This is a genomic window from Allohoeflea poritis (assembly GCF_027889715.1).
Lineage (GTDB): Bacteria > Pseudomonadota > Alphaproteobacteria > Rhizobiales > Rhizobiaceae > Hoeflea_A > Hoeflea_A poritis.
Genome location: NZ_JAPJZH010000019.1, coordinates 1 through 57303 on the forward strand (window position 1 = coordinate 1; position 57303 = coordinate 57303).

Annotated in this window: 52 protein-coding genes (1 of these 52 only partly in view); 18 read left to right on the top strand and 34 right to left on the bottom strand. The window is 60.3% G+C overall.

Going from position 1 to position 57303, the window contains the following annotated elements; translation table 11 throughout:
• Positions 1-221: 221 nt before the first annotated feature.
• Positions 222-488, bottom strand: coding sequence for a sel1 repeat family protein (locus tag OOZ53_RS22280; RefSeq protein WP_271091955.1), 267 nt, complete (start codon positions 486-488; stop codon positions 222-224).
• 401 nt (positions 489-889) lie between these two features.
• On the opposite strand from OOZ53_RS22280, the gene OOZ53_RS22285 reads away from it, so the two are divergent.
• Positions 890-1237, top strand: a complete 348-nt coding sequence (locus tag OOZ53_RS22285; RefSeq protein WP_271091956.1) for a DUF2147 domain-containing protein — start codon at positions 890-892, stop codon at positions 1235-1237.
• 54 nt (positions 1238-1291) lie between these two features.
• On the opposite strand, the gene OOZ53_RS22290 is transcribed toward OOZ53_RS22285, so the two are convergent.
• Positions 1292-1999, bottom strand: a complete 708-nt coding sequence (locus OOZ53_RS22290; RefSeq protein ID WP_271091957.1) for a glutathione S-transferase N-terminal domain-containing protein — start codon at positions 1997-1999, stop codon at positions 1292-1294.
• A gap of 143 nt (positions 2000-2142) precedes the next feature.
• Here OOZ53_RS22290 and OOZ53_RS22295 point away from each other — a divergent pair, with 143 nt between their 5' ends.
• The 3 genes from OOZ53_RS22295 (at position 2143) to OOZ53_RS22305 (ending at position 4201) form a co-directional block, all read left to right on the top strand.
• Positions 2143-2403 (top strand): hypothetical protein, encoded by a 261-nt coding sequence (locus OOZ53_RS22295; protein WP_271091958.1) that lies wholly within the window; start codon positions 2143-2145, stop codon positions 2401-2403.
• A 14-nt stretch (positions 2404-2417) separates the two neighbouring features.
• Positions 2418-2588 carry a hypothetical protein gene (locus OOZ53_RS22300; protein WP_271091959.1) on the top strand — a complete coding sequence of 57 codons (171 nt, stop codon included), beginning with the start codon at positions 2418-2420 and terminating at the stop codon, positions 2586-2588.
• 107 nt (positions 2589-2695) lie between these two features.
• Positions 2696-4201 (top strand): AMP nucleosidase, encoded by a 1506-nt coding sequence (locus tag OOZ53_RS22305; RefSeq protein WP_271091961.1) that lies wholly within the window; start codon positions 2696-2698, stop codon positions 4199-4201.
• Between the two features lies 1 nt (position 4202).
• Here the strand turns inward: OOZ53_RS22305 and OOZ53_RS22310 are convergent, their stop codons facing one another.
• Positions 4203-5507 (bottom strand): MFS transporter, encoded by a 1305-nt coding sequence (locus OOZ53_RS22310; protein ID WP_271091962.1) that lies wholly within the window; start codon positions 5505-5507, stop codon positions 4203-4205.
• 87 nt (positions 5508-5594) lie between these two features.
• Entirely contained in the window at positions 5595-7262 is a 1668-nt protein-coding gene (locus OOZ53_RS22315) for an electron transfer flavoprotein-ubiquinone oxidoreductase (protein WP_271091963.1), read from the bottom strand.
• A gap of 238 nt (positions 7263-7500) precedes the next feature.
• Between OOZ53_RS22315 and OOZ53_RS22320 the strand changes: the two genes are divergently transcribed.
• Positions 7501-8385, top strand: coding sequence for a uracil-DNA glycosylase (locus OOZ53_RS22320; protein ID WP_271091964.1), 885 nt, complete (start codon positions 7501-7503; stop codon positions 8383-8385).
• A gap of 241 nt (positions 8386-8626) precedes the next feature.
• Positions 8627-9889 (top strand): MFS transporter, encoded by a 1263-nt coding sequence (locus OOZ53_RS22325; protein ID WP_271091965.1) that lies wholly within the window; start codon positions 8627-8629, stop codon positions 9887-9889.
• 15 nt (positions 9890-9904) lie between these two features.
• Here OOZ53_RS22325 and OOZ53_RS22330 read toward each other — a convergent pair whose 3' ends face one another.
• Entirely contained in the window at positions 9905-10843 is a 939-nt protein-coding gene (locus OOZ53_RS22330) for a DMT family transporter (RefSeq protein WP_271092045.1), read from the bottom strand.
• A 43-nt stretch (positions 10844-10886) separates the two neighbouring features.
• Entirely contained in the window at positions 10887-13196 is a 2310-nt protein-coding gene (locus OOZ53_RS22335) for a xanthine dehydrogenase family protein molybdopterin-binding subunit (protein WP_271091966.1), read from the bottom strand.
• A gap of 190 nt (positions 13197-13386) precedes the next feature.
• On the opposite strand from OOZ53_RS22335, the gene pepN reads away from it, so the two are divergent.
• Positions 13387-16029 carry an aminopeptidase N gene (pepN, locus tag OOZ53_RS22340; protein ID WP_271091967.1) on the top strand — a complete coding sequence of 881 codons (2643 nt, stop codon included), beginning with the start codon at positions 13387-13389 and terminating at the stop codon, positions 16027-16029.
• A gap of 212 nt (positions 16030-16241) precedes the next feature.
• On the top strand, positions 16242-18572 hold the full coding sequence (locus OOZ53_RS22345; protein WP_271091968.1) for a PAS domain-containing sensor histidine kinase: 2331 nt from the start codon (positions 16242-16244) through the stop codon (positions 18570-18572).
• A gap of 2 nt (positions 18573-18574) precedes the next feature.
• Here the strand turns inward: OOZ53_RS22345 and OOZ53_RS22350 are convergent, their stop codons facing one another.
• The 14 genes from OOZ53_RS22350 to OOZ53_RS22415 form a co-directional block, all read right to left on the bottom strand.
• On the bottom strand, positions 18575-21535 hold the full coding sequence (locus tag OOZ53_RS22350; protein ID WP_271091969.1) for a bifunctional [glutamine synthetase] adenylyltransferase/[glutamine synthetase]-adenylyl-L-tyrosine phosphorylase: 2961 nt from the start codon (positions 21533-21535) through the stop codon (positions 18575-18577).
• Between the two features lie 3 nt (positions 21536-21538).
• Entirely contained in the window at positions 21539-22942 is a 1404-nt protein-coding gene (locus tag OOZ53_RS22355; RefSeq protein ID WP_271091970.1) for a sensor histidine kinase, read from the bottom strand.
• A 20-nt stretch (positions 22943-22962) separates the two neighbouring features.
• Entirely contained in the window at positions 22963-23682 is a 720-nt protein-coding gene (locus OOZ53_RS22360) for a response regulator transcription factor (protein ID WP_271091971.1), read from the bottom strand.
• Between the two features lie 136 nt (positions 23683-23818).
• Complete coding sequence (locus OOZ53_RS22365) at positions 23819-25357, bottom strand: Do family serine endopeptidase (RefSeq protein WP_271091972.1); 1539 nt, start codon at positions 25355-25357, stop codon at positions 23819-23821.
• Positions 25358-25492: 135 nt separating this feature from the next.
• Positions 25493-26743, bottom strand: coding sequence for a bifunctional alpha/beta hydrolase/OsmC family protein (locus OOZ53_RS22370; protein WP_271091973.1), 1251 nt, complete (start codon positions 26741-26743; stop codon positions 25493-25495).
• A 35-nt stretch (positions 26744-26778) separates the two neighbouring features.
• Positions 26779-27261, bottom strand: coding sequence for a cytochrome c-type biogenesis protein (locus tag OOZ53_RS22375; protein ID WP_271091974.1), 483 nt, complete (start codon positions 27259-27261; stop codon positions 26779-26781).
• Positions 27258-29243 carry a heme lyase CcmF/NrfE family subunit gene (locus tag OOZ53_RS22380; RefSeq protein ID WP_271091975.1) on the bottom strand — a complete coding sequence of 662 codons (1986 nt, stop codon included), beginning with the start codon at positions 29241-29243 and terminating at the stop codon, positions 27258-27260. The genes OOZ53_RS22375 and OOZ53_RS22380 overlap by 4 nt, the downstream gene beginning before the upstream one ends.
• A gap of 9 nt (positions 29244-29252) precedes the next feature.
• The gene (gene ccmE / locus OOZ53_RS22385; RefSeq protein WP_271091976.1) at positions 29253-29696 is read right to left on the bottom strand and encodes a cytochrome c maturation protein CcmE; all 444 of its coding nucleotides are present in this window, start codon (positions 29694-29696) and stop codon (positions 29253-29255) included.
• Complete coding sequence (gene ccmI, locus OOZ53_RS22390; RefSeq protein ID WP_271091977.1) at positions 29696-30832, bottom strand: c-type cytochrome biogenesis protein CcmI; 1137 nt, start codon at positions 30830-30832, stop codon at positions 29696-29698. The genes ccmE and ccmI overlap by 1 nt, the downstream gene beginning before the upstream one ends.
• 93 nt (positions 30833-30925) lie before the next feature.
• A complete protein-coding gene (locus OOZ53_RS22395) occupies positions 30926-31354 on the bottom strand; it encodes an RT0821/Lpp0805 family surface protein (RefSeq protein ID WP_271091978.1) in 429 nt (142 codons plus the stop codon).
• Positions 31355-31444: 90 nt separating this feature from the next.
• A complete protein-coding gene (locus tag OOZ53_RS22400; protein WP_271091979.1) occupies positions 31445-32851 on the bottom strand; it encodes an ATP-binding protein in 1407 nt (468 codons plus the stop codon).
• Positions 32841-33512, bottom strand: coding sequence for a response regulator transcription factor (locus OOZ53_RS22405; RefSeq protein ID WP_271091980.1), 672 nt, complete (start codon positions 33510-33512; stop codon positions 32841-32843). The genes OOZ53_RS22400 and OOZ53_RS22405 overlap by 11 nt, the downstream gene beginning before the upstream one ends.
• Positions 33513-33542: 30 nt before the next feature.
• Entirely contained in the window at positions 33543-33797 is a 255-nt protein-coding gene (locus tag OOZ53_RS22410) for a hypothetical protein (protein ID WP_271091981.1), read from the bottom strand.
• Between the two features lie 202 nt (positions 33798-33999).
• Positions 34000-34458, bottom strand: coding sequence for a YcgN family cysteine cluster protein (locus tag OOZ53_RS22415; protein ID WP_271091983.1), 459 nt, complete (start codon positions 34456-34458; stop codon positions 34000-34002).
• A gap of 166 nt (positions 34459-34624) precedes the next feature.
• Between OOZ53_RS22415 and OOZ53_RS22420 the strand changes: the two genes are divergently transcribed.
• The 3 genes from OOZ53_RS22420 (at position 34625) to OOZ53_RS22430 (ending at position 38018) form a co-directional block, all read left to right on the top strand.
• Entirely contained in the window at positions 34625-36808 is a 2184-nt protein-coding gene (locus OOZ53_RS22420; protein ID WP_271091984.1) for a transglycosylase domain-containing protein, read from the top strand.
• Between the two features lie 81 nt (positions 36809-36889).
• Positions 36890-37480 carry a DUF1214 domain-containing protein gene (locus OOZ53_RS22425; RefSeq protein WP_271091985.1) on the top strand — a complete coding sequence of 197 codons (591 nt, stop codon included), beginning with the start codon at positions 36890-36892 and terminating at the stop codon, positions 37478-37480.
• Positions 37473-38018 carry a DUF1254 domain-containing protein gene (locus OOZ53_RS22430; protein WP_271091986.1) on the top strand — a complete coding sequence of 182 codons (546 nt, stop codon included), beginning with the start codon at positions 37473-37475 and terminating at the stop codon, positions 38016-38018. Before OOZ53_RS22425 ends, OOZ53_RS22430 begins: the two co-directional genes overlap by 8 nt.
• A 55-nt stretch (positions 38019-38073) precedes the next feature.
• Here OOZ53_RS22430 and OOZ53_RS22435 read toward each other — a convergent pair whose 3' ends face one another.
• Complete coding sequence (locus OOZ53_RS22435) at positions 38074-38997, bottom strand: hypothetical protein (RefSeq protein WP_271091987.1); 924 nt, start codon at positions 38995-38997, stop codon at positions 38074-38076.
• Positions 38998-39026: 29 nt separating this feature from the next.
• The gene (locus OOZ53_RS22440) at positions 39027-40268 is read right to left on the bottom strand and encodes a protoporphyrinogen/coproporphyrinogen oxidase (protein WP_271091988.1); all 1242 of its coding nucleotides are present in this window, start codon (positions 40266-40268) and stop codon (positions 39027-39029) included.
• Between the two features lie 685 nt (positions 40269-40953).
• Between OOZ53_RS22440 and OOZ53_RS22445 the strand changes: the two genes are divergently transcribed.
• Entirely contained in the window at positions 40954-41985 is a 1032-nt protein-coding gene (locus OOZ53_RS22445; RefSeq protein WP_271091989.1) for a hypothetical protein, read from the top strand.
• Here OOZ53_RS22445 and OOZ53_RS22450 read toward each other — a convergent pair.
• Genes OOZ53_RS22450 through OOZ53_RS22460 form a run of 3 tightly spaced genes read right to left on the bottom strand, consistent with a single transcriptional unit; the run spans position 41972 to position 44990 of the window.
• Positions 41972-42313: a DUF1491 family protein gene (locus tag OOZ53_RS22450; protein ID WP_271091990.1), complete on the bottom strand. Its 342-nt coding sequence runs from the start codon at positions 42311-42313 to the stop codon at positions 41972-41974. The two genes, OOZ53_RS22445 and OOZ53_RS22450, sit on opposite strands and share 14 nt — an antisense overlap.
• Before the next feature lie 42 nt (positions 42314-42355).
• Complete coding sequence (locus OOZ53_RS22455; RefSeq protein WP_271091991.1) at positions 42356-43165, bottom strand: peptidoglycan-binding domain-containing protein; 810 nt, start codon at positions 43163-43165, stop codon at positions 42356-42358.
• Entirely contained in the window at positions 43143-44990 is a 1848-nt protein-coding gene (locus OOZ53_RS22460) for a sensor histidine kinase (RefSeq protein WP_271091992.1), read from the bottom strand. The genes OOZ53_RS22455 and OOZ53_RS22460 overlap by 23 nt, the downstream gene beginning before the upstream one ends.
• Before the next feature lie 266 nt (positions 44991-45256).
• Here OOZ53_RS22460 and OOZ53_RS22465 point away from each other — a divergent pair, with 266 nt between their 5' ends.
• The 3 genes from OOZ53_RS22465 to OOZ53_RS22475 all read left to right on the top strand — a co-directional run bounded on the left by OOZ53_RS22465 (position 45257) and on the right by OOZ53_RS22475 (position 46604).
• A complete protein-coding gene (locus tag OOZ53_RS22465) occupies positions 45257-45526 on the top strand; it encodes a hypothetical protein (protein WP_271091993.1) in 270 nt (89 codons plus the stop codon).
• 139 nt (positions 45527-45665) lie between these two features.
• Entirely contained in the window at positions 45666-46103 is a 438-nt protein-coding gene (locus OOZ53_RS22470; RefSeq protein WP_271091994.1) for a SufE family protein, read from the top strand.
• A 114-nt stretch (positions 46104-46217) separates the two neighbouring features.
• Complete coding sequence (locus tag OOZ53_RS22475) at positions 46218-46604, top strand: DUF1761 domain-containing protein (protein WP_271091995.1); 387 nt, start codon at positions 46218-46220, stop codon at positions 46602-46604.
• Positions 46605-46742: 138 nt separating this feature from the next.
• Here the strand turns inward: OOZ53_RS22475 and OOZ53_RS22480 are convergent, their stop codons facing one another.
• The 8 genes from OOZ53_RS22480 to OOZ53_RS22515 all read right to left on the bottom strand — a co-directional run bounded on the left by OOZ53_RS22480 (position 46743) and on the right by OOZ53_RS22515 (position 53529).
• Positions 46743-47165, bottom strand: coding sequence for a Ros/MucR family transcriptional regulator (locus tag OOZ53_RS22480; RefSeq protein ID WP_271091996.1), 423 nt, complete (start codon positions 47163-47165; stop codon positions 46743-46745).
• A 466-nt stretch (positions 47166-47631) separates the two neighbouring features.
• The gene (gene mnhG, locus OOZ53_RS22485; RefSeq protein WP_271091997.1) at positions 47632-47988 is read right to left on the bottom strand and encodes a monovalent cation/H(+) antiporter subunit G; all 357 of its coding nucleotides are present in this window, start codon (positions 47986-47988) and stop codon (positions 47632-47634) included.
• Positions 47981-48319 (bottom strand): cation:proton antiporter, encoded by a 339-nt coding sequence (locus OOZ53_RS22490; protein ID WP_271091998.1) that lies wholly within the window; start codon positions 48317-48319, stop codon positions 47981-47983. The genes mnhG and OOZ53_RS22490 overlap by 8 nt, the downstream gene beginning before the upstream one ends.
• Positions 48316-48789: a Na+/H+ antiporter subunit E gene (locus tag OOZ53_RS22495; RefSeq protein WP_271091999.1), complete on the bottom strand. Its 474-nt coding sequence runs from the start codon at positions 48787-48789 to the stop codon at positions 48316-48318. Before OOZ53_RS22495 ends, OOZ53_RS22490 begins: the two co-directional genes overlap by 4 nt.
• A complete protein-coding gene (locus tag OOZ53_RS22500) occupies positions 48786-50354 on the bottom strand; it encodes a Na+/H+ antiporter subunit D (protein ID WP_271092000.1) in 1569 nt (522 codons plus the stop codon). The genes OOZ53_RS22495 and OOZ53_RS22500 overlap by 4 nt, the downstream gene beginning before the upstream one ends.
• Before the next feature lie 5 nt (positions 50355-50359).
• Positions 50360-50737, bottom strand: a complete 378-nt coding sequence (locus OOZ53_RS22505) for a Na+/H+ antiporter subunit C (protein ID WP_271092046.1) — start codon at positions 50735-50737, stop codon at positions 50360-50362.
• Positions 50737-51156 carry a Na+/H+ antiporter subunit B gene (locus OOZ53_RS22510; RefSeq protein ID WP_271092001.1) on the bottom strand — a complete coding sequence of 140 codons (420 nt, stop codon included), beginning with the start codon at positions 51154-51156 and terminating at the stop codon, positions 50737-50739. The genes OOZ53_RS22505 and OOZ53_RS22510 overlap by 1 nt, the downstream gene beginning before the upstream one ends.
• Before the next feature lie 3 nt (positions 51157-51159).
• Complete coding sequence (locus OOZ53_RS22515) at positions 51160-53529, bottom strand: putative monovalent cation/H+ antiporter subunit A (protein ID WP_271092002.1); 2370 nt, start codon at positions 53527-53529, stop codon at positions 51160-51162.
• Positions 53530-53720: 191 nt separating this feature from the next.
• Between OOZ53_RS22515 and msrB the strand changes: the two genes are divergently transcribed.
• Positions 53721-54140 (top strand): peptide-methionine (R)-S-oxide reductase MsrB, encoded by a 420-nt coding sequence (msrB, locus tag OOZ53_RS22520; RefSeq protein ID WP_271092004.1) that lies wholly within the window; start codon positions 53721-53723, stop codon positions 54138-54140.
• A gap of 3 nt (positions 54141-54143) precedes the next feature.
• Here the strand turns inward: msrB and OOZ53_RS22525 are convergent, their stop codons facing one another.
• Positions 54144-54509, bottom strand: a complete 366-nt coding sequence (locus OOZ53_RS22525) for an SH3 domain-containing protein (RefSeq protein ID WP_271092005.1) — start codon at positions 54507-54509, stop codon at positions 54144-54146.
• A gap of 172 nt (positions 54510-54681) precedes the next feature.
• Between OOZ53_RS22525 and OOZ53_RS22530 the strand changes: the two genes are divergently transcribed.
• Positions 54682-56769, top strand: a complete 2088-nt coding sequence (locus tag OOZ53_RS22530) for a S9 family peptidase (RefSeq protein ID WP_271092006.1) — start codon at positions 54682-54684, stop codon at positions 56767-56769.
• 151 nt (positions 56770-56920) lie between these two features.
• Positions 56921-57303: the beginning of a siderophore-interacting protein gene (locus tag OOZ53_RS22535; protein ID WP_271092007.1), read on the top strand. The gene runs 391 nt beyond the window's last position; 383 of the gene's 774 nt are visible here — the first part of the coding sequence; it begins with the start codon at positions 56921-56923; the stop codon falls past the right edge of the window.

A 57303-nucleotide genomic window follows, 5' to 3' on the forward strand; every position in this document is an offset into this window, starting at 1 on the left:
ATGCACCGGAGACTGCGAGCATGGCCGCAGCGGAGCCGAGAAGAAGGCTCTTGATTTTCATTTCTGACCTCCAGTCATATTCCGGAGGCCTTCAACCGCAGGTCGGTGCGATTCCGCTCGCCGGGCATTTCAGCCCGGCCGGAATCATTCAGCTATGTCAGTCGATTATACCGACAGGTGTCCACTTGGGGCGCCCTGCCCTGTTCCGACCGAAGCCGCTTTCAGTGCATGGTCATCCATTCGCGGGCCGAGCGAAGCGCCTCGGCCAGATCCGCCTTCGACATGCTCTGCGCCAGGTCGGAGCGCAGCTCGGCAGCGCGGTTGGATCCCTTGATCGCTGCAATGTTGAGCCATTTGTGCGCGGCAACATGGTCCATCGGGCAATCGCGCCCAGCCGCATACATCAGTCCCATCTCGCAGAATATTTCCGCTTCAGCCTCACCGCCCATTGTCGCAAGCTGCTGATCCAGAATTTCAAAACGTGCCATTTTCAAGTCCCCGTCGAATAAGTTGTCTTTACCCTGTCAAGCTTCCAAGAGCCTGGTTTGTCGCCGGTTTTCCGGCTTCATCGTTGTGGGTGGAGTTTGACCGGCGGGTTTGAATCCGGCGTTAAACGGCATGATTAACTTCAGGCAAACAAAGTCCAAATCATTGGTAAATTTGAATTTTCATTAATCATCGAAATCCGGAAAAAGCGGGCTTTTGAGGACGGTTTAATTAAAAGTGAATCTTTTACGCATCAACCAATCGCTAACCAAGGCATTGATTGTTCGCATATTTTTCTGCCGCTTCGACGCGTGAAATGGGGCTTGTGCTGCAAAAAAGACTGGATTTCGTTAGATGTCTGGGCCAAGCAACAGCTCGTCGCCACCACGATCCTGGAGTAGTCATGCTGAAACAATCCGCCGCCGCCGTTTTTCTTCTTGTTGCGCTGACCGTAACGACATTTGCGGCCGATCCGATCGTCGGCGACTGGCGCACGCAGTCGGGGGAAACCGCAGCGATCGCGCCCTGCGGTGGCGGGAATTTCTGCGTAACGCTCAAGACCGGCACCTATGCAGGCACCAAAATCGGCACGCTCGCCAATACCGGCGGACGCTACAAGGGCAAGATCACCGATCCCGCAACGAACAAGACCTATACGGGCAAGGCTTCGATATCGGGCACGCAGATGAAGATGCAGGGCTGCGTGCTTGGCGGTCTTATCTGCCAGGCGCAGACCTGGATAAGGAAATAGCGGCATATCGCGGCCGCGCCGTTGAAGGCGCCGCCGCGATGACGGAATGCCGGACTAGCGCGCCCGCTGACCGAAAAGTACCTTCTGCGCTTCCTTGTCGCCGGCGATATTGTGTTTGGCCCGCTCTTCCTTGCCGATCTCCAGGGCCCGCTCAACGGCCGGTTTGGCCATCATGACATCGAACCAGCGCTTCAGGTTCGGAAAGTCCTCCAGCGTCTGGCCCTGGCGCTCATAGGGAATGACCCACCCGATGCAGGCCATGTCGGCGATCGAATAGTCGCCCGCCAGATATTCGTGCTCGGCCAGCCGCTTGTCCATGACGCCGTATAGCCGGTTGACCTCATTGGTATAACGGTCGATCGCGTAGGGCACCTGTTCCGGCGCATATTGACGGAAATGGTGCGCCTGTCCCGCCATCGGGCCAAGACCGCCCATCTGCCAGAACAGCCATTCGTCGGCAGCGACGCGGTCGCGTTCATCGGCCGGATAGTACTTTCCGAATTTTCGCCCGAGATATTGCAGTATGGCGCCGGACTCGAATACGGAAATCGGTTCGCCGTCCGGCCCGTCAGGATCCACAATGGCCGGCATCCGGTTGTTCGGCGCGATCTTCAGAAATGCGGGTTCGAACTGCTCCCCTTTTCCGATATTCACATATTTGACAACGTATGGAACGCCAAGCTCCTCCAGCATGATGGTAATTTTCCAGCCGTTGGGCGTTGGCCAATAGTAAAGTTCAATTGGCGAATTCTGCTCTGCCATATTCCGTCTCCGATTACTGACAGCAACAGACATAGGGCACATGCCGCGCAAATTGAACCACGGCAGGCCAATTCCCGAGCCCGGCGCACCGGTTCGGATCATTTTCTCCCGCAAAATTCGCGGCCCGCTTTCGTGAACGGGCGATGAACGCAGCTATCAGCACCGGTTCAGCGCGGATCAGCCATGATCGCATCATCAACAGACGCGAACCCGAGGCATGCGACATGATCACTGTTCTGACCCGCCGTTTCATCCTTATCGGTCTGGCATTCGTCATCTTTGCCGGCGCTGTCGCATTTGCGGTGGGCAAACAGGACAAGCACAGCCACTCGTGGGTCGCCGGCCAGTCCGTGCCGTGTGTCAGTTCGCAAATTTCCCAGTGCGGGCCTGCAGACCAGGAATAATTGTGGAGAGTATCATGGTCGCCAACGTTACAAACCTCGCGTCGACAATGCTGCGCATCGGCCTTGTCAGCATGTTTTTTATCGGACCGGTGGCCGGATTTGCCGCTCATCAGGCCGAGGCGAACAAGGCCGGCCTGAAAGGCGCGGGCCTGGTTATCTTTGTCAGCCTGCAGCGCAATCGCTGAAGCGGTCACGCCAGCCTTGCAGGCAGCCGTTAATCTTGAACGTCAAATCTGCAGGCGAAGCCATCCACGGTCGTTTTCATGTCACGCCACGATGACTATATTGGCGCATGGACACACGAATCAGCCAACAGAACAAATCGGCCGTCGAAACACCGCCGGCCATCAGTCCCGACTCCTTCTCCAGCGCCAAGGACGCTGTTGCAGCGCTGCAGGCGATCTACAAGCGCAACACCAGCTTCCTGCGCGATCATTTCAAGTCCTTCGGAAGCGGCGATGCGGTCGGTGGGAAACGATACCGGGCCTTTTATCCGCAAGTGCGGGTGACGACCTCCAGCTTCACGCATGTCGACAGCCGCCTCTCCTTCGGCCATGTGACGGCGCCCGGCACATACACGGCGACCATCACACGTCCCGGTCTCTTCCAGCCTTATCTGGAACAGCAACTGGAGCTGCTGATCAAGAACCACGATCTTGAAGTCGTTGTCGAGGAATCGGACACACCCATACCGTTGCACTTCGCACTGGGCGAGGATGCGAATGTGGATGCGTCATTCGCAAACAATTTATCGGTGCCGCTTCGCGACGTTTTCGATGCGCCGGATCTCAATGTCACCGATGACGAAATCGTCAACGGCACCTACGACCCGGATCCTGGTGGGCCGCTGCCGCTTGCCGCCTTCACGGCCCAGCGCATCGACTATTCCCTCGCGCGTCTTTCGCACTACACGGCAACGCGCGCCGAACATTTCCAGAATTTCGTTCTGTTCACGAACTACCAATTCTATGTCGAGGAATTCTGCGCCTTCGCGAAGACACTGATGGCCGACGGCGGCGGCGGTTACGAGGCCTTCGTGGAACCCGGCAATGTCATCACCTGCGCCGGCGATATCGCGCCGCGTCCGGATGTCGGCCCGGCGCGCATGCCCCAGATGCCCGCCTATCACCTGAAGCGGGACAACCACACCGGCATCACCATGATCAATATCGGCGTCGGGCCATCCAATGCCAAGACCATAACCGATCATGTCGCCGTGCTGCGCCCGCATTCCTGGCTGATGCTCGGCCATTGTGCCGGCCTTCGCAACAGCCAGCAGCTCGGGGACTATGTGCTGGCGCATGCCTATGTGCGCGAAGACCACGTGCTGGACGACGATCTGCCGGTCTGGGTTCCTATTCCGGCGCTGGCCGAGGTCCAGGTGGCGATGCAGGAAGCGGTTGCGGAAGTGACCGGGCTTGAAGGCTATGACCTGAAGCGCATCATGCGTACCGGAACGGTGGCGACCATCGACAACCGGAACTGGGAACTGCGCGACCAGAGCGGCCCGGTACACCGGCTGTCCCAGTCACGCGCGATCGCGCTCGACATGGAGTCGGCGACCATTGCCGCCAACGGCTTCCGGTTCCGCGTCCCCTATGGCACGTTGCTCTGCGTCTCGGACAAGCCGCTGCACGGCGAACTGAAACTTCCGGGCATGGCGACGGATTTCTACCGCACCCAGGTCAATCAGCATTTGAAGATCGGTATCCTGGCGCTCGAGAAACTCGCCGCGATGCCCCCGGAACGCCTGCATTCGCGTAAATTGCGTAGTTTCTTCGAGCCGGCATTCCAGTAGTTCAGGCTTCCGCCGGGACCTCTTCCCGATTTTTCGGATCCAATAGAATGACTTTCGCGGACCGCCAGACGGTTGCGACAAGGATGAGCGCGATCACAAATGCGCCCAGCCCGATCATGAAGGGAATATCCCGGTTTTCCGCCATGGTCAGCCCGCCGATCAGCGAGATCGAGCCGGAACCGAGCGTGAACAGCGCAATGGTCACGCCCATCACCCAGCCCTGCTGTGTTTCATCCACGGATTCGGAGAACATGAGCAGCAGCGTCGGATAGGTGATTGCAAAGGCCGCCAGGATCGGAAGGACGAGCACGAAAGACAGAGCCGCATAGGGATTGACGATAAAGAGCGCCAGCGAAACCGCCATGATTATAACGGTAACGGTGATGACCCTGATCTGCCTGAACCGCGACAGGATCGGCCCCAACAGAAAGGTGCTGCTGAAGGCCATGGCCGCGCCGGCGACGACAATGATCGCGCTTGCGGAAAAGGTACCGAAACCGAATTTTGCGACCACATAGTTGTCGAGGAAAATGAAGAAGCAGTTGAGCCCGAGGACGGCGAAGAAGAAAACGCCGCCCAATCGCGCGACCACGGGATGCCTGGCGACCCGCCACAAGGTCAGGAACACCTCCGACAGTCCGAAATCGATCTTGCGCCGCTCTTTCAGCGTTTCCTTGAAATAGAATTGGATGAGCGCGAGGTTTATCAGGACGATGAAGGCGGCAAAATAGGTCGGCAATTCGAGCGATGCGAAGTCTCCGAGAACCTGCTTGCTGCCCAGAACGCCGACGATGATCGGCCCGCCCATCAGACCGGCCGCCGCAGCGGCGGCTATGTAGCCCATATAGCGGTTCTTCTCGTCCGGCCCTTTGGCAAGATCGATCAGGGCCGCCTGGGCGATGGGCTGGTTGCCCGCCGTGAAGCCGGCAACGATGCGGCCGACAACCAGAAGAATGAAGCTGGACGTCATAAGGGCCAGGATGGTCAACACGTAACCCGTAAGTGTCCCGGTGAGGCAGATCAGAATGCCGTTTTTCCGGCCGATATAGTCGGACAGTTTGGAGATAAAGGCCGCGCCGAAAAACCAGGAAATGAAAAACAGCCCGATGACAATGCCATAGCGCACCTCGCGCGCTGCCTGCGGCATGTCATGCGGCAGGAAATCTCTGCTTGTACTGAACAGGATCGATGTGATCAGCGGGTACATCAGGCCCTGCCCCATGATGTCGATGAATACCACCATCAGGAGCGCGAAGCGCGAAATTCCCATGTCGACCTCCGAATCCGGCAGCAAAAGCTGACGCATCAAAGCAGTTTGCCTGCCGGATTACGAGCATAATTGTCCGCGGCGGCAGCCTGCCGTGGACAAAGATCGCCCTTCGGTGCCGGGGTCTTACATGTTCGGATAGACCGGACCCTCACCGCCCTGCGGCGGTACCCAGTTAATATTCTGGTTCGGATCCTTGATGTCGCAGGTCTTGCAGTGCACGCAGTTCTGCGCGTTTATGACGAATTTGGGCTCATTGCCGTCCTCTTCCACCCATTCATAAACGCCGGCCGGACAATAGCGGGTCGAAGGCCCCGCATAGACGTCATGTTCCGAGCTCTTCTGAAGCGCGGCATCCTGAAGCTGGAGATGGACAGGCTCGTCTTCCTCATGGTTGGTGTTCGACAGGAACACGGAGGAAAGCCGGTCGAATGTCAGCTTGCCGTCGGGTTTCGGATAGTCGATCTTCTTGTGTTTCGATGCCGGCTCGAGCGCGGCATAATCGGCCTTGCCGTGTTTCATGGTGCCGAATACTGAGAAGCCGAACAGCGTGTTGCACCACATGTCGAAACCGCCGAGCATCACGCCGCCGACGGTTCCAAGCCGCGACCAAAGCGGCTTGACATTGCGCACCTTCTTCAGGTCCTTGCCGATCTCGCTCTCGCGCCAGCCATCCTCATACGCGCCCAATTCATCGCCGGAGCGCCCCGCCGCAATGGCTTCGGCAACCTGCTCGGCCGCCTGCATGCCGGACAGCATCGCATTGTGCGAACCCTTGATGCGCGGAACATTCACGAATCCGGCCGAGCAGCCGATCAGCGCGCCGCCGGGAAATGTCAGCCTGGGGACGGACTGGTAGCCGCCCTCGGTAATCGCCCGTGCGCCATAGGCGATCCGCTTGCCGCCCTCGAATGTCGGCGCGATGGACGGGTGCGTCTTGAAACGCTGAAACTCTTCGAATGGCGAAAGATAGGGATTCTTGTAGTTGAGGTGCATGACGAAGCCGACAGCGACCTGGTTATCCTCAAGGTGATAGAGGAATGACCCGCCGCCTGTCCTGGCATCGAGCGGCCAGCCGAAAGAGTGCTGGACGAGACCCTGCTTGTGCCTGGACGGATCGACCTCCCAGAGCTCCTTGATGCCGATACCGAACTTCTGCGGCTCGCTGTCCTTGTCGAGACCGAAATGCGCAATCAACTGTTTTGCCAGCGATCCGCGCACCCCTTCGCCGATCAGCACATATTTGCCCATCAGTTCCATGCCGCGGGCGAAGTTGGGGCCCGGCTTGCCATCGCGGCCGACGCCCATATCTCCGGTCGCGACACCGACCACTGCACCCTCATCGTTATAGAGCACTTCGGTGGCCGCGAATCCCGGATAGATCTCGACGCCCAGTTCCTCTGCCTTGGCGGCCATCCAGCGGCATACATTGCCGAGCGAGACGATATAATTGCCGTGATTGTTCATCAGCGGCGGCATCATGAAGTTGGGCAGCGTCAGGGACCCGGACGGGCCGAGGACCAGGAAATGATCCTGATTCACCGGTGTCTTGAACGGGTGCTCGGGATCGTCACGCCAATCCGGCAGCAGCTTGTCGACGCCGACCGGATCGACCACGGCGCCTGAAAGGATGTGCGCGCCAACCTCGGCGCCCTTCTCCAGCACAACAACCGAAAGTTCCTCATTGAGTTGCTTCAAACGGATGGCGGCTGCAAGCCCCGCTGGGCCTGCGCCCACGATGACCACATCGAATTCCATGCCTTCGCGTTCAGGCAATTCGAGTTCGTCGCTCATTCTTCAGCTCCTCCATAATAACGGGTCGCCCGGAGTCCGTCCCGACACTGGCCAATAGCGTTTCGGGAAATGCAGCGCAATCATTTAGAATGATTCTGCCGGCTTTCCATGATTTACTTTGACGTAAACGTCAATATCAATTCGTCATTCGATACGAATTGTCGCGATCTCGCCGGGTCGGTGGGGATATTGACCGTGGACGCTTCAATTCGCCGCCGTCACGCCTTACAATCCGTCCATGACGGGTGGAGACGAACATTCGGCGCGTGCGCCGACAGCCAGCGAACTTGCGGCCCTCTTGCATTATTATGCCGAAGCGGGTGTCGACTGCGCGCTTGAGGAAAGCACCGTCGACCGTTTCGACGAGTCCCGCACACGCGCGCAGGCAACGCCAAGGCAGCCGGAATCCCCGCGCGATGGCGGGCAACCATCGACACCCCGGCGCAATGCAGGCCCAGCGCCGACGGCGCAGGCTCCCTCCCCGCCGCCGCAACCGGCCACCGTTCCGGACGAGGCCGCAATCACGGACGCCCGCGAGACGGCGCGCAATGCAGAGACCATCGAGGCGCTGCGTGAAGCGCTGGCCTCATTCAACGGCTGCAATCTCAGATTCGGCGCGCGCAGTACCGTGTTTGCGGACGGAAACCCGCAATCAGATGTCATGTTCATCGGCGAAGCGCCGGGCCGCGACGAGGATCGTCAGGGGCTGCCCTTTGTCGGCCGGGCGGGCCAGTTGCTCGACAAGATGCTGACGGCAATCGAACTCGACAGGGCAAGTTGCTACATAACGAACATGATTCCGTGGCGACCGCCCGGCAACCGTTCGCCGACACCGCTTGAAATCGAGCTGTGCCGCCCCTTTATCGAGCGCCATGTCGAACTGGTCAGCCCGAAGATCGTTGTCTTCCTCGGCAATGTCTCGACAAAGGCGCTGCTCGGAACGACGCGCGGCATCCTGTCCCTGCGCGGAACCTGGTCGGAGTACCATCCCAATAGCGACACGGCGATCCCTGCCCTGCCGACGCTTCATCCGGCTTACCTGCTGCGCAATCCGGCGGCAAAGAAACTGTCCTGGCTGGATTTTCTTTCAATCCGCGATCGTTTGGACCGGTTTTCCGGCTAATCACGCGCTGCCCGCGACACAATCGCCGCCGGCGACCAAGCCGCATCCCGGCACTTGTATCCGGATATATACCCGCACAACGCCGCCGGTCGATTTCCGATTTTCATGTCGCGAATAAGGGCGCGTTTTTTGCAACTTTCCGGCAAATTCGGATCCATGCGTGGCGCGTGTCCCAAGGCAAAAGCCCGATCCGGCCGCAGTCCGCATACCGACCAAAACCGCGTTCAGGAAAACCGATGTTATGACGAGCAGCATTGTTCCGATAGCAAGCCTCCTCCTGTCGGCATTCTTCATGCTTCTGGGTTACGGACTTTCCGGTTATCTCATTCCATTGAGAGCGGTTCAGGAGGGCTGGTCCACCTTCGAGATTTCGATGATCGCGACCGGCTACGCCATCGCCTTTACCGCCGGCTGCCTGGTGGTGCCGCGACTGGTGCTGCGCGTCGGGCATGTCCGTGTCTTTGCGGTCCTGGCGGCGCTGATGTCGATCTCCATTTTGATGCATGCGCTCATTGTCCATCCCGCCGCCTGGATCCTCTTTCGCGGCATGACCGGATTCTCCATCGCCGGCGGCTACATGGTCATGGAAAGCTGGCTGAACGAGCGGGTCACGAACGAGACACGCGGCACGGTGTTTTCCGTCTACATGGTCACATCGATGATCGCCGTGATGCTTGGGCAGTTCATGGTGCCCCTCGGAGACCCGCTGACCGCCTCGCTTTTCATGGTGTGCGCCATCGTTTTTGCCCTTGCGCTCATGCCGACGGGACTTTCCAATGCCCAGTCGCCACAGCCGCTCACGCAGGCGTCGGTCAATATCTTGGCGCTCTATAGAAAGTCACCGGCGGCGGTTGTCGGCGCGACGCTGGCCGGTGCGATCAGCGGCGCATGGAACAACCTCGCCCCGGTCTTCGCGCAGCTCAACGGGCTCTCGACCGCCACGGGCGCGACCATGCTGGCGGTCGCAATGATCGGCGGCGCCCTGTTCCAGTTTCCGCTGGGCCGCATGTCGGACCGTATCGACCGGCGCTATGTCATGGCGCTGGCCGGCGTTATCGGCGTGGCCGCCTGCCTGCTCAACCTGCTTGTGGGAACCTCCAACATCTACCTGTTCCTGTTCTTCGTGCTCCTGCTCGGATCGGTCATGTATCCGATTTATTCGCTGGTTGTCGCGCACGCCAACGACTATGCGCAGGCCGACGAGTTTGTCTCGACAGCCAGCGGACTTCTCATTGTCTACGGCGTCGGCACCATGGTGGGACCGCCCGTTTCCGGTGTCCTGATGGACAGTTTCGGGACCCAGGCGCTGTTCTCGGTGATCGGCGTGGCCTTCGCCGCCTATGGTGGCTATGCCTATTTCCGCAGTTTCCGGAGACCGCAGGCGTCAGAAGAGGAACGGGTCGACTTCCAGGCCATCCCGCTGAGCCGCGCCCAGACGCCGCAGACCTACGAGCTCGACCCGCGCGTCGAACAGGGCGACGAGCAGCAAAGCCCGGCACAATGAGCCAGTATCGGAGGTTCAGCCCTGCGGCGTCGTAAACCGGCGTGCCGCCTTCTGCTCGACGCCGAGGCGGTGTTCGCGAACGATGATGTAAAGGCCGGCGGCAACAACGATCGCCGTTCCGATGATCATCGACCATTGCGGCACATTACCAAACAGGAAATAGCCGGCGACAATGCCGAAAACGATGGATGTATATTCGAAGGGCGCGATGGTGGACACTTCGGCATAGCGGTAGCTCTGCGTCAGCAGGATCTGGCCAAGCCCACCCAGCACACCCGCACTGATGAGCAGAAGCAGTGCCGGCGTGTCGAGCGGCACCCATCCGAAGGGAATGGTGGCCAGAGACAGGACCGTCGCCGAAAGCGAGAAGTAGAGAACGATGGTCGGGGTCTTTTCGGTGGTGATCAGGCGCCGCACGAGAATCATGGCGAATGCGACCAGGAAGGCCGAGGTGAGCACGGCAACCACGCCGCGCGACTGGCCATTCTGCCAGAAGCCGCCATCAAACAAGGTCAGTAGCGGCCAGGAGATGACCAGCACGCCGACCAGGCCGACCGCAACGGCGGACCAGCGGTAGATCCGGATCGTCTCGCCGAGGACCAGCGAGGCAAGCACCACCATCAGCAGCGGGCGGGCATATCCGAGTGCAATCGCGTCCGGCAACGGCAACTGCGTGAGGCCGTAGAAGCCGCAGGCCATGGCAGAGACGCCAACGAGACCGCGCCACAGATGGCCCATCGGATTCTTGGTGTGGAAGGCCGTGTGGAGTTGCCTGCGCCAAATGAGGTAGAGGAACACCGGTATCATCGCCATCGAGGAACGAAAGAAAACGATCTGTCCTGCCGGTACGCCGTCTCCGGCCGCCTTGATACAGGTCGCCATGGCGACGAAGAAAACCACGGACGCCAGTTTGAGCGATATGCCTGTCAGCGCGCTCGATTGTGTCTCATCCAGTGAGGCTTCGCTCATGGTTCCTTCTTTGCCCGCAAGTATACGCTCAGGCGCCTTTTGCCTCCTGGATCGCTGACCAAATCCGGTTCGGCGTTGTCGGCATTTCGATGTGGCGGATGCCGTAGGCCCGGTCGAGCGCATCGATCACCGCGTTCAGGACCGCCGGGCATGCACCGATCGTGGCGGCCTCGCCGGCGCCCTTGATGCCCATGGCGTTGGTCGTCGAGGGCACATTGCGGGTTTCGAAGTTGAACGACGGCATGTTGTCGGCGCGCGGCATGGCATAATCCATGAAGCTCGCCGTCAGAAGCTGCGCGTCATCCGCATAGGCGGCGCCTTCGAGAAGACACTGGCCGATGCCCTGAACGGCACCGCCGTGAATCTGCCCCAGCAGCAGGATCGGGTTCACCACCACGCCGAAATCGTCGACGATATTGTAGGCGACGATCTCCGTCTTTCCGGTATCCGGATCGATCTCGATCTCGCAGATATGGGTGCCGTTGGGGTAGGTCGCCTCGTCCTGCTTGACCTCGCCGACCGCCTTGAGTTGTTCCTTGTCTTCGGCGGCGGCGGCCAACTGCTCGTAGCCGATCTTCTGATCGGTGCCGACGACCCGCGCCTCACCATCGACCAGCTCGATGTCATCAATCGCGGCCTCAAGCTGGTTTGACGCGATCTGACGCATCTGCCTGGCAAGGATCTCGCCGGCCCTGTCAACGGAGACGCCGCCAATCGGCACGGAACGCGATCCACCGGTTCCGCCGCCCTTTGGGAGATCGTTGCTATCGCCCTGCTTGACGATGATCTTGTCGAAATCGATCCCGATGCGATCGGCGATGAACTGGCTGTAGGCGGTCGCGTGGCCCTGCCCGTTCGTCTGGGTGCCGATGAAGAGCGTGATCGTGCCGTTATCATTGAGTTGAAGATGCGCCGGCTCCGAGCCCGCAAAGGCGCAGGCCTCGATATAAACCGAAATGCCGAGCCCGCGGATCCTGCCGCGCTGCCGCGCATCCTCGGCCCGGGCCTCGAAATCCGCATATCCGGCCCGTTCCAGCGCAGCGTCCAGATGTCCCTGATACTCGCCGACATCGTAATTGCGGCCCGAAACGGTGGTGTATGGGAACTGCTCCGGTTGGATAAAATTGCGACGGCGCAGTTCGGCGGGATCGATGCCCGTTTCACGGGCGCAGGCATCGACAAGCCGCTCCAGAAGCAGTGCCGCTTCCGGACGCCCGGCGCCGCGATAGGCGTCCACGGGCGTTGTATTGGTATAGACGCCCTGGATGCGGATATGGTGTTTGCGGATGTCGTACACACCGGTCGCCATCATCGCCCCGAACAGCGGAATACTCGGTCCGAAGCCGCTGAGATAGGCGCCCATATTGGCTTTGACATCAATGTCCAGCGCCAGGAAGCGGCCGTTCTCGTCCATCGCCATTTTCGCGCTCACGAGATTGTCGCGGCCATGCGCGTCGGCAACGAAATGTTCCGAACGGTCGGCCAAGGTCTTGACCGGGCGCGCCAGCCGACGCGCTGCCTCCATGACGAGCGGATATTCGCGGTAATTGTGGACGCGGGTTCCGAAACCGCCGCCGACATCGCCGGAAATGACCCGGATCTTATCCGGCTCCATCTCGAAAACATGGTTCGCGAGCGTGTTGCGGATGCCGTGGACGCCTTGCGAACCCATAATCAGCTCGAAACTCTCCGCCGCCGGGTCCCATTCAGCCAGCGCCGCGCGAGGCTCCATGAAATTGGCGACAAGCCGGTTGTTTACGAAGGAGATTTCCGTGACGTGGTGGGCGTCCTGGAAGGCTGCGTCGGTTTCCGCCTGATCGCCCTGCTCGAAGAGGTAGACCCGGTTGGAGCCGAGTTCGGGCCACAGAAGCGGCGCATCATCGCCAAGCGCGGCATTCATGTCGGCGACCGCCTCGACATCTTCCCATTCGATCTCGATAAGTTCGGCCGCGTCCTGCGCCTGCCTTGTGCTCTCGGCAACGACAAAGGCGACGGCGTCGCCGACATAGCGCACCTGACCGTCGCACAGAACCGGCGTTTCGCGCAGTTCGCATTTGGTTCCGTCAGGCTGCTTGACCGGCGTGAAGCAATGAATACTGCCGAGATGCGCGACATCCCTGGCCGTCATGATCAGATGCACGCCTTCCGAAGCCGCCGCATCGGCAACCGAGCTGATCTCGAATTTGGCCGCCGCGTAAGGAGAGCGGAGCACATAGCCATAAAGCTGGCCCGGCTTGTTGAAATCGTCGGAGAACCGACCCTCGCCGCGGACAAGGGCATCATCTTCTTTTCGAAGCGCGGAGGCTCCGACGCCGAATTTCGGAGTCACAATATTCATCGAAAACCTGTGCTTTGGAGAACCGAGATGGAACAGGAACCGCGTCCTGGTTCATTTATAGGGCCTGCCAGGCACATTGTCACCACAAGCACGAATTTCAATCTGCCAGACACCGGTGGCGATTGTGTTTGACGGCGCAACCTATTGGGGATTACAGCAGGCTGAAAGCCCAGAAGATCGGAACAGACACATGAGCAGACCCGGACAGGAAGTGCGTCTCGAGGATTACAAGCCGACCGATTTCGAGATCGAGACCGTGGATCTGACGTTCCGGCTTACTCCCTCACGCACGATCGTTACGAATCGTATCGCGCTGAGGCGCCGTTCCGGCGGCGGGAACGCGCCACTCATCCTTGACGGGGACGACCTTACTTTCGTGGACCTGAAGATCGACGACAGGACCGCTGACAGCAGCCGTTTCAGCGTTTCGCCCTCGGGCCTGGAGATCCGCGACCTTCCGGAAACCGAATTCTTCACGCTTGAAATCGTCACCGAGATCGCGCCGGCGGACAATACCAAGCTGATGGGCCTTTACCGCTCAAACGGGATCTATTGCACCCAGTGCGAGGCGGAGGGCTTTCGCCGCATCACCTATTTCCTCGACCGTCCGGATGTGCTGGCGATCTACACCACGCGCATAGAGGCGCCCATAAAGGAAGCGCCGCTGCTACTGTCCAACGGAAACCTGAAGGAACGGGGCCCCCTTTCAGAAGGCTGGCACTACGCCATCTGGCACGATCCGCATCCGAAGCCGAGCTATCTTTTCGCGCTGGTAGCAGGCGATCTTGCTGTCGTTCGCGACGATTTCACCACCGCTTCCGGAAAGCCCGTCAAACTTGAAATCTATGTGGAACACGGCAAGGAAGCCCGCGCCGCCTATGCCATGGACGCGCTCAAGCGCTCCATGCGGTGGGATGAAGAACGGTTCGGGCGCGAATACGATCTCAGCGTCTTCATGATCGTCGCGGTCTCCGACTTCAATATGGGCGCAATGGAGAACAAGGGCCTCAATGTCTTTAACGACAAATATGTGCTGGCCGATCCGGAGACCGCAACCGACACCGACTACGCCAATATCGAAGCGATCATCGCGCACGAGTATTTTCACAACTGGACGGGAAACCGCATCACCTGCCGCGACTGGTTCCAGCTCTGCCTCAAGGAAGGGCTGACCGTCTATCGCGATCATGAGTTTTCCGCCGACACGCGCTCGCGCCCGGTCAAGCGCATCGCCGAGGTCCGGTTACTGAAAGCGCATCAGTTTCCAGAGGACAGCGGCCCCCTGGCCCATCCGGTACGGCCGAAGCGCTACCAGGAGATCAACAATTTCTACACGGCGACCGTCTACGAGAAGGGTTCGGAAGTCGTGCGCATGCTGGCGACCATCCTCGGCGCCGAGGCTTTCAAGAGCGGGCTTGATCTCTATTTCGAGCGGCACGACGGCGATGCGGCGACGATCGAGGACTTCCTGACCTGTTTCGAGGATGCGACCGGAACGGACCTTTCCCAGTTTTCCGTCTGGTATCACCAGGCTGGAACGCCCGTCCTTACCATCGGTTCGCGCTTCGATGCGTCGGGAAGAACACTTACGGTCGATATCGAGCAATCCGTACCGCCGACGCCGGGTGAGGACCGCAAGAAACTGATGCATATCCCGCTGCGCATGGGCCTGTTCGACCCGGATGGCGGGGAAATCAGGATGCGGGACGTAAGCGGCATCGATATCAGCGGCGATGTCCTGCACATCACCGATCGCAATCACACGGTGGTCTTCCAGAATGTACAGGCACGGCCCACCCTGTCCCTGAACCGCAGCTTCTCCGCGCCGGTAAACATACGCTACGAACAATCTTCGTCGGACCTCGCGCATCTTGCGCGCTACGAAACCGATACGTATTCGCGGTGGCAGGCGCTGAACGATCTGGCGACGCGGGAGCTGATCGCGGCCACCGGCGCGACGCTTGGCGGCGAGACCGTGCAATGCAGCAACGCTCTGATCGATGCGCTGTTGTCCACAGTAAGCGACGCGAGGCTTGAGCCGGCCCTGCGGAGCCAGGCGATCACCCTGCCGGGCGAAGCGGACATCGCACGCGAGATCGGAACGGACATCGATCCCGATGCCATCTTTGCCGCGCGCTCTGCCGTTTCTGATGACATCGCCCGTCATGGCAGGGATGCCTTCGAAAGCGTCGTCGAAAACATACTGCCCGGCGGCCGCTACAGTCCGGATGCCGAATCGGCCGGACAGCGCGCCCTTTATCTGTCCGCGCTCAACTACCTGACACGCGCGGCGCTTCCGCCGGACGCCCTTTTGCCGATATTCCGCTCGGCCGACAACATGACGATCATGAGTGGTGTTCTTGGAATCCTCGTCCATCGTTTTCCGGGCTCGGCCGGAGCGGAGACCGCGCTTGCCGAATTCGAACTGCGTTTCCGCGACAATCCCCTCGTCATCGACAAATGGCTGGCGATCCAGGCGACGATACCGGATCCGGGCACGCTCGAGCGCGTCATGCGGCTGATGGGGACACGCCATTTCTCGATCGAGAACCCGAACCGGGTCCGGGCGCTGATCGGAAGTTTCGCGGCCGGAAATCCGACCGGCTTCAACCTGCCGGACGGGACCGCCTATGAATTTCTCGCCGAGCAGATCATCGGACTCGACAAGCGCAACCCGCAGGTCGCCGCGCGGGTGCTGACCGCCATGCGGTCATGGAAATCGCTGGAGCCGATACGCAGGGACAAGGCACGCGCGGCGCTTGCCGTGATCGCACAGCAGTCCGACCTGTCCCCCGATGTGCGCGACATTACGGACCGCATGCTCGGCCAGTAAGCCGGCAAATCATCCGAAGATTTGCCGCAGGTAAGGCGAAATTTCGCGACGCAACATTGCTTAGCGCCTTGTGCGGCCGGAATTTTCGCAGCGTTTTTAAACAGTTAAAAAAGAATTAACGACAGGGCTGGACAAGGCGAATCACCTTTGATTCATTAGGGCAGGTTCGGACATGCGGCGGCCGAATCACTTAAAAATATAAGGTGGGACATATGGCAGAAGCGCGGCGTGTGGGCGCTACTGACGGGGAGAGTCTGTCCGGTTTACGGGACGGTCCGGACTGGCGTTCGGAACTGGCCGGGCACGCAAAATTGTTCGCCAAGCCGGCCTATAGCAGGCTGGTCAAGGCGGAGCCTGTCCTGAAGCGTTCGATACCGATCCTGATCGTGGCGTTCCTGATCGTCATAGCGGCGGCGCGCATGACGGACCTTCTCAACGAACGCGGAAAACTTGAGAACGGTGCGATGCAGGCAACAGCCCTGACGGCGCTGGCCGGTGCGGCGGCGCTGGCGAATGACGCCGCTTCATTCACATCTCAGCACAGATGGAATGTCGAGCTGAAGATCAGCGACGCATTGCCGGCGCGGCTGATCACCGACGGCCGCTTCCTGATGATGTCGAACGCGGATGGCCGGATCTTCGCGGCAACGTCGAGCGGAAACGTCTTTGTCGGGCAGCACCTTGATCAGATACTGCCGCCCTCCTCGCCGTTGCGCCTTTTCGGCGTTCGGGCCGGTGTCCACAAGATCAAATACGGAAAGAAAACCTATTACGCCGCTCTGACCAATCTGCCGGGCGATGCGGGTGCCGTGACGGCCCTGACGCCGGCGTCACGCATCCTTGAGCCGTGGAAACAGGAGGTCTCGCTCAACGTGACCCTGTTCGCGGCGACCTCCAGTATCCTGCTGGTGATCCTCTATGCCTATTTCACCCAGGCCTCACGTGCCCGCGATGCCGACGAGATCTATCTCGAGGCGCATCACCGGGTCGACACCGCGCTGTCACGGGGACGCTGCGGCCTGTGGGACTGGGATCTGGAGCTGGGCCGGCTCTACTGGTCGCGCTCGATGTATGAAATCCTCGGCCGCACTCCAAGGGACTGTGTCCTTTCCTACCGTGATGTCACCGAGCTGATGCACCCGGACGATACGAGCCTTTATGAGGTCGCCCGATCGATCGCGCGCGGTCAGGTCACACAGATCGATCACGCCTTCCGCATGCGCCACGCCGACGGACACTACATTCTCCTGCGGGCGCGCGGCCAGATCACGCGCAACGCGGACGAGCCGTTGCATCTGATCGGGATCGCAATGGACGTCACCGAGCAGCAGCGTCTCGCCCAACGCACGGTGGAGGCCGACCAGAGACTGCTCGACGCCGTGGAAAGCACGTCTGAGTCCTTCGTCCTTTGGGATCGCGACGACCGCCTTGTCATGTGCAATTCGAGATATCAGCGCGTCTACGACCTGCCCGACGAGGCCGTTCGCCCGGGCGCCGCAAAGGCCGAAGTGCTTGCCGCCACCAAACGGCCGGTGGTCAAGAAATCCATCGCGGCTTCCGACGGCACCAGCGATGCAAAGAGCATGGAAGTACAACTCGCCGATGGACGCTGGCTGCAGATCAACGAACGCGCCACACGCGACGGCGGGTCGGTTTCGGTCGGAACCGACATTACCCAGCTCAAGCGTCACCAGGACCGGTTGCGCGAATCCGAACGGCGGCTCATGGCAAGCATCGGCGACCTGTCCGCCTCCCAGGGGCGGCTGGAGGAGAAAGCCGTCGAACTCAGCGAGCTGAACGCCAAGTTCCTGGCCGAAAAGGACCGGGCGGAAGCCGCCAACAAGGCCAAATCGGAATTCCTCGCCAATATGTCACACGAGCTGCGCACACCGCTCAACGCCATTATCGGCTTTTCCGAAATCCTGCAGGACCGCATGTTCGGTCCGCTCGGATCGGAAAAATACGAGGAATATGCGAACGACATCAACAGCAGCGGCAAGCACCTGCTCGGTCTGATCAACGACATTCTCGACATGTCGAAGATCGAGGCGGGACGGCTGCAACTGGCCTGCGAGCGCATCGACATTGCGCCGTTGATCGAGGAAACCTTGCGTCTCGTTGCGGTGCAGGCGAAAGCCAAGTCCATTTCGCTCGATTCGAAGATCTCGGCGGGCCTGACCCTGAATGCAGACCGGCGGGCGATCAAACAGGTTCTTTTGAACCTTTTGTCGAACGCCACGAAGTTCACCGAGGATGGCGGGCATATCTCGGTACGGGCCCGCAAATATTCGGACGCGGTGACGCTGACGATCGAAGACACCGGCATCGGCATCCCGAAGAAATCGCTCAAGCGGATCGGCCAGCCCTTCGAGCAGGTTCAAAACCAGTTCAGCAAGAGCCGGGGCGGATCAGGGCTGGGGCTTGCAATCTCCAAGGCGCTCGTCGCACTGCATGGCGGTGCCATGAAAATCCGCTCCACACCGGATGTCGGAACGATCGTGTCGCTGCGGCTGCCGATCAATCCGCAAAGGATGTTGCTCTAGATTTAGAGCAATTGTCGCTCGGCGATCGTCCGCGTGAAGATCGCCCGCACGTCCTGTGACATTTCGTGCAGATACGCTTCCAGCGCGCCGATATCGGGGAAATCGACGCCGCTCAGCATCAGCTCGCGAAAGGCAAGCGGCGCGCGCTCGGGATCGAAACGCTCTTCGAGGCACAGGCGGATGATCTGCGAGATCTGGGTGTAGAGCTTCAAGGCCTCCATCAGGGTCGCCGCGGCGTCCTCACCGATCATCGGCGGCGCCAGGTTTTCCAGGACTGACTTTGTGCGTGTTCCGGGCGCCGGCCCGTCGCCCTGCAGATGCGCTTCCTGCAGGCGCAGGAACTGGGCGATGAATTCGATGTCGATCAAGCCGCCGGGAATAAGCTTCAAGTCCCAGATGTTCTTGGCGGGTTTTTCGTCTTCTATGCGCTGACGCATTTCCTCGACATCGGTTGCTGTTTTGTCGATATCGCGCGACCGGGACAGAACCTCCGCGAAAACCTGCTCGGCCTCGGCTGCAATATCCGCGTCGCCCGTAACAATGCGGGCGCGGGTCAGCGCCATGTGCTCCCAGGTCCAGGCTTCTTCGCGCTGATATTTCGAAAATGCCCGGATATGCGTCGCCACCGGCCCCTTGTTGCCGGACGGCCGCAGGCGCAAGTCGACCTCGTAGAGAACGCCCTCCGCGGTCGGCGCGGACAGTGCGGCGACCAGCCGCTGGGTAAACCGCGTATAGTAGCGCACGGGATCAATGGGTTTCGTGCCATCGGATTCCATGCATTCGGGATCGTGCGAATAGAGCAGGATCATGTCGATGTCGGATTCGGCCGTCATCTCCAGGCTGCCAAGTTTGCCGAGACCGACAATGGCAAGCCTGCCGCCTTCGATCCGGCCATGCGCTGCCTCCAATTCCGCCTGCACAGCGTTCACCGCGGCCTTCAGGATCAGATCCGCAAGATGCGTGAATGCCCGCCCTGCCCGTTCGCCATTGATAGCGCCCGTCAAAAGCCGAACGCCGATCAGGAATTTCTGCTCGGAAGCAAAGATGCGCAGCCGGTCGAGCACCTCTTCATAGGCGAAGTTGCCGTCCAGGAACGCCTCCAGCCGCTCGGACAGCGCTTCCCGGGTCGGCAGCTCGGCAAGCAGCGTCGGATCCAGCATGCCGTCGAAAATATGCGGCTTGCGGCTGATGACGGAGGCAAGTCTCGGCGCCGAACCGAGGATGCTGACAAGCAGCGACATCAGGCTCGAATTGCTGCCAAGCAGCGAAAACAGCTGAATGCCGGCCGGCAGGCCGGAAAGAAACGCGTCGAATTTCAGCAACGTCTCGTCGGGCCGGCCCGTGTCGGCGAAAATCTGCAGGAGCACGGGCATCAGGTCCGTCAGGCGCTTGCGGGCGGCGGCCGTCTGGGTCGCGCGGTACCGGCCATAGTGCCAGGTCCGGATGATGCGCGACATGTCCGATGGCCGCGCAAAGCCCATCTGCGCCAGTGTTTCGAGCGTTCCGGGATCATCATCGTCACCGGTAAAGACCAGATTGCCGGTTCCGGCCGTCAGACCTTTCTCATGCTCGAAAAGCCTGGCATAGTGCTCTTCCACCAGCCGCAACGTCGACCGCAATCGCTCGGCGAAGTCTTGCGCGCCATCAAAGCCCATCATCTGCGCGATCTGGCCAAGTTCCTTGTCGTTTTCGGGCAGGACATGGCTCTGTTCGTCCCGGCGCATCTGTATCCGGTGCTCGACATCGCGCAGGAACCAGTAGGCATCGCGCAACGACGCCTCCGTCTCCCGATCGATCCAGCCCGCCTCGGCCAGGGCGGCCAGAGTTACCTCCGTCGGCCGCGTCCGCAGCGCCGGCATGCGGCCGCCGGCGATCAGTTGCTGTGTCTGCACGAAGAACTCGATCTCGCGGATGCCGCCACGGCCGAGCTTCACATTGTGTCCATAGACCGAGATGTCTCCGAAACCCTTGTGCGCATGGATCTGCCGCTTGATCGAGTGGATATCGGCGATTGCGACGTAATCGAGATATTTGCGGAAAATGAAGGGCGTCATGTCGCGGCAGAAGGCACTTCCGGTCTGCAAATCACCGGCCGCGACATCGGCCTTGATATAGGCGGCGCGTTCCCAGTTCTGACCCCTCGCCTCGTAGTAATGCAGCGCCGCGTCATAGGGCAACGCCAGTGGCGTCGAACCCGGATCCGGCCTCAGGCGCAGATCGGTGCGGAAGACATACCCGTCGCCGGTGCGTTCCTGCAGAATGTGGATCAGACGCCGGACCATGCGCGAGAAGACGTCCGTCGCTTCATCCCGGTCTTTGACGATTTCGGCCTGTGGATCGTAAATCACAACCAGGTCGATATCCGAAGAGTAGTTCAGTTCGCTGGAGCCCAGTTTTCCCATGCCGATCACGGCGAGCCCCGATCCGGCGCTGGGGTTGTCCTCGTCCCTCAAGACCAGTTTTCCGGCATTATGTGCCGACAGGAGCAGATGGTTAATGGCCGCTGACACGCTGGCGCGGGCAAACGCGCTCAGCCACGCGGTGATTTTGCGCGTCTCCAGGACGCGGCCGAGGTCGTACATTGCGAGCGCGAAGGCCAGCCGCCGCTTCAGGTCGCGCAACCGGCGCATCAAATCCGCTTCGACAAGGTTTTCGCGCCAGGCATTCTTGGCGCTTTCCACCAAACCGTCGAGCAGGACCTCGGGCTCGCCGGTAAAGACCGGCAGGATGCATTCGGGATGAGTGAGCGCGACATCGCGCAAAAAGGGCGACAATTCGGCTGCCGCAAAAAGCACCTCCCGGCCCGAGCCCTCGCCGTCCAAAAATTCAATTAAATCAGCCTGATCGGACGCCGCATTGCGAAGATCTGTCAGGAATTCCCGGGATGTTTCCGGCGATACGGCCTTGATCGGCCGGCCGTATTCGGCAACGGACGCCGTTTCCGATGCCCCTTTGCTATTCAAATCCTAACTCCGCCTGTCAAAAACCATTCGGGCGCACAATCCACATTGCTCGCTCTCATCGCAATTGACAAGTTCCAGCCGGCCGCCATGCAGGCCCATAATGGCCTCGACAAGGCTGAGCCCCAGCCCGGTTCCGGGTTTCGTGCGGCTCTCGTCGAGACGAACGAAACGCTTGACCACATCGTCGCGCATATCTTCCGGAATACCCGGCCCGTTGTCGAGGACGGACAGAACCACGGCTCCGTCCTCCCGGCCCAGCCGCAGCTCGATCTCGGGCGGGCCTTTGCCATCGATGCAGTACTTGATCGCGTTGTCGATCAGGTTCGTCAGTGCCTGGCCTATCAGCTCCCGGTTGCCGGTCACGGTGACGCCGTCCTCGATCCGGGTCTTCAGGCGAACCCCTGCCTCTTCGGCGACCGGCTCGTAAAGCTCCTCGGCGTCATGGGCAATTTGTGTAAGATCGACGGGTTTCAGCTCGGCAACCGCCGCGCCGGCCTCCACCCGGGAAATCATCAGCAGGGCATTGAATGTGCGGATCAGCTGGTCCGATTCCTCAATCATTTCCTCCATCGCGGACCGATAAGTATCCGGGTCCGGCTTGCCGGCCAGTGCAGCCTCGGCCCTGTTGCGCAGCCGGGTAAGAGGCGTTTTGAGATCGTGCGCGATGTTGTCCGATACCTGGCGCAGTCCTTCATTGAGTTTCTCGATCCGGCTCAGCATGGCATTGAGCGCCTCGGACAGACGGTCGAATTCGTCGCGGGACCCGCTGACCGGAAGCCTTTGGCTCAGATCGCCGGCCATGATCTTCTGACTGGCCTGGGAAACACGGTCGATCCGCTGCAGGGCCCCGCGCCCGATAAAGAACCAGATGACGAGCGCACCGAACACCATGATGCCGAGCGCCATGGCCAGTGAACGCTGCACCATCGAACGGAATTTGGTCGGCTCGCCGAGATCCCGGCCGACGAGGACCCGCATGCCGTTGGGCAGGAAGATCACCTCGGCGAGCGCGGCATGACCGGGCGTTCCCTCCGGCTGATAGAACCGCCGATAGGAGAATGGACGGTCCGTCCAGCCCTCGATGTCCAGAACACCGGGCTGCAGGCTCTGGACATTGCCGGCAAGTATCTCGCCGTTCGGCGCGGCGATGGTGTAGAGATTGGCGCCCGGCTCGCGCGAGCGGCGGTCGATGTGCCCGATCAGCAGTGAAACGCCGCCACGGCGGTAGAAATTGCCGAGAACCTTGAGCTCGTCCTGTACGACCTGTTTCGTCTGGAGAGTGAGCAGGTTTGAGGTCAGATCGGTGACATAGAAGACGAGTGCAACCGCGCATATCGCAAACAGGCCCAGATAGAGTGCGGACATGCGCACCGCGGTGGTTCGTAGCAGGGCACTGAATCGGCTCATGTCAAACCAATCCTGCTCTGCTAGCCGTCGGCTTTGAGCATGTATCCCGCACCCCGAACCGTTCGCAGCAAGGCCTTGTCGAATCCCTTTTCGATCTTGGACCGCAGGCGGGAGATGTGGACGTCGATGACATTGGTCTGAGGATCGAAATGGTAATCCCAGACATTTTCGAGAAGCATGGTCCTCGTGACCACCTGCCCGGCGTGCTTCATCAGATATTCAAGCAGTCGGAATTCGCGCGGCTGCAAGTTGATCTTCTGTCCGGCCCGGTGCACCTCATGGGCCAGCCGGTCGAGTTCAAGATCACCGACCCGATACACGGTGTCGTTGTCGCGCATGCCCTTGCGCCGCCCTAGGACCTCGACACGCGCCAGCAGCTCGGAGAAGGAATAGGGTTTGGGCAGATAATCATCGCCGCCGGCCCGAAGGCCTGTCACGCGGTCGTCGACCTGCCCGAGCGCGGACAGGATCAGCACCGGTGTATCGATTGATTTTTCGCGAAGCTCACTGACGATCGACAGGCCGTCACGCTTGGGCAGCATGCGGTCGATCACCATGACGTCGTAGTTGTTTTCCGTCGCCAGGTAATAGCCCAGATCGCCGTCGCTTGCGTGATCGGTAACGATGCCGGCTTCGTTGAAGGCCTTCACCAGATAGGCCGCGGCCTCCAGATCATCTTCAATAACCAGAATCTTCATATCCGGCATATTAGGCGAATATTCCGGCGAAAAACAAACCATAAGATGTCAGTTCCGGCCCACCGCTATCTTCACAAGCATCGTCAAATAAAAGGACAGCGGGCCGATGGGAGACCCGCTGTCCACAGAATCGGGCGGTTGGCCGGGGGCGACATTAATGACCGCCCACCCGATCTGTTCAACCGACAGAGACCGGTAAAGCTACAAACCGGCTGCTGTCCTGGTTGCTCAGCTGAAACAGAACCGCCTTGCGCCCGGCCTCGGTGGCGGCTTCCACCGCCTTGGCCACGTCATCGGCGGACTGAACATCCGTGTTGTTGACGGCGACGATGATGTCGCCCTCGCGCATTCCCCGGTCGGCCGCCGTGCTGTCCGGCTCGACCTTGGTAATCATGAGACCATTGCCGTCATCGGCGGGCTTCACGGTCAGCCCGAATTCCTCAAGCGACTGACTGTTGTCGCTCTGCTGCGGGCCTGCGATGGCCGCGGCCTTCTTCGGCTCCTTCAGCGTGCCGATCTCGACGTCCAGGGTGCGGCTGTCTCCACCGCGCCAGACGGTGATCTCGGCATCGTCGCCGGGCGTGATCTTGGCGATCTTGCGCGCCAGGTCACGCGGGCTCTCGATCAGTTCGCCATCGACCGCCGTGACCACATCACCGGATTTCAGTCCGGCTTCCAGCGCCGGCGATTCCGGCTGCGGTTCGGTGATCAGCGCGCCCTTGGTTTCGCTGAGGCCAAGCGATTCGGCGATATCTGCCGAGACCGGCTGGATCTGAACGCCAAGCCAGCCGCGCTCGACCGTGCCATTGTCTATCAGGTCTGCGACAACCTCGCCGGCGAGCGAGGCGGGTATGGCAAAGGCGATGCCGACATTGCCGCCCGACGGCGAGAAGATCGCGGTGTTGACGCCGATGACTTCGCCTTCGAGGTTGAAGGTCGGACCGCCCGAGTTCCCGCGGTTCACCGCGGCATCGACCTGGATGAAATCGTCATAAGGTCCGGCACCAATATCGCGGCCGCGTGCCGAAACGATGCCGGCTGTCACCGTGCCGCCAAGGCCGAACGGATTGCCGACGGCAACGACCCAGTCACCGATGCGGGTCTTGTCGTCCTGATCGAAGCCGACATAGGTGAAAGTCTTGTCACTCTCGACCTTGAGCACCGCGAGGTCCGTGCGGGCGTCCTTGCCGATCAATTCCGCCTCAAGCTCGGTTCCGTCATGCATGACGACGGCGAACTCGGAGCCGTTATCGACCACATGGGCGTTGGTGACGACAAATCCATCGTCGGAGATGAAGAAACCGGATCCCTGCGACACCGGCCGGCTGCGCGGCGTGCGCTGTTCGGGAGGGTTCTGATCACCGCGCTCGCTGAAGCGGTCACCGAAAGGACTGCCCTGACCGAATTCGCGGAAGAAGCGGCGCATGGGGTGATCTTCGGGCAGGTTTTCCATGCCCGGCGCACCGAAATTGAATCCGTTGGAAGAGACGGGCTTGATGTCCGACTTGACCCGGACGGACACAACCGCCGGTGTGACGGCCTCGACCACGTCCGCAAAGCCGGGTTCTTCGGGAGCCTGCACTCTGACGGCATCGGCGTAAGCCGACTGTACTTTGGCCGGAATGCCGCTTGCCATCATCGCCGCTGCCAGACCCAGTACGGCTGTCGTGGTCAGCAATCCGTGACGGGAGGTCATGCGGAAATTTCTCTTTGGCATAAAAAGGTCCTTTGACTGACGGTTCAGTCCCCTCTCCAACCAAAGAGATAGTGAGGCGAACCTTACGGTCGCCTATCCAAAATGTGACAAATTTGTAATCTTGGGATATCTGTCCGGTGAAGGGCGGAATTTCTCTTAGTTTGCCGCCTTGGAATCGTTCATCGACACACGCGTCACAACTTTGGAGGACGCTTCCAAAGTCCTGTGTACCGGGCATTTGTCGGCAATTTCCTCGATCTTTTCGCGCAGTTCATCGGCAACCTCGCCGTCAATCGTGATGGCGCGCTCGAACCGGTCGATCCGGCCACCCTTCTGCTGTTCCTCCGCCGTGCATTCCATACAGTCATTGGCGTGGATCTTGGCGTGCGAGACATCCACCGTGATGCGCCCCAAATCCGCCTTTTTGTGATTGGCGTACATGCGCAGCGTCATGGAGGTGCAGGCACCAAGGGCTGCCGACAGGAAATCATAGGGCGACGGCCCCGAGTCCAACCCGCCGACGCTGACCGGTTCGTCCGTGAAGAGACGGTGCTTGCCGGCATGGACCGTGTTCTGGAACTTGCCCTCGCCCGTCTCGGAAACCCGGACAGCCTCGACTTCCGTCATGCCCTGGGGCTGGTCCTCGGCAAGGTAACGGGTCGCCCATGTGGCGATGATCGATGCGGCATAGGACGCATCCTGAGCGCGGCTGACGAGGTGATCGGCATTGTCGAGCGACACGAAACTCTTGGGGTGCTTCGCGGCGGTAAAGATGGCCGCGGCATTCTCGATTCCCACCGTCTGGTCGATGGGCGAGTGCAGCACCATCAGTGCCTTGCGCATGGTCGATATGCGCTCGGTCAGGACACTCTGGCGAACATCGTCGAGGAACTGCTTCTGGATCGTGAAGGGCCGGCCGGCCAGTTGCACGCTCGCTTCGCCCTGCTCCTCTATCTCCTCGATCTTGGTTCCGAAATTATGCACCACGTGAGCGACATCGGCCGGCGCTCCGATCGTCGCCACGGCTTTCGCCTCCGGGACATCACCGGCGACGGCAAGAACGGCGGCGCCACCCAGCGAATGGCCGATCAGAATTGACGGCGCTTCGAAATTGGCGCGCATATAGTCGACGGCCGACAACAGATCGGCAACGTTGGACGAGAAATTCGTCGATGCGAATTCGCCCTCGCTGGAGCCGAGGCCCGTGAAATCGAAACGCAGCACGGCAATGCCCGCGCGCGAAAGCTCGGCGGCTATGCGCTTGGCCGCCAGAATATCCTTGGTACAGGTGAAACAGTGGGCAAACAGCGCATAGGCGCGCACATGACCCGCCGGAATGTCGATGCGCGCTGCCAGCGTCGCGCCGGAATGCCCGCTGAATTCGGATTTGATCGATGTCGCCGTCATGTCCATGCTCCCGATGAATATCGGGCGCGACACTATCAGCTATCGCGATCACGCGAACGTAAAACTTTCTGGAGTTCGGCTTGTTCCTGGTTCGAAAGCGGCTGCGCCTCGGCAACTGTCTTGCGCCGCCTGGCGTTGGCCATGAGATAGGCAAGTCCGCCCAGAAGAATGATGGCGGGGGTCGCCCACAGAATCAGCGTTCTTGCCGAGAACCGGGGTTTCAGCAGGACGAATTCGCCGTAACGCGAGACGATATAGCCGACAACCTCCTGATCGCTGTCGCCTTCGACCAGCCGCTGGCGCACGAGAACGCGCAGATCCTTGGCGAGATCGGCGTCGGAATCATCGATTGACTGGTTCTGGCAGACCAGGCAGCGAAGCCCGGCGGAAATGTCCCTCGCCCGCGCCTCCAGGGCCGGATCGTCGAGAACCTCATCGGGCGTGACGGCACCGGACGGCGGCACGAACGCCGACAGCAATGTCAGGACGGCGACAGCAAGGACGGTAGCGCGCTTCATATCGCCTGTTCCGCGGCGGCGGCGCGCTTCCTGCTTGCCGCCGGCGCGCCGACACGCAGCCGGCGGTCGAACAACGAGACAATCCCGCCGACGGACATGATGATCGTTCCGATCCAGATGAAGGTGACCCACGGTTTCCACCAGACCCGCACAACGGTGCCGCCATCCGGTGTCTCATCGCCCAGCGATACGTAAAGCTGGCTGGGCCCGATGGTCAGGATGCCGGCTTCTGTCGTCGGCATGCGGCGCGCCGTATAGATACGCTTGGCGGAGGTGACCGTCGCAAACTGTTCTCCATCGCGCGATACGGCGAAACGGCCCTGCAGTTCGGTGTAGTTCGGTCCGGTATTGGGACGCAGCCCTTCGAACACCAGCGTATACGGCCCGCTGACCGTCTGCCCGCCCTGTTTCATGGTCGTTACCAGTTCGGTCGAGAAAGCGGTGACCGCAACGATGCCGATGACGGAAACGCCAAGGCCGAGATGGGCGAGCGCCGTGCCGAATGCCGAGCGCGGAAGCCCCTTGAAACGCTGCCACATGACCTGCAGGTCGACACGGCCGGCGCCCGCGCGGTAAGCAAGATCCGTCAGGCTGCCGCAGATGAGCCAGACGCCCATGGCTATGCCGAGCGCTGCCAATACCGGCGCGCCGGTGGCGAAATAAACAACCGCCAAGGCCGTCAGCAGCGATACGCCGGCCGCAGCGTACAGCCGTTGACTGACTGCCAGCAGATCACCGCGCTTCCAGGCAAGCAACGGGCCGAACGGAACCGCTAACAGCAGAGGCACCATGAGCGGGCCGAAGGTCAGATTGAAAAATGGCGGACCGACCGAGATCTTCGAACCGGTCACCGCTTCCAGGACGAGCGGATAGAGCGTGCCGACCAGGACGGTGAGAGTCGCCGTGGTCAGGAACAGATTGTTGAGAACCAGCGCCCCCTCGCGTGAAATGGGCGCGAAAAGACCGCCCTGCTTGAGCGACTGCGCGCGCAGCGCAAACAGGGAAAACGCGCCGCCGATGAAAACCACGAGGATGCCGAGGATGAACACGCCGCGAGTCGGGTCGGTGGCGAAGGCATGCACGGACGTCAGGACGCCCGATCGCACGAGAAACGTGCCGAGCAGAGACAGCGAGAAGGTGATGATCGCAAGCAGCACCGTCCAGATCTTCAGCGCTTCGCGCTTTTCCATCACCAATGCCGAATGCAGCAGCGCCGTGCCCGCGAGCCATGGCATGAAGGATGCGTTTTCAACCGGATCCCAGAACCACCAGCCGCCCCAGCCGAGTTCGTAGTAGGCCCAGTAGGAGCCCATCGCGATGCCGGCCGTCAGTGCCGTCCAGGCAGCCAGTGTCCATGGCCGGACCCAGCGCGCCCAGGCCGCATCGATACGCCCGTCGATCAGGGCCGCGATCGCAAAGGAAAAGCAGATGGAAAATCCGACATAGCCGAGATAGAGCAGCGGCGGATGGATGGCGAGCCCGACATCCTGCAGGATCGGGTTGAGGTCCCGCCCCTCGATCGGCGCCGGGTTGAGCCGCTGAAAGGGATTGGAGGTCAGCAGAACGAAGAACAGGAAGGCCGCTGTGATCCACGCCTGAACGGCCAGGGCATTGGCTTTCAGCGCTGCGGGAAGATTGCCGCCGAAAAAGGCGACGAGCGCGCTGAAAAAGACCAGGATCAGGATCCACAGCAGCATCGATCCCTCATGGTTTCCCCACACGCCTGAGATCTTGTAGATCATGGGTTTGAGCGAATGCGAGTTTTCCCAGACATTCTGAACAGAGAAATCGGATGTCACATAGGAGACCGTCAGCGCGATGAAAGCGAGAAGCACCAGGAAGAAGGATGTCACGGCCGCCGCAGGCGCCAGCGCCATGAGCCCGGCATCCTGACGGATCGAGCCGATCACAGGCAGCACGGACTGGATCAGCGCCACCGCAAGCGCCATGACAAGGGCGTAATGGCCGAGTTCAACGATCATGGCCGGATCCTACTCCTCATTGCCTTGCCAAACGCCCTGTTTCTTCAAACTGTCGGCGACCTCCTTGGGCATGTAGGTCTCGTCGTGTTTGGCCAGGACGGTGTCAGCGACAAAGAGCGCATTGTCCGGCCGGAACGCGCCCTCGACAACAACGCCCTGCCCCTCACGGAAAAGATCCGGCAGAATGCCGGTATAGGTGATCTCGACCGTATTGGCCGTATCGGTCACGGCAAATTCAACGGTGGTGCCCTGGCCGCGCGCCACGGAGTTTTCCGCCACAAGTCCGCCGAGACGAATGCGCGTTCCGGGGTTCACCGGTTTTTCGGCAATATCTGTCGGCGAGTGGAAATAGACAATCTGCTCCTGCAGGGCGAACAGAACCAGGAGAACGGCAACGCCGAGGACACCGACACCGCCTGCGATCACGGCAAGTCGTTTTTGTTTGCGCGTCATTATTCCACCCTTTGCGGTGTCAGCCCGAACTGCTCGGCAGCTTTGGTCAAAGCCAGCCGACCGGCGCTTCCATCCTCGAAATTCAGCAAGGCCCGGTCAAGCGCGTCCCCGGCCTTTTCCGGTTCTCCAAGTACCATGTAGGAGCGCACCAGCCGCAGCCAACCGTCAAGATCGTCCGGATTGTCGCGCAAGCGCGCATCGAGACCGTCCACCATTCCACCGATCATCGCCATGCGGTCTTCCGGGCTCATTTCCATTGCCGCCGCGACGTCCTCCTCATCGGGACCGGGCGCGGCCTCTCCGGCAGCCGCAAGGTTTGCGTTGATGCCTTTAAGATGCGCCTGCACCTGCGGCATCCACGGCGCATCGGGGGGCGAATTGGCGGCGAGCTTCTCGAACGCCGCCTTGGCCCCGGCGTAGTTTCCTTCCTGGGCAAGACCCAACGCCAGGAAGAAGGACGAAAGCGGATTGCCGGGTTCCAGATCTTCGGCCGCCTGGAAGGCCGCCTGAGCTTCGGCGGTGACAATACCGCCGCTCTCGGCAAACAGCGCCCGCCCGAGACCGGCCTGGCGGGATGCCGAGGAACCAAGCAGGCGGATCGCGTTGCGGTAGGCGGTTTCAGCATCGCCTGCCCGCCCGAGGTTGAGATAAATCGGCGCCAGAACATCCCAGCCCCAGCCATCCCCGGGATTGCTGGCAAGGTGGGATTCGGCCTGAGCAATCAGCGTCCTTATGTCGGTTTCGTCGTTTGCGGGAGCCTGAATGCGGGCGGCGAGCGGCTGTGCGGGCATGCCCGGCTTGCCGATGGCAAGGTAGCCGATGACGGCCATCACCGGCAGAAAGACGATTACGACATAACGGGCAGCGGAGGAGAGCGATGAGCCGGGCCGCGACTTCGCATTGGCGTTTGTGGCCTTGAGCAGGCGTCGCCCCACCTCGGCGCGGGCGTATTCGGCCTCTTCACCGGCGATCAGACCCGCTTCGATATCGCGATCGATTTCCCGCAGTTGGTCGTAATAGACCTCCGCGTCATGTTCTGTCGCATTATCCTGCCGGCTCACGGTGCGCGCCAGCGGCACCAGCAGGCTTATGGTGGCGGCCACCGTCAGGACGGCGGCCAAGACCCAAAACATCATGATGGCTCAGGCGTCAGCCCCTGTTCAAAGGTCCGCGCCGCTGGGCTCTCCGGCGGCCGGGCATTCAGTCTTTAATTATTGTAATTATGGGCTTCAAACAAGCGGCGTCCAGTTACCGTCTTCACTGCGGCAAGCGGTGCCGCGCGCCGTTGTCTCGACGCCGCCCTGCATGATCTTGTGCACGTACTGCCTGCAATTCTGGGAACCGACCTCGTAGGGCTGGGCCGCATAAACCTCGCCCGAAACGCCACTTTGCGTGCCCTGCCATGCGACGATCTGTCCGCTCGGGGCGACTTCAAGTGCACGATATTCCGCCTCCAGCGCCTTCATACGGTCTTCCGAACTGAGCTGCGCCGATATGGTGGGATCGATAATGCCGCCGTTGAGCGCGTCGATCACGGAAGATTTACCGCTCGACTGCGGAACGAAGGAGTTCAGAAAGCTGGACTGCCCGCCCGTGTTCGAGCAGCCGGCAAGCGCCAGCGCAAACGTGAACGACAATATCAGGTACCCGATCTTCATGGTCGCGCCTTTGTACAATGTACCTAGATTCGATGCCGGCATAGGGCGTCATTGTGGCGTTGTTTTGGCTGATATGATGGGGCGCAAAGATTAACGAACCGCAACCGGCAGCGAAACCGTAACGCTCAGGCCGCCCAGATCGCTTCGACCCAGCTTGACCGAGCCTTTGTACTCTTCCGAAATTTCCTTGATGATGGAGAGCCCCAGCCCCGTTCCCGGCTTGCTTTCGTCCAGTCTGCGGCCGCGTTTCAGCGCCTCGGCGAGTTGATCGTCTTCCATGCCCGGCCCATCGTCTTCGACACTGATGGCGAGCATGGGCCGGGATTCCGATGTCGCGGCGGCGGTCATTTCTCCGGTGGCTTTTATTCGGACCCTTACCTTTCCGGTCGCCCATTTGCTGGCATTTTCAAGCATGTTACCAAGGATTTCCTCGACATCATGCTGCTCCATGGCCAGATTCGGCGAATCATCCGGTAGCATCAGCTCGAAAGCCGTATCCGGGTTGAGGCGTTCCATGACCCGCATCAGGCGCTGCAATGTCTTTTGCGTGTCGGTCCGCACCAGGACCGAATTCTGCTGGGCGGCGATACGGGCGCGGTCCAGATAATGCTGGACCTGATTCTGCATCGCCGTCGCCTGTTCATTCACAAGCCGGGCCTGGTCCGGTTCCATCGACCGGCTCTCATTGAGCAGAACAGCAATCGGCGTTTTCAGCGAGTGGGCCAGGTTTCCGACCTGCATGCGGGCCCGTTCAATGATCCGGCGATTGTTCTCGATCAGCGCGTTGACCTCACCGGTCAGCGGCGCGATCTCCCGGGGGAAGCTGCCTTCAAGCGATTCGGTCTTGCCGGCGCGGATTTCCTCCAGCGAGCGGCGGATCCGGTCGAGTGGCCGCAGGCCGAACAGGATGGCGATGGCGTTCACCAGGAGACTGCCAACGCCGAAAATGACCAGAAACAAAATGAGCTGGCGCGAGAATGCCGAAACGTCGGCATTGAGGTCGGCCATGGCGCCGGCCACCCGAAAGCGGGCGATTTCACCGTTGTCTCCGAGCAGGACCTCGGTTTCCGCGACCAGTTCCTCCTGCCCCGTGCTGTCCTGCGAGATGTAGATGCGCTCATAACGCTCGTTGAACGGCGCCGAATCCGTGCCGGGTATGGCGAGTGTGCGGTCGCCGAGGGAAACCGAGGCAAGCTTGTCCGGCGGTCTGTCCCCGACGATGTCGACGATCCAGTACCAGCCGCTGCCGGGCTGGCTGAAGCGCAGGTCGCCAAGCTGGGGCGTTCCTTCGAGTTGGCCGTTTTCATCCAGCGATACCGAGTTGATGACGTTGTAGAGCTGGGCGCGCAGAAGGTCGCGGAAGCCGCGTTCCGTACCGTTTCGATAAAGCGTCAGGATCAGGATGCCGATAACGAAAAGGGCGATCACCGCCCAGGCGCTTGCGATCACAAGAACCCGCGCCGCGAGCGAGCGCGGTTGCCGCTTTTCAGCTGCCATCGCCTGGAGCCTGAATCCGGTATCCAAGCCCCCGCACGGTTTCGATCATGTCGATGCCGAGTTTCTTGCGCAGTCGCCCGACAAACACTTCGATCGTATTGGAATCGCGGTCGAAATCCTGATCGTACATATGTTCCACAAGCTCGGTGCGTGAAACCACCTTGCCCTCATGGTGCACGAGGTAGGACAGAAGGCGGAATTCGTGGGATGTCAGTTTCAGCGCCTTGCCGTCAACGGTTGCCTTAGCGCCGCGTGTATCAAGCCGCAGCGGCCCGCAGACGATCTCGGACGAAGAGTGTCCGGCGGCCCGGCGGATCAGGGCCCGTACCCGTGCAAGCACCTCCTCGACATGAAACGGCTTGGCAACATAGTCGTCGGCGCCTGCGTCAATGCCGGCCACCTTGTCGCTCCAGCGGTCGCGCGCGGTAAGAATGAGCACGGGCATGGACCGGCCGGCAGCGCGCCACTCTTCCAGAACGGTAATCCCGTCCATTTCAGGAAGCCCGATATCAAGAATAACCGTGTCGTAGGGTTCCGTATCGCCGAGGAAATGGCCTTCCGATCCGTCAAAGGCCTTGTCGACCACATAGCCGGCCTCTTCCAGCGCTTCACTGAGCTGACGGTTGAGATCCCGGTCGTCCTCGACAACAAGTATGCGCATGCTCTGCCGCCTCCGATTCATCCCGGCCGGCTATGGCCGGGCATTCACGGTCATCTTGCGCCGCCTCTTGCCACTCGAATCGGGAGCAAGCACGGTAATCTTGCAGACGGGCTGCCCGCCATTCTGGGCGACCTTGACCGACAGCAGCTGACCGTTTGTCTGTGCCAGCACACGCTGAACCGCGGCCGAACAGTCTGCGCCCTGAGCGGCGGCCTCGCGCGCCTCCAGCGCCGCGAACGGCAGGGCCATCAGCGTGACCAGCAATAGTTTCTTATAACCGTTCATCTTCGTCCTTCAAGACGGCGTCTCAGCCGTTAACCCCTGTAATGGCCCGGAAAATCCGGCACACCATATATGCGGCCCCGCCTGTGCGTCCATGGCGCGGACCAATCGATTAAACTTGTCGTTAATGTGTACAGGAGCTTTGCTGAACTAAAAATGAACGGACGGTTCATGTGAATCTTGTTGCACGAGGCGCTGACGCCGATCACCCCTCGACCGGCTCAAAAGGCCATTCCACGATGTGGTCCTCGAAATCTTCCGGTTCCATGCCAGCTTCGGGAACCGTGCGCCCGCGCACGGAAACGCCGGCCAGATGCACGGTGTCCGCGTCGCCCGAAACGAGCGGGTGCCACCAGTAGAGGTCCCTTTCCTCGGCGATGAGCCGATAGGCGCAGGTCGGCGGAAGCCAGGTGAGTGCCCGTACCGATTTCGGTGTCAGATTGATGCATTCGGGCACCTTTTGCTGACGATTCTCGTAATCCTTGCAACGGCAGGTGTCGGCGTCGAGCAGCTTGCAGGCGACATTGGTCCAGGCGATCTCGCCCGTTTCCCAATCCTCGAGCTTGTTGAGACAGCAGCGCCCGCAGCCGTCGCACAGGCTCTCCCACTGTTCGTCGGACATTTCCTCAAGTCTGGTGGTTTTCCAGAATGGATCGCTCGTCATCCGTACCCCGTATATTACAGTGCCGGTAACAATGTCTGTTACTTTTTACTGCACCTCTTGCCCACATGATCTAATATAGGCACAAGACAAGCGGGTGCGCGGCCGAAATGGACCTTGGCGTGTCGGCACGTTTTGAACGCCGCCGTACGGCCAGTCAACAGACGGGATGACCAAGTTGCAGGACCCCTTCAATCAGGATCAGCGACCCGGAAAACGCAGGCATCTGTTTCTGCGGCTGGATTCATGGATTGATTCCGTGCTCTGGTCGGCCGGCTCGGGCCTCGGCGAGAAGTGGGAAGACATCAACATCTTCTTCCGGCGCTTCCACGCCAAGGGTTACAAGCGCATATTCTTCGAGCTACTGGGCGAATCGATGACGCTTGGCACCGCCGGCGCCGTATTGCTGCTGGCCCTCGCGCTGCCGGCCTTCGAGGAAACCTACGGCAACTGGCGCGAACAGGATGATTTCGCCGTCACATTCCTCGACCGCTATGGCAACGAAATCGGCCACCGGGGCATTATCCACGAGGATTCTGTCCCAATAGACGCCCTGCCCGATCACCTGGTCAAATCCGTGCTTGCAACCGAAGACCGGCGGTTCTTCGAGCATTTCGGCATCGACATGTTCGGCCTTGTGCGCGCCATGACCGAAAATGTGCGGGCCAATTCCGTCGTCCAGGGCGGCTCGACGATCACCCAGCAACTGGCCAAGAACCTGTTCCTGACCAATGAACGAACGATCGAGCGCAAGATCAAGGAAGCCTTTCTCGCCTTGTGGCTCGAGGCGAACCTGTCCAAGAACGAGATCCTGCGGCTTTACCTGGACCGCGCCTATATGGGCGGCGGCACATTCGGCATCGCGGCAGCGGCACAGTTCTATTTCGGCAAGGAGATCACGGATGTGACTCTGGCCGAGTCGGCCATGCTGGCTGGCCTGTTCAAGGCGCCGGCACGCTACGCGCCGCACATCAACCTGCCGGCCGCGCGCGGACGCGCCAACGAGGTGCTGACCAACCTCGTGCAGGGCGGGCTGATGACCGAGGGGCAGGTTATCGGAGCGCGGCGCGCGCCCGCGGACATTGTCGACCGCGGCGACAAGGAATCACCCGATTACTTCCTGGACTGGGCTTTCGAGGAAGTCCGGCGGATCGCGGCGCGCTATGCGGACCATTCGCTGATCGTGCGTACGACAATCGATGAAAACCTGCAGCGGGCGGCCGAAGAGGCCCTTGAGGCGGGTCTGCGCCAATACGGCAAGCGTTACGATGTCGATCAGGGGGCGATCGTCCTGATCGAGAACGGCGGCGCCGTGCGGGCGATGGTGGGCGGCCGCGACTACGGCGAAAGCCAGTTCAACAGGGCGACCAAAGCGCTCAGGCAGCCAGGTTCCTCCTTCAAGGTTTTCGTCTATACGACGGCGATGGAAAACGGCTTCACACCGGAAACCACGATCCGCGACGCACCGATCACATGGCGCGGCTGGTCGCCGCGCAACTACGGCCGCGGCTACAAGGGCCGCATCGACCTGACCACCGCGCTGGTCAAATCCGTGAACACGATTCCCGTGCGTCTTGCGCGCGATCATCTCGGCACCGAAAACATCGCCGAAATGGCCAAGAGGCTCGGCGTCGAGAGCAATGTCGCCGTCGATAAAACCATGCCGCTGGGGACATCGGAAGTCACGGTTCTCGATCAGGCCACGGCCTATTCCGTGTTTCCGGCCGGGGGGCTGGAGTCCAACCGGCACGGCATCACGCAGATCATGAACTATTCCGGCAAGGTTCTTTACGACCAGCGCCGCGATGCGCCGGAACGCAAGCGACTGCTGGATGAGGAGACGGTGCGATCGATGAACACCATCCTCAGCCAGATACCGGAATGGGGCACCGGCCGGCGCGCCAAACTCGAGGGAATCAAGACCGCGGGCAAGACAGGCACCACGCAGGCCTATCGCGACGGCTGGTTTGTCGGCTTTACCGGCAATTTCACCGCAGCCGTCTGGTTCGGCAAGGACAACTTCCTGCCGACAGCGCGTATGACCGGCGGATCGCTGCCTGCCATGACATTCAAGCAATTGATGACTTATGCGCACCAGGGCATTGAATTGAAACCTATTCCGGGCATTGAAGATCCGGAACTGGACGAAAAGACAAATGGCGGACAGGTCGCACAGACCGAATTGCTTGACGACAGCGGCGCACCGATTCTCAGGCCGCGCGTCCTGTCCAAGCAGGCCACGTCGCTGCTGCGCGAACTTGCGGATGACTTCGCCAATTCGCCGCCCCTGAGCCTGCAATCGCAGCGTTCGGTTGCCTATAAGCCGGAAACGCAGCCGGCGGCCGTCGAATAGGACCCAATTCCGCATTGGAGAAACGCGCGGGCAACTGCTATGTCAGGTGACATGATAATTCCGGCCTGAGGTCAAACGTCGTTGTTTCGCGTTCCCGCCACCATCGCTGCGATCTTCATCCTTGCCTTCGGCGGCGCCATGCTCAGCGCCGTATATGCGCTGCAGGCAACGATCGGCTTCGGATCCATTGCCATCGGCCCTTGGAGCGCATGGCCGATGGCGCAGACCGAACAGGCCGACCCCTATGCCAAGGCCCATCGCGCCCGCGCCGGTCAACTGCTTCTCGGGGACGCCGAAGGGCTGGTCTTTTTTGCCGACAATGACAGCAGCGGCGGCCGGCTGATCACCGAATGCGACTATGTGGTCACGGGCCAGACGCCGCCCGCGCGTTTCTGGACGCTTCATGCGACCGATGCCGACGATACGCTGCTTGAGGTCAACCCCGCCTACCCGTCGGCATTTCATTCGCAGAACGTTGCGAAATACGAGAACGGCGCATTCGCCATCAATATCAGCGGCGATCCGAAGACTGGAAACTGGCTTGCCACAGGGCGGCGATACCAGCCCTTCAAGCTGGTGCTGACGCTGTTCGATACGCCGACCGCCGGCAGTTCGCGCCTCATTGATCTGCAGATGCCCGAGATCATCCGCGGAGCGTGCCGAAATGGGTAGGCTGATCTACATTGTTCTGTCCGGCCTGGCCGGGGCCGCGCTTTTGCACATCATCATCATCCTGGCGATCCCTGCCTATGCGGAACGCGATGCCTGGACGAAAATCAATGCGCTTGGCCCAACGGAGTTCTTCCACATATTGCCAATGGACAAACCGGGCGGCCTGACCTCCGCCAATCCGTTCATTCGTACGGCCGTTTGCCGCTTCGATATAACGAAGAAGCCTGCGCGCATCACCGCGTCCGGCCTGGCCTATTACTGGTCGCTGGCCATTTTCGACCCGGGCGCGAATGAGATTTACAGCATGAACGACCGGACGGCGACGAACAAGAAGCTGGACATCGCCGTCGTCACCCCCTTGCAAATGATCGGCTATCGCAAAAGCCTGCCCGAGGCACTGGCGGAATCCGTCCTGATCGAGTTTCCCGCGACGACCGGATATCTCGTGCTGCGCACCGTGACGCCCGATGCGAGCTGGGAACTGATCGTTCGGGAGTTCCTGAGCAGCGCCGTGTGTCAGAGTACGGACACGGCATAGTCTGCATCTGAAGTCGGCAACGCGGCCTGAATTGAGCGGTGCTCGCCAATCGGGCCTATTTCAGGTGCCGTTCCAGAAGCTCGGCGACCGTGCGATCAGGTGAATCGGGATCACACTCAATGTGGAGAATATCTTCTTCATGCCCGCAATTGCCGACGGGGAAGCCGCGCATCAGGGAGAAACCAGGACGGTCTTTCGGTAGCGGAAAAACCACCGAATGCCGGACATCGAGATTGAGGACCAGTTCGCTCAAGCCGCTGCGAAAGGCGATGACGTGCCCGCAGGCGGCAACAAGAGGGCGCCATTGGTCGAGCGCTACAGGCGCGTGGCCGAGGCCGAGCCGTTCGGACAGTTGGGGATTGTCATTGACCTTTACATCCAGGCCTTCCTGCTGAAGTTTTTCCGCCAGGGGCGTCCAGAACCTGTCCAGCAAACCGCCGGCATCCAGGCTTTTGGCCTCGGTGCACAACATAACCGTCTTTCCAGGGCGGAGACCCTCGCGTTGCAGCAAAACCGTTGCGGCATCGATGCTTTTGGCGCTCGGAGCGCGCGGATACCGCATCTTCACATTGTCCGGAAGGCGCAGGCGGCATCTGTAGGCGTCGAGAAAGGTCAGGCCGCGATAGCCGATCATATCGGGCAATTGCAGTTTCGGAAAATGGGCGTAAAGCAGCCTGGTCCGGCGAAGACCGTCTTCAAAGTCGCGCTGTCTGGCGCCTGCCGGCATCGGTATGTAAAGCCGCTGTGGAGAATAAAGCTCGGCAAGAAATGCCAGACTGCCTCGCCCGACCACGTAACCAAGCGGCTCACCGCGCGCTTCTTCAAACGCATCTGCAAATCCCAGGGCGATGATATGGTCGCCAATGCCATGGCTGAGCAGGAAGCCAAGCTGTTGCCTGCCGACGCTAAAGCGCTCGATTTGAGAGCGCAGCCGGATCTGGCTGTGTTCCTTGCGCATCGCCGCTGCGAAGCCACGCATCCCTTTTCCTGTGACGCGCAGGCTATCCGTCACCCAGCGCCGCATGTGACCTTCCATCTGGTGTGCCCCAAACGCTCGGCCAACAGCATGGCTTCCTTGATGCAGACATCCGAATTGAAGTATTGCCACTGGCCCCACCGGCCCAAAGCAGAGACCCCTGCCCGCTCAGCCTCCCGCAGCACCGTCTCTATCGTCCTGGCCCAGCCGATGGTTGGCACCGGATAGGCATAGTCATTGGTGTGGGAGAACAACTCGTCGGATCCGGTCCACCGCTTCGAATTGGTTTCCTTGTATACGCCATTCGACTTGCTGCGAGGATCGAAATTGTGAATGAAGAAGCTGCGGTGCTCGGCCGTATCGATATCGGGCTGGTAGAGCCAATGAACGTCGTGTTCGTAGGCCCGCTCGTGGAGTGAAACAACGATGGAGTTGTTTTGCAGGTCGTGGATTGCCTGACGCGCCGCCCCGGAGAAGATCGGCGAGCCTGCCAGTGCGTGCCAGGGCGCCGTATTGATCACATGCCGTGCTTGAATGCCGCCATTCAGCTTCAAAAGATCATCGCTGCGTTCAATCGTGGTAACGGGGTGATCGGTGACAATATGGTCGCGCACCGGGTCGCACAGCGCATCAAACACGGCCTGATACCCACCCTTCTTGGGATAATAAAACCGGCTGTGGGAAGGAAACAGCGACGGATCCAGTCTACGGTTCATGGCTTGCGTGAAAACCGCCCGGACATCGACGGCAGGCAGCTTGTGCAGCCAGTCGATATCCATCTCACTTGCTTCGTGGCCCCAGATTTTGGCGTTGTAGGGAAGCATGTATTCGTCCGCGATCTTGTCGCCCAGCTTCCAGCGTATCCACTCCTCGAAGGTGGTCGGCTCCGGCAGTCCGAGCGCCTCGCCATTTCTTGCAATGCTCTCAAGAAACGCGACGCAAAGCGACGTCTCCAGCTGCCAGAGCGAGCTTTCAAGCGGATAGTCGACCCACTGACCGTGGATGTCGATTTTCGAAACCCTTTCAAACTCCTCAAAATTGTCCCGGGCGATATGGTGGAAAACGAAATCGTAGACTTCATCGAATTTCGAACAAAGGAAATGGCCGCCCCCGATATCGAGCGTATGTCCGTCAATCATCCTGGTACGACACAATCCGCCTGGCTCCGAGTTGGCTTCAAGCACAATCAGAGAGTGCACTCCGGACAATTGAAGAAGGCGCGCTATCGCTACGCCGGAAATTCCACCACCAATGATAGCGTACTGATAGATCATGGATTTTTACTGCCGGCAAGCATGAGCTGAATTATATCGCTCTGGTATTCGGTTGCCGGCATTTGTCAACAACAAAGCCGTCAGAAAGTTGTAATTTGGACGCACTTGCCGGCTGGCGCGGCAGTCACAACCATTTCAGGATAAAGACTTCAGCCGGACGGGCGAGCAATGTCCGGCGATGCCGGATACTGTTTTGTCATGCCCAGCGAACGCCCGCCCGGAGACCGCGGCTGGAACTTTCAGCCTTGATGGGCCGTTTGGACTAAGCCTTGCCGCCGCGTTTGCGGCCTGCGACAAGCTGCTTCCTGCCGTGTTTCTGCTCGTAGCGTACCCCGGTAAACAAAAGAATTGTCGCGCCGTCTTTGCGGGGATTGTCTGGCAACCGGCGCGTCCTGCGTGCCGTCGACCTTGAACTGAGTTGGATTATGTCTGCCATCGATTCTACCGTTTCCCTTAACGGGAACGGTGCGTTCGATGTCAGCCGTTCCCTCTCCTGGCAATGGTCACGTTGCACAACTCCATACTGATATCCGCGCACACCAAGCGCGCCGGGCCCACCGCATCTTGCGGAGTATTACCCATATGCGAACACTTGGATTAGAAACCGGCGATAGTTAATAGTCTGCTAATTATTTGGCTTTACTTTTAGTGAACACGGAGTTTTGCGTAGCGTGGGTGGAGTATCTTGGATCGTTTTCGCGACCTTGAAAGAGCCGGACAGACCGGTCGTAAGGACGCAGCGCTGCTTGCGGCCATTTCCGGCTTCGAGGCGCTGAAACAGCCTACGTCGCAAGATCTGCGGCAGTTTTCCAACCTGTTTGCCGGGCTTTTCGAACTGACGCGCGAGGACACGCGGCGGACCGCTGCCGCCGCCCTGTCGAAGCTGCCGCGATTGCCGCAGGACGTGACACTGATGGTCGCGGACCAGCCCATTCGTATCTCGGCCCCGTTTCTGGCCTTGAGCCCGTGTCTCAACGACCAGCTCCTGTTACAGATCCTGGCACGGCACGGTATCGTTCATGCGCGGGCGATCTCCCGACGCGAAACCCTTTCACCGATCATGATTTCGGCCTTGTCGTCGCTTGACGACGAAGCGGTATCGCGATCGCTCCGCTTGCGACACAACACAGGCTCCAGCGGGACCGCTGATCTGCTGGCATCAAACGAGGCTGCGAGGCGCTACAATGAAGACGTGCTGCGCAATCGCATCAAGGACCTTGCCCTCAGGCGTATCAACAACCAATCGCACAGCACGGGAAACAATGCCGCAACAGGGCGGCCGGACCTTCGCAAGCTGATCCAGACCGCCGAATCTTCTCTCCCGGTGCGTTTCGCGCAGTTGCTTTCAAGGGCGCTGGGAGCCCAGCATTCGCTCGCCGAGCGGATCATGCTGGACCTGTCCGGCCGGCAACTGACGATGGCCCTTTTTGCGCTCGGCATGCATGACGATGACATCCGGCGGGTCCTGATCGGCATATTCCCGCAGCTGAGGCGCACATCCGAGGGCGTGCGACTGGCGGAGCTCCTGATCAGCTCGACCGACCGCAAGGACAGTATCGAAAGGGTGATGGCCTGGGTGCGGGCGAACCCAATTGCGGCTTCGGATCAGCGCGTTCGCTACCAGCCTCAAACACAGCCGCGGGACGACAAGGCAGAGCGGAAGGAGCACGCTGTCCGACAGGTTGCCGAGCCGGCAAAAGACGTCAAGCGGGCATGATCGTCAGGTAGCGCTCCGGATCGTCGGTTTCGATCTCAACGACCCAAAGATCCGGATCGAAATCGCGTTCCCGGTCCAGGACAGCATCAATTTCATCGCTCTGGACTGCCTCCAGGCGGATCTCAAATGTCCGATCGGCGGGTTTGGCCGTGTCGAACAGGCTCTGCGGGGCCGGTGAATACAGCGACTGATCCCCGTCCCTGCCGCGAACACGGATAAAGATCGCGCCTGCCTCGGGCGATCCGGGCCGCTCGACGGCTGCGAAGCCGCCATCGCCGAATACCCGGCGCAACAGCGCCTTGACCCACATTTCGGACGTTAAGCGCATTTTACCGGGCGATCCGCTTATGATTTCAGCATTTGGAGCGTATCAAAGCGCACCGATCTCACGCAGCTTCTGAAGAACCAGCTTGTCCGGCTGTCCGGTCACCGGCAGGCGGTAGTGGCGCTGGAAGTCGGCGATCGCGGTGGTGGTCTGCTTACCGATCACGCCATCGACTTTCACATCGGCATAGGCGATGTTGCTCAGCCCCCTCTGGATATCCATGATGAGATCGGCCACCGCGTCTTCCGTTGCCTTTGGCTGCGCGGGCGGATTTGGCGCAGGCGCGGCTTGCTGCGTGGCACCGGGCTTGGGTTTGGGCACAGCCACAGGGTCCCCGCCGGCCAGCCGCACATGGACGATCAATTCATCGGATGCCTTGCCGGTCGGCTCAAGGCCGGCGCTGAGCTGGTAAGCAAGGATCGCGTCCTGGGTCTGCGGGCCGAACACGCCATCGATGGCGCCGCCGTAGAAACCGCCGCGCCGCATGGCAAGTTGAAGGTCGTAGATCAACGCCTCCGGCGCCGGCGTCCTTCTTGGCGGAATGCTGGCCGTGCTTTGCGGATCGCTGTGCTCGATCCGGTAGGTCGTAACGCGGCTCGACGGTACCGGAACATTCTTCATGTCCAGCGGATAGGGTTTATGGGTTACGCCACGCGTATCGTAGAGCGGCGCCGGGTGTTTGCCGGGCTGGTAGACAAGCGCATTGACGGACACGAAGGTGAATGCGACGGCAAAGACGGTCGTGCCGCCGGCAATAGACGGATGCCGGGCAATTAGCTCTCCGAATGATCGCACCAGGCCGAAAAGCGCCTGGAAGCGACGTGGTTTCGCCTCAGGCCGTTTTCGCCTGCTCATGCACCGTCTCCATCGCGTTGTTGTCACTGCCCGTCAGCCGTGGCGGGAATTCAACAGCGTTGTCCTGCGCAACGCCTTCGGGCCGGTCCGGCCCTGCAACCGGCAGCCTCACTGTGACGGTCGTTCCAACGTCCACCGTACTGTCGATGACGAACTGGCCGCCATGCAGGGCAACGAGGCCCTTGACCAGGCTCAGTCCGAGGCCCGTGCCTTCATACTGCCGGTCATACCGGTTCTCAACCTGAACAAAGGGGGCGCCAATCCTGTGCAGATCGTCCTGCGCAATGCCGATGCCCGTATCGGAGACCACCAGTTCCACCCAGCCGTCCTTCTCCGAGGCGTCGACGGTCACGACGCCACCCTCATCCGTGAACTTTATGGCATTCGCCATCAGATTGATCAGTATCTGCTGAAGAGCACGGCGGCATGCGGTGACCTTGCGCCGCCCCTTGGCCACGCGCGCGTTCAGCACGACGCCCTTTTCCTGCGCCTGCTGCGCCAGCATTGCCTCACAGGTATCGACGGCCTCCTTGACATTGAAAGTCTCGAGGTTGAGCTCATATCGGCCGGCTTCGATTTTGGTCAGGTCAAGCATCGAATTGATGACGGAAAGCAGGTGCTGACCGGATTCGCTGATCAGGCCGACATATTCGCGCTGCTCGTTGCTCAGGCTGTCGCCCAGATACTCACCCGAAAGGAAATCGGAAAAGCCCAGGATCGCGTTGAGCGGCGTGCGCAACTCGTGGCTGACAGCCGCGAGAAAACGGGTCTTGGCCTCGTTGGCGGCATCGGCTTCTTCCACCTTGCGGGCATAGGCGCGGCGCAGGCTTACATACTCGCTGATATCCGATGCCTGGGCGAGAAATCCACGGAAGCCCCCCTGCCCGTGCTGTGCCACAAGCTGCACCGACAGATGCAGAAACTGATCCTGTTTGGAATTTTCAGCCAGCTTTCGCAGGCGTACGGCAATGGACTTGACCTTGCATCCGGTGCGCAGATCATCCACTGCCTGAAGAAATCTGATGCGATCCGAAACATGCATATGCTCGATCAGGCCGCGCCCGGCAACATCTCCGACATGTTCCAGCATTTCTGTCGCGTCCGCTCCCGAAACGGACACAACGTCACCGCGGGCATCGTGGAGCGTCACCAGCCCGGGAAGCGTCGAAAGCAGCTCGCCCCTGGTTACGACAGCTGGCTCTTCTGGTTCGCGTTCGGCAGTCTGGCGGCGCCTCAGGCCCAGGGAAAACAACAGACCGTAGATGCCGAGCGCCACAACGACAGCAACAGAGGCGATATCAGCGCCGCCCGATCGGAAAGCTCCGGACTGCGGGACGAAGACCTGGGCAACTGCGATCGCGGCCAAAACCGCCGCGGCGGCTGCAAAACCCGCCCGAAGTGCCTTGCAGTCCTGGCGGATCCGATAGGCTTCGGCTGGAAAAAGAAGCACCAGCGGCAAAACGGCCGAGACAAATCCACCGGTCGCGATGGCGGCCGCGGTCACGGCCGCAGCTCCGAGAACAAGCGTGACGATCTCAATCGCCCTGCGCCGACCGGTCTGTATCAACATGCCGGCGAGCGCCAGCGCCGTGGCCGAAAGAGCCAGAACCGGCGCCGCGATATCGCGCGCACCAAAGGACGGAATAAGCGTGAACGGGAAAACGGACGCCAGAATCGTGCCGGCAATCAGGAGCAGTGCGATCAGCCTAGTCTGGATTTGCCGCTCGTCTTCGCAGACAACGTCGCGGTGTACCAAATTGGCCAGCGTGCGGTCGCCGTCCGTTCCAAAAGCCGATGACAGATAATGCTTCACCCTGGTGGCCACTATTGTACTCAATACACTTGTTGTTCTGGCAGTACCGATAATGGCAAATGCTGCTTAAGGAATGGATAAAGCGGGCGCGCAAACGCGATAAAACCAAGGCAATTCGACCCACCGGGCCTTCAGCGCTGCGACCTTTGCTCAACGTGGTTAACGGGGCGTAACCGAACGCCGAAACACTATCTTCATCAATTTGCGTTCAGATGGGCGATGCCGCGGCCCTTAGGATGAAGCGGCGGGAGGATCCGACTGCGTGATCCGGGGAAGAAATGCGATTCATTATCAAAGCCCTGTTCTGGTTCGGCGTTGTCGTCCTGTTTCTGCCTGGCAATGGCGAACATGATTCGGCCACCAGTGCCGAACAGTCCACGCGGTCGGCCGTCGAATTGCGCGAACTGGCCGTCAGAATCCAGCAAATATGTCTTCGCGATCCCGCGCTGTGCCGGAACGGCGCCGCAGAACTGCTGGCCAGCGAAGAGGACGAGATCGCGCGACTGCTTCGCAGCGAGGCCGCACAGCTGGCGGGTACCGGCGACTGAGTGACGGGCCGGGAAGCGGACTTTTTTCGTGCTTTGTGCAGGCATTTTGCCTATATGCGGGTGTAAATCGGTCGTGGGTTCCGTACGGTCGAGCGAACTCTTGCCCAAACCGGCGCAGCACAACGGATTGAATTCGGAAATGGCCTCACTGCAGCAGATCATCGATGATTTTGAGTTTCTGGACGACTGGGAAGACCGATATCGTTATGTGATCGAGCTTGGCCGTACGCTCGAATTCATGCCGGATGCCGACAAGACGGATGCCAACAAGGTCCAGGGTTGCGTCAGCCAGGTGTGGCTGACCTGCAAGGTCAATGCGTCCGGCCCGCAAGATCCGGAACTTACATTCACCGGCGATTCGGATGCACATATCGTGCGTGGCCTTGTGGCGATCATGCTTGCTGCCTGTTCGGGAAAAAAAGCTTCCGAGATCCTGGCATTCGACGAAGCTGCCCTGTTTTCCAGGCTCGGCCTTATCGAACATCTGACGCCACAGCGAGCCAATGGTCTGAGGTCGCTGGTCGCACGCATCAAAAGCGAAGCGAAGGCGTCCCTGGAGCGCTCAGCGGTTTCCTAGGACTTGTGACTATCCACATGAAGCTTGTGCCGCGGATATTGGTCGGCAATGTACACCAATTAACATTTGTGTTAATTGATGCCCGTTCAACAAACAATGCGGGGGATCAGTCTTATGGGAGAAATTGCAGGCGACGTTAACTGGATTGCCGTTGTCATCGGCGCGGTGGTGTCGTTTCTGCTGGGATGGCTTTGGTACTCACCGATGCTGTTCGGGCCGAAATGGGCGGAAGGTGTCGGCGTCGAGATGGGCAAAGCGAACGAGATGCCCGTCGGAGCAATGGTCAGCCAGATCGTCGGACTGTTGCTGCTGAGCTGGTTTGTCGGTGTGACCGCCGCCGCCGACGCCCTGTTCACCGTGATCCTGGGCACAATCGCGTTCGCCGTTCTCGCCTATTCGGGCGGCATGTTCCGCAAGAACAGCACCTATGCGCGGCTGACCGACGCCGGATACTGGATCGGCAGCGTCATTGTCATGATCATCGTCCAGGGCATTCTTTAAGCTACATTCCGGCGCCGCTTCTGCGCGGCATCTTCGGATGACACAGCCAAAAAAAGGGCACTGGAAATCCAGTGCCCAATTTCATCGTGTCTGTGCCCGACCGACTGAATTCGGTCGCGCGCCGAACCGGTCGGGTATCTACCCGCTGTTCTTGCGCTTCTGGCCGAGACCCATTTCCTTTGCAAGGCGGGAGCGCGCTTCGGCATAGGCCGGCGCCACCATGGGATAATCCGCAGGCAGACCCCATTTTTCCCGGTATTCTTCCGGAGTCAGGCCGTGATAGGTCATCAGGTGACGCTTGAGCGACTTGAACTTCATGCCGTCCTCAAGACAGATAATGTACTCATGCTGCACGGATTTGCGGATGGGGACCGCTGGCTTCGGCTTCTCCGCGGGAGCCGCCTCTCCCCCGGTCGTCGAACCCAGTGCGGAGTGCACATTTGCGATCAGGCCTGGAAGATCGCTGGTCTGAACCACGTTGTTGCTGACATAGGCCGCAACGACTTCCGCGGTCAGCTCCGCAAGCAAGTCGTCCCGGGTCGTTTCTATAGCTTCATTCATTTTTCGCGCCTCAAAAGATTTCAAGTCTACATGGAACCAAAATCCCATCATCTTTTGGTATTGTCATTTAATTCGTGTCTTTTTTTGACACCGTCTTTTTTTGTCACCCAGAGCGCTGATATCATTAATCACTTACATTTTAAACTAGAAAATTTTAGTAATTAGGCTGTTTTTTGCCGATACGCTGCATTTCTCCGGACTAAAATTCCTGAAAACAAGTCTAGAGCGAGTTTTGACCAGACGGAAACATTTGACAGAACCGATGCGATTCGTCGGCCGACCGAACCAACCGCGGTGGATCCAGCCCACCTCAAGGCGGTCCGTCAGCGCGGCAGGCAAAAACAACTGATCTATTTATCGCAATATATCAATAGGATATGAATTACCGGAATCGAGATCGCCGGACGCCTTGGTCCGAGCTCATTGCAAACCGGCGCCCGGCGAAAACCAAGATATCAGTGCAGTATTACTCGGCCGAGCTATTGAAACTTTCTGCAGGCTTCGGCATTTCATCAACAACGGATTGACCGCTTAGCGGATAGCCCACCGCGTAGGAGGCCTTCGCCAGAAGGTGCGCGGAAATCGGCGCCGTCAGCAGGAAAAATGCGACACCGGCAAGCGCCCGTGTCAGCGTTCCCGTGTCCCCCGCCTCGATGCCCAGGGCGATGAGCACGACACCCGAGCCGAGGGTGCCGGCCTTGGATGCGGCATGCATGCGCGTATAGACGTCGGGGAAGCGCAAAAGTCCGAGAGCCGCAACGAGCGTGAAGCCGGAGCCGATCACGACCATGAGCGCAATCACTATGGCCAGGAAACTACTCATTGGCCTTGCCTCCTTCCGGCGCGGATCTTGCCTCTTCCGTCTCTCCGTGAATGGGGCCGCGCGTCAGGATGAACCGAGCGAAAGCCACGGTCGCAAGAAAACCGACAAGGCCCAGGGCAATCGCAATGTCGACATAAAGCGTATAGCCGGTCTTGATGCCGATCACGGCGATGAACCCGATTGCCGTGGCCACCAGCATGTCGAGCGCCAGAATGCGATCCGGCAAGGTCGGACCGCTGATCACACGGTAGACGGTAACAGCGAAGGAAAGGCACAAAAGCGCAAGAGCGATCTGGATCGCCCAATCAACCAGTATTGCAGGGTCGGTCATCGGAACGCCTCCAGAATTCTGCGCTCGAACCCGTCCGCTATACCCTTTCGGGTCGCATCGGGATCCGAACAGTCAATCGCATGGACGTAAAGGAATTTCTTGTCGTCGGACACATCGACCGACAGTGTTCCGGGCGTCAGCGTGATCATATTGGCAAGCAGTGTGATTTCGAAATCGCGATCGACTTTCAACCGGTAGGCAAAAATTCCCGGCTTGATGTTCATGTTCGGGCTCAAGACCGTGATCGCGACGCGGATAGCCGACATCACAAGTTCGTACAGGAACAGGAGCAGCAGCACGATGATGCGTCCGGCGCGCGAAAAATAGCCGACGGAGCCGACCTGTTCGCGGATCAGGTAAAGTACCCCGGCACCGAGCAGGAAACCGAAGGTCAGATTGAGGAAACTGTAAAAACCGGTGACCGCCGCCCAGACCAGCGCCAGCAAAACATTGATCAGAAACAGTCTCATTGCGCGCCTCCCGCCGGAAACACCGAACGGATGTATTCGATCGGATTGAGCAGCTGTTCGGTTCCGACCTGCGACAGTTCGAGGATCTGCTGCGGGAACATACCGAGCACGACCACAATGGCCGTCAGCATGACAAGCGGCGCATAGTCGATGACCGGGTTGAGGTTCGCTTCCTCACCCGCCGCCGCCGCTTCGGGCGCAGGACGCCAGTAGGAAAGAACCCAGACCCGCCCGACGGCAATGGTCGTCAGAAACCCGGACAGCAACACCGCGCCGGCGAGCCACCAGGCGCCCACGTCAAGCGACGCCTTGACCAGTATGACCTTGGGCCAAAGGCCGGAAAACGGCGGGAGCCCGGAAACCGCAAAGAACAGGATCAGGGTCACCGCCGCGAGGAACGGATGGGTCGTGTAGATGCCCCCGGACCCGGCAATCGAAAACCCGCCGCTTGCCCGCGCCGCCAGACCCGATGCGAGATAAAGCGCGGTCATGACGATCATCGAATGCAGGGCGTAGAAAATGGCCGCGGAAATTCCGCCGGGGCTCGCCAGCGCGATGCCGGCGAACATGATGCCGATGCCGGATATAACCAGATAGCCAAGCAGTCGTCTGAAATCGGTTTGTGCGAGCGCGCCCATGGCGCCGAGGATCATGGTCAGTGCCGCGATGACCGCGATGACCCAGCCGAGCATGTCGCGCTCGGCAGGAAACAGGACCAGGGCGACACGCATGAACGCATAGACGCCAACCTTCGTCAGAAGACCGGCAAACAGCGCTGAGACGACGACACGCGGCGTGTGATAGGAAGCAGGCAGCCAGAAGTTGACCGGAAAGGCGGCGGCTTTCATGCCGAAGGCCAGGAAGTAAAGGCTCAGCAGGGTCACAAGCGGCGCCTTTTCCTCCATTGCCTGCGCCTTGAGCGCGATGTCGGCCATGTTGAGCGTGCCGAAAATTCCGTAGAGGTAACCGGTCGCAATGAGAAAGAACGTCGTCGCGACGAGATTGAGGAAGGCATATTTGGTCGCGCCGTCGATCTGGCCGCGCTCGGACCCCAGTATCAGGAGCCCGAACGACGCGATCAGAAGCACTTCGAACCAGACATAGAGATTGAAGATGTCGCCGGTCAGAAATGCGCCGCTGACACCCGCCATCATCAGGAACAGGAACGGGTAGAAGCCGTAGCGCCGACCGCTGTTGTTGACATCGCCGGCACCGTAAATCCCGCCGGCAAGCGCGGCGATCGCGCCGGTCAGCGTCAGCAATGCACCCAGGATATCGACCGTGAATGAAATGCCGAAGGGTGGCAGCCACCGCCCCATTGTCATGGTCACGGGACCGCTGGAAACCACATGGGCAAGCAACGCGGCCGCAATAACCACAAGCGCGACCAGTCCCGGCAGCGCGATGATGGGCTGCAAACGCGTATCCTTGCGCACCATCAGCAATACCGCACCGAAAATCGTGCACAGGATCAGCGGCGCGATAATCAGCCAGTCGGCCAGCGGCACCGGGTCGGTGACCATGGCCACGGAAATATCGACTGGTTCTTTTGCGGACGATGCCATTCTTTTCAGTATCCCAGCGGCGGAAGCTTTTGTTCTTCAGGTTCGGCAAACCGCATTTCATTGGTGTCGTCCGTCCCAAGCTCCTGATAGGCGCGGTAGGAAAGCACGAGCAGAAAGGCGAAGAAGGAAAACGCAATCACGATCGCTGTCAGGATCAGGGCCTGGGGCAGCGGATTGGCCGTCACAATGCCTTCGGTCGCCCCGCCGGCCGGCAGAATCGGCGGAATCTCGCGCGTAAGCCTCCCGGACGTAAAGATCAGCAGATTGACCGCATTGCTCAATATGGCAGCGCCAAGCAGAATGCGGATGATGTGCCGCGAAAGAAACAGGTAGATCGAAACGGCGAAGAAGATGGCGACAAGAAACGCCATGGGGACTTCCATCATTCCACCTCCCTTTCTTCCAGCGCAAGCGCGATCGAGCTGATCGCGCCGACCACAACGAAATAAACGCCGATATCGAAAAGCAGCACCGTCGAAAGCTTCAGTTCCTCGGTAAAGAACGGCACGGTCACCCAAAGACCTGTCATGAACGGCACACCGGCAAAGATCGAAAGCAGGCCGGCGACGGACCCCATCAGAAGTCCGGCAGCCGACAAGGCCATCGGATGGAAGTACATGGCCCGCCGCACGGGCGAAACACCGCATGCAATGCCGTAAATGGCGAATGCCGAGGCGGCGATCAGTCCGCCTATGAAACCGCCGCCCGGTTCATTGTGCCCGCGCAACAGCACAAACACCGAGAACAGCACCATGAGGCTGCTCAGATAGGGTGCAACGGTGCGGAATATCAGTGTGCGCATCTCTTACCGCCGCTCCTCATCGTTCGGATCGTTCGTTGCAATGCTCGGCCATGGCCGCCGTGTGCTGATGCGGATCAGCGACAGGATCGCCAGCCCCGCGACCATGACAACGGCGATCTCTCCCCAAGTGTCCGTGCCGCGGAAATCGACCAGGATGACATTGACGATATTGCGGCCGTAGGCGATCGACATCGAATAGTTGGTGAAGAATTCCGGCAGCGTCAGGTCGAACGGCAATTGGATGACCTTGAGCAGCAGAAGCAGAAACGCACCCGCGCCGACCACGGAGATCGTCACATCGAACAGGCGTTTGCCGATCGGACGATGATCCGTCGGCGTCAGCCGCAACCGCGTCATCGCCAGGGCCAATATGACGACGGACAGGGTCTCGACCATGAACTGGGTAAACGACAGGTCGGGCGCGCCAAAGAGCATGAAAAGCAGCGCAACCGCGAAACCCTGTATGCCGAGGGAAACGATGGCCGTCAGGCGATCCCGGGCAAAGATCACCGCGACCAGCCCGACGGCGGCAATCGCCATGATGGCCAGCTCATAGAGGGAAACGTCCTGCGGCCATTGCGGCATGGCCGGCAACTCGTCGAAGAGGATCATGGGAACCAGAATGGCGACGATAAGCAGCACGAATGTCGCTTTCATGTATGTTTCCATACGACCGTTCTGGACAATGCGGGTGACCGCGAAGGAAACCCGCACGATGCCGCGGATGAACTGGTCGAAGCCCTGGTCGGGTCCCCATCCGATGGCCGTCAGCGTTGCTGCCATGGCGGAGCGCAGGCGCTCGAGATTGCGATAGGCGACAATACCGAAAACAATGGTGATGCCGGACAGCAGCAGCGCCATCCCGATATGGGGGATGAGCGAAATGTAGACGGAGACAGGCGCGCCCTCGACGGCGGTCGCCATGGGAATTGAGATCAGTCGGTGGGTCACGCTTGAGAACACGGCGGTCAGCAGGCTCGCAACCGCAAGCACCGCCGGGCCCAGCCACAACAGCACGAGTCCGTCATGCGCCTCGCGCAGTCCTGCCGGCTTTTCACCCAGGAACGGTTTGAGCGCCACGGCGAAACCGATGACGAACATCAGACCGTTGCCGACGATCGCAACCAGCGTCAGGAGCAGCGGCCAGGCGCCCGGCTGCCAAAGGCCCGCATAGATCTCCTCCTTGGCCAGGAAGCCAAAGAAAGGCGGCAGGCCGGCCATTGAGAAGGCCGATGCGAAAGCCGCGGCGAAGGTGATGGGCATGGCCGACATCAGACCGCCAAGCTTGGTGATATCGCGCGATCCGGCCTCGTGGTCGATGCCGCCGGCGACCATGAAAAGCGCGCCCTTGAACATGGAGTGCGCGACGAGATAGAGCACTGCCGCCTCGACCGCCTTCGGATGACCGAAGCCGGTGAGCATCACGAGCAGGCCGAGCGAGGAAACGGTGGTGTAGGCCAGCATCAGCTTCAGGTCGGTCTGGCGGATGGCAAGCAGGGTACCGACAATCAGCGTCGCACCGCCGAACACGGGAAGAACGGTCTCCCACGCTGCGGTGTCGCCAAGTACCGGATTAAGACGCATCAGCAGGTAGACACCCGCCTTCACCATTGTCGCCGAGTGCAGATAGGCCGAAACGGGCGTCGGCGCTTCCATCGCGTTGGGCAGCCAGAAATGCAACGGAAACTGGGCCGATTTGGTGAATGCACCGCCAAGCACCAGCACGAAAATAGCCAGATAGAACGGGCTGTCCGCCAATACGCCCTGCGAGCGCAGCAGCAGGGACATCTCGGAAATGCCGGTGACATTCCAGATCATGAGCAATCCGGCAAGCAGGAAAAGGCCGCCACCGCCGGTGACCACGAGCGCCTGCAGCGCGGCGCGGCGCGAGGCCTCCCGCTTGTGGTCGAAGCCGATCAGCAGGAATGAGGTGATCGATGTCAGTTCCCAGAAAACGAAGAACATCAGGAAGCTGTCGGAGACGACAAGGCCCAGCATCGAGCCCATGAACATCAGGATGAAGGAGAAGAACCTGCCGAGATGTTCATGACCCTTCAGATAGCCGCCGCTGTAAAGGACGATCAGAACCCCGATGCCGCTGATCAGCAGCGCGAATGTCAGCGACAGCCCGTCGACGAACCAGGAAAAGTTCACGCGGAACGCCGGAATCCACTGGTAACCGCCGGTGACCACCTCGCCTTTCGATATCTCGGGCAGGAAGGTGGCGAAATGCCAGAAAATCACAACCGGCACGATGGCGAGCAGCCAAGCCGCATTGTGTCTGAATAGCCGGGTGAGCGCGGGAGCGAATAGAGCCGCAAGGAACGGCAGCAGCAGGACAAACAGCGTCGTGCTGGGCATGTAGTCGTCCATTCTCTCTCCCGGATGGAGTTTGCCTGCAAGTGTTTGATCGAATTTAATGATGCACCGCATCAACGGCAAGATCACATCGGCCGATTTCCACCCGAATCCGGCGCTAACGCGGGTTTTATCGCGTTTTGATCGGCCGATTGTTGCGATGCCGGCGCGCCGACACTACACAATGGGTGTAAGGAGTTGCCGATATGTCCGATCTGAAGAAGAAAAAGATTGAGAAATCCGACACCGAATGGCGGTCACAGCTGTCACCGGAACAGTACCATGTCACGCGCAAGGGCGGCACGGAACGCGCCTTCACCGGCCCCTATTGGGACAGCAAGGACAACGGTGTCTACCACTGTGTGTGCTGCGAACGGCCGCTGTTCCACTCGGACACCAAGTTCGATTCCGGCACGGGATGGCCGAGCTATCATTCGCCGGTCGATGCGGACGCGGTCACTGAACATGCGGACCGGTCCTGGTTCATGACCCGCACGGAAATCAAGTGCGCGGACTGCGATGCCCATCTCGGCCACGTCTTCAATGACGGGCCGCAGCCGACGGGCCTTCGCTACTGCATGAACGGGACGGCGCTCACCTTCAGGAAAGACGGCGCCGGGAAATAACATCTATTGCTGGGGCTGGATGTAACGCCCGTAGACCCAGCCGGTCTGCCAGTCGCCGGTATTCGACGGGTCGTGCCAGACCTCGCACCAGGTGTAACGGACCATCTGCACCTGCTCGTCTTGCGGCAATACGGCGATGTTTTTCAGGTCGACGCCGTTCATGCAGCGGCCGGTCATGGAAAGCGGCGTTCCGTTCGGATAGCCCGCGCGGATCGCCGATTTCGCCGACGGCCATGCCCTGACATTCAGGACATCGTCCCACGCGACGTTGGCAACTTCCCAGGCTGCAAAGCTGCTGGCCTGCGCCGCCGGCGCACAAAGCGTCGCGGCGACAACAACGGAAGCGAAGAAACTGCGTGAAATGGTCATGATCCGATCCCCTCATGGCGGCGGTTGCGTTTCGATAGCCGCATCATCGCATCGCAATCGTGAATGACTTCTGATTCACAAATTCATGTGCGGTTCATGCGCATCTTGAAGTGGTTCGCCCCGCCCTTTATCTGCGTGATAAGAACAGAAATCCCAAACCGAAGGAAGCTCCATGTTCAAGGACCTGCCGCCCACTCCGGTCGCGGACAAGCGACCCGTCACGGATACCCGCCACGGCATCGAGCGCACCGACGACTATGCGTGGCTGCGCGCCGACAACTGGCAGCAGGTCTTCCAGGACCCCTCGGTTCTCGACGAGGGAATCCGCGCCTATCTGGAAGCCGAGAACGCCTATCAGAAACAGGCGATGGCCGATACCGAGGAACTTCAGAAGGCGCTGTTTTCCGAAATGCGCGGGCGCATCGAGGAGGACGATTCCTCGGTCCCCTCCCCTGACGGGCCTTTCGCCTACGGCATGTCCTATGTGACGGGCGGGGAGCAGCCCCGGTTCTTCCGGGTGCCGCGCGAGGGCGGTGAACAAGAACTGCTTCTCGACGGCGACGCAGAAGCCGCCGACAAGGCTTATTTCAGGATTTCGGCCGCCAATCATTCACCAAACCATGCGCGCATGATCTGGGGCTATGACGACAAGGGTTCCGAGTTCTTCAAATTGCAGATCCGCGAACTCGGCAGCGCGGAAGACCTCGATGACGTGGTGGAAAACACCGGCGGCGGCGGTGCCTGGTCACCGGGCTCGGAAGGGTTCTTCTACACATTGCTGGATGAAAACCACCGGCCTTCGAAGGTTTACTACCACGCCATCGGCTCAGCCCAGGCGGACGACCGCCTGGTTTTCGAGGAGGCCGATCCCGGCTTCTTCGTCAGCGTCGGCGGCAGCAAGCTGAACGATTTCATCTTCATCAACATCCACGACCATCAGACGTCGGAATACCGCATCCTGCCGGCCGGCGATCCGCAGGCGACGCCGGCGATCGTCGCGCCGCGGCAGACCGGTGTCGAATACGACATGCATGAGGGCGGCGATGTCTTCTTCATCCTGACCAATGCGGGCGGTGCCAAGGACTTCAAGATCGTCGAAGCGCCGGTCGATGCGCCGGGCCGGGAGAACTGGCGCGACGTCGTCACCCACCAGCCGGGCCGGCTCATCCTGAACCACATGGTGTTCGCCAATCACCTGGTCTGGCTGGAGCGGGAAAACGGCCTGCCGAGGATCGTGATCCGCGCGCGCGACAGCGGCGAGGAACACGCCATCGCCTTCGACGAGGAGGCCTATTCCCTGGGGCTGCAAGGCTCCTACGAATACGACACGGAGGTGATCCGTTTCTCCTATTCGTCGATGACCACGCCATCACAGCAGTTCGACTACAATATGCGGACCCGCGAACGCGTGCTGCTGAAGACCCAGGAAGTGCCCTCGGGGCACAATGCCGAAGACTATGTCACCCGGCGCGTTATGGCACCTTCGTATGACGGCGTCGAAGTGCCCGTCAGCCTGCTCTACCGCAAGGACACCGCGCTCGACGGATCGGCGCCCTGCCTGCTTTACGGTTACGGTTCCTACGGCGCCACGATCCCCGCCTCGTTCAACACGAACTGCCTCTCGCTGGTCGATCGCGGTTTCGTCTACGCCATCGCCCATGTGCGGGGCGGCAAGGACAAGGGTTTTGCGTGGTATGAGGACGGCAAGCACCTGAAGAAGGCCAACACGTTCCGCGACTTCATCGCCGCGGCCGAGTTTCTGGCCGCGGAGAAGTTCACCTCCGCGGACCGGATTGTCGCGGAGGGCGGATCGGCAGGCGGCATGCTGATGGGCGCAATCGCCAATATGGCACCGGACCGGTTCGGCGCGATTATCGCCGCCGTGCCCTTTGTCGATGTGCTGACGACCATGCTCGACGACACGCTGCCCCTCACCCCGCCCGAATGGCCGGAATGGGGCAATCCCATCGCCTCCAAGGAAGACTATGAAACCATCGCCTCCTATTCGCCCTACGACAATGTGTGCGCCCAGAACTATCCGCCGATCCTGGCGCTCGCCGGGCTGACCGACCCGCGCGTCACCTATTGGGAGCCGGCCAAGTGGGTGGCGCGGCTGCGGGCAATGAAGACCGGCGATGCCCCGGTTCTGCTAAAGACCAATATGGATGCCGGCCATGCGGGCGCTTCGGGCCGTTTCCAGCGGCTCGAGGAAGTCGCCTTCGAATACGCCTTCGCGCTGAAAGTGACGGACAAGGCCTGACGCCGGGAACCTGCACGGGCAAAGGGTGTACGGCAGGCCGCGAAAACTGGACGCGAGCAGAACCGATACTATAATATGACTTTAATAATCACCTTTTGAGACTCAACCGGTTTCAACAGGCGGAAACTTTCACGGGGATATCGAAACATTGATGAAAGCACAGAATTCGGGGCGCAAGACGCGCCTCCTCCATGTCGTGCGTGCCGCGCGGCTGACGCCAAACATGCACAGGGTCACACTCGGCGGCAGCGAGCTCGCCGATTTTCCGACCGGCCAGGAAAGCGCGCATATCAAGCTGTTCGTTCCCGAGTCCGGGCAGCCGGCCGAAGACTTCGGACAGTTGGTGCGTGCAGGCTCGAAAGACATTACACGGCGAACCTACACGGTTCGCCACCATCGCCCGGATGCGGCTGAACTCGATATCGATTTCGTTGTCCATGAAGGCGGCGGACCGGCCTGTGACTGGGCATTGCGCGCGCGGCCCGGCGATGTCATCGGCGTTGCCGGCCCAGGCCCGATCAAGACGCCGGACCA

What these genes read in the sequence shown, in the direction of transcription:
- ccmI (WP_271091977.1), bottom strand. Translation starts at nt 30,832, where the DNA reads ATGATGTTTTGGGTCTTGGCCGCCGTCCTGACGGTGGCCGCCACCATA.
- OOZ53_RS22430 (WP_271091986.1), top strand. Translation starts at nt 37,473, where the DNA reads ATGGGTAGGCTGATCTACATTGTTCTGTCCGGCCTGGCCGGGGCCGCG.
- OOZ53_RS22510 (WP_271092001.1), bottom strand. Translation starts at nt 51,156, where the DNA reads ATGCGCACACTGATATTCCGCACCGTTGCACCCTATCTGAGCAGCCTC.
- ccmE (WP_271091976.1), bottom strand. Translation starts at nt 29,696, where the DNA reads ATGACGCGCAAACAAAAACGACTTGCCGTGATCGCAGGCGGTGTCGGT.
- OOZ53_RS22415 (WP_271091983.1), bottom strand. Translation starts at nt 34,458, where the DNA reads ATGACGAGCGATCCATTCTGGAAAACCACCAGACTTGAGGAAATGTCC.
- OOZ53_RS22325 (WP_271091965.1), top strand. Translation starts at nt 8,627, where the DNA reads ATGACGAGCAGCATTGTTCCGATAGCAAGCCTCCTCCTGTCGGCATTC.
- OOZ53_RS22300 (WP_271091959.1), top strand. Translation starts at nt 2,418, where the DNA reads ATGGTCGCCAACGTTACAAACCTCGCGTCGACAATGCTGCGCATCGGC.
- OOZ53_RS22280 (WP_271091955.1), bottom strand. Translation starts at nt 488, where the DNA reads ATGGCACGTTTTGAAATTCTGGATCAGCAGCTTGCGACAATGGGCGGT.
- OOZ53_RS22495 (WP_271091999.1), bottom strand. Translation starts at nt 48,789, where the DNA reads ATGAGACTGTTTCTGATCAATGTTTTGCTGGCGCTGGTCTGGGCGGCG.
- OOZ53_RS22375 (WP_271091974.1), bottom strand. Translation starts at nt 27,261, where the DNA reads ATGAAGCGCGCTACCGTCCTTGCTGTCGCCGTCCTGACATTGCTGTCG.
- OOZ53_RS22360 (WP_271091971.1), bottom strand. Translation starts at nt 23,682, where the DNA reads ATGGTTTGTTTTTCGCCGGAATATTCGCCTAATATGCCGGATATGAAG.
- OOZ53_RS22310 (WP_271091962.1), bottom strand. Translation starts at nt 5,507, where the DNA reads ATGCGTCAGCTTTTGCTGCCGGATTCGGAGGTCGACATGGGAATTTCG.
- OOZ53_RS22295 (WP_271091958.1), top strand. Translation starts at nt 2,143, where the DNA reads ATGAACGCAGCTATCAGCACCGGTTCAGCGCGGATCAGCCATGATCGC.
- OOZ53_RS22515 (WP_271092002.1), bottom strand. Translation starts at nt 53,529, where the DNA reads ATGGACGACTACATGCCCAGCACGACGCTGTTTGTCCTGCTGCTGCCG.
- OOZ53_RS22505 (WP_271092046.1), bottom strand. Translation starts at nt 50,737, where the DNA reads ATGGAAGTCCCCATGGCGTTTCTTGTCGCCATCTTCTTCGCCGTTTCG.
- OOZ53_RS22355 (WP_271091970.1), bottom strand. Translation starts at nt 22,942, where the DNA reads ATGAGCCGATTCAGTGCCCTGCTACGAACCACCGCGGTGCGCATGTCC.
- OOZ53_RS22285 (WP_271091956.1), top strand. Translation starts at nt 890, where the DNA reads ATGCTGAAACAATCCGCCGCCGCCGTTTTTCTTCTTGTTGCGCTGACC.
- OOZ53_RS22405 (WP_271091980.1), bottom strand. Translation starts at nt 33,512, where the DNA reads ATGCGCATACTTGTTGTCGAGGACGACCGGGATCTCAACCGTCAGCTC.
- OOZ53_RS22490 (WP_271091998.1), bottom strand. Translation starts at nt 48,319, where the DNA reads ATGACCGACCCTGCAATACTGGTTGATTGGGCGATCCAGATCGCTCTT.
- OOZ53_RS22400 (WP_271091979.1), bottom strand. Translation starts at nt 32,851, where the DNA reads ATGGCAGCTGAAAAGCGGCAACCGCGCTCGCTCGCGGCGCGGGTTCTT.
- pepN (WP_271091967.1), top strand. Translation starts at nt 13,387, where the DNA reads ATGAGCAGACCCGGACAGGAAGTGCGTCTCGAGGATTACAAGCCGACC.
- OOZ53_RS22465 (WP_271091993.1), top strand. Translation starts at nt 45,257, where the DNA reads ATGCGATTCATTATCAAAGCCCTGTTCTGGTTCGGCGTTGTCGTCCTG.
- mnhG (WP_271091997.1), bottom strand. Translation starts at nt 47,988, where the DNA reads ATGAGTAGTTTCCTGGCCATAGTGATTGCGCTCATGGTCGTGATCGGC.
- OOZ53_RS22370 (WP_271091973.1), bottom strand. Translation starts at nt 26,743, where the DNA reads ATGACGGCGACATCGATCAAATCCGAATTCAGCGGGCATTCCGGCGCG.
- OOZ53_RS22455 (WP_271091991.1), bottom strand. Translation starts at nt 43,165, where the DNA reads ATGAGCAGGCGAAAACGGCCTGAGGCGAAACCACGTCGCTTCCAGGCG.
- msrB (WP_271092004.1), top strand. Translation starts at nt 53,721, where the DNA reads ATGTCCGATCTGAAGAAGAAAAAGATTGAGAAATCCGACACCGAATGG.
- OOZ53_RS22335 (WP_271091966.1), bottom strand. Translation starts at nt 13,196, where the DNA reads ATGAATATTGTGACTCCGAAATTCGGCGTCGGAGCCTCCGCGCTTCGA.
- OOZ53_RS22440 (WP_271091988.1), bottom strand. Translation starts at nt 40,268, where the DNA reads ATGATCTATCAGTACGCTATCATTGGTGGTGGAATTTCCGGCGTAGCG.
- OOZ53_RS22530 (WP_271092006.1), top strand. Translation starts at nt 54,682, where the DNA reads ATGTTCAAGGACCTGCCGCCCACTCCGGTCGCGGACAAGCGACCCGTC.
- OOZ53_RS22380 (WP_271091975.1), bottom strand. Translation starts at nt 29,243, where the DNA reads ATGATCGTTGAACTCGGCCATTACGCCCTTGTCATGGCGCTTGCGGTG.
- OOZ53_RS22290 (WP_271091957.1), bottom strand. Translation starts at nt 1,999, where the DNA reads ATGGCAGAGCAGAATTCGCCAATTGAACTTTACTATTGGCCAACGCCC.
- OOZ53_RS22320 (WP_271091964.1), top strand. Translation starts at nt 7,501, where the DNA reads ATGACGGGTGGAGACGAACATTCGGCGCGTGCGCCGACAGCCAGCGAA.
- OOZ53_RS22420 (WP_271091984.1), top strand. Translation starts at nt 34,625, where the DNA reads ATGACCAAGTTGCAGGACCCCTTCAATCAGGATCAGCGACCCGGAAAA.
- OOZ53_RS22365 (WP_271091972.1), bottom strand. Translation starts at nt 25,357, where the DNA reads ATGCCAAAGAGAAATTTCCGCATGACCTCCCGTCACGGATTGCTGACC.
- OOZ53_RS22305 (WP_271091961.1), top strand. Translation starts at nt 2,696, where the DNA reads ATGGACACACGAATCAGCCAACAGAACAAATCGGCCGTCGAAACACCG.
- OOZ53_RS22315 (WP_271091963.1), bottom strand. Translation starts at nt 7,262, where the DNA reads ATGAGCGACGAACTCGAATTGCCTGAACGCGAAGGCATGGAATTCGAT.
- OOZ53_RS22500 (WP_271092000.1), bottom strand. Translation starts at nt 50,354, where the DNA reads ATGGCATCGTCCGCAAAAGAACCAGTCGATATTTCCGTGGCCATGGTC.
- OOZ53_RS22450 (WP_271091990.1), bottom strand. Translation starts at nt 42,313, where the DNA reads ATGCGCTTAACGTCCGAAATGTGGGTCAAGGCGCTGTTGCGCCGGGTA.
- OOZ53_RS22410 (WP_271091981.1), bottom strand. Translation starts at nt 33,797, where the DNA reads ATGAACGGTTATAAGAAACTATTGCTGGTCACGCTGATGGCCCTGCCG.
- OOZ53_RS22435 (WP_271091987.1), bottom strand. Translation starts at nt 38,997, where the DNA reads ATGCGTGGCTTCGCAGCGGCGATGCGCAAGGAACACAGCCAGATCCGG.
- OOZ53_RS22475 (WP_271091995.1), top strand. Translation starts at nt 46,218, where the DNA reads ATGGGAGAAATTGCAGGCGACGTTAACTGGATTGCCGTTGTCATCGGC.
- OOZ53_RS22345 (WP_271091968.1), top strand. Translation starts at nt 16,242, where the DNA reads ATGGCAGAAGCGCGGCGTGTGGGCGCTACTGACGGGGAGAGTCTGTCC.
- OOZ53_RS22395 (WP_271091978.1), bottom strand. Translation starts at nt 31,354, where the DNA reads ATGAAGATCGGGTACCTGATATTGTCGTTCACGTTTGCGCTGGCGCTT.
- OOZ53_RS22480 (WP_271091996.1), bottom strand. Translation starts at nt 47,165, where the DNA reads ATGAATGAAGCTATAGAAACGACCCGGGACGACTTGCTTGCGGAGCTG.
- OOZ53_RS22525 (WP_271092005.1), bottom strand. Translation starts at nt 54,509, where the DNA reads ATGACCATTTCACGCAGTTTCTTCGCTTCCGTTGTTGTCGCCGCGACG.
- OOZ53_RS22470 (WP_271091994.1), top strand. Translation starts at nt 45,666, where the DNA reads ATGGCCTCACTGCAGCAGATCATCGATGATTTTGAGTTTCTGGACGAC.